This window comes from Amycolatopsis benzoatilytica AK 16/65 (assembly GCF_000383915.1).
GTDB lineage: Bacteria > Actinomycetota > Actinomycetes > Mycobacteriales > Pseudonocardiaceae > Amycolatopsis > Amycolatopsis benzoatilytica.
The window spans coordinates 8,235,217-8,290,800 of sequence record NZ_KB912942.1; the positions used below are offsets into that span (position 1 = coordinate 8,235,217).

General features: G+C 68.9%; 54 protein-coding genes, 1 tRNA gene and 1 pseudogene (2 of these 56 cut by a window edge). 35 read left to right on the top strand and 21 right to left on the bottom strand.

Going from position 1 to position 55,584, the window contains the following annotated elements:
- Positions 1-2,794: the 3' portion of a transcription-repair coupling factor gene (gene mfd / locus AMYBE_RS0138600; protein ID WP_027928467.1), read on the top strand. Its footprint begins 788 nt before the window's first position; 2,794 of the gene's 3,582 nt are visible here — the last part of the coding sequence; its start codon lies beyond the left edge, outside the window; it ends in the stop codon at positions 2,792-2,794.
- Between the two features lie 21 nt (positions 2,795-2,815).
- Here the strand turns inward: mfd and AMYBE_RS0138605 are convergent, their stop codons facing one another.
- Together AMYBE_RS0138605 and AMYBE_RS0138610 are read right to left on the bottom strand one after the other, a co-directional pair.
- Complete coding sequence (locus tag AMYBE_RS0138605) at positions 2,816-3,259, bottom strand: NUDIX domain-containing protein (RefSeq protein WP_034287630.1); 444 nt, start codon at positions 3,257-3,259, stop codon at positions 2,816-2,818.
- A gap of 13 nt (positions 3,260-3,272) precedes the next feature.
- Positions 3,273-3,683 carry a hypothetical protein gene (locus tag AMYBE_RS0138610; protein ID WP_027928468.1) on the bottom strand — a complete coding sequence of 137 codons (411 nt, stop codon included), beginning with the start codon at positions 3,681-3,683 and terminating at the stop codon, positions 3,273-3,275.
- 188 nt (positions 3,684-3,871) lie between these two features.
- Here AMYBE_RS0138610 and AMYBE_RS0138615 point away from each other — a divergent pair, with 188 nt between their 5' ends.
- The 7 genes from AMYBE_RS0138615 (at position 3,872) to AMYBE_RS0138645 (ending at position 10,096) form a co-directional block, all read left to right on the top strand.
- Entirely contained in the window at positions 3,872-4,870 is a 999-nt protein-coding gene (locus AMYBE_RS0138615) for a hypothetical protein (RefSeq protein WP_245573333.1), read from the top strand.
- On the top strand, positions 4,867-5,790 hold the full coding sequence (locus tag AMYBE_RS0138620; protein ID WP_020664760.1) for a nucleoside triphosphate pyrophosphohydrolase: 924 nt from the start codon (positions 4,867-4,869) through the stop codon (positions 5,788-5,790). Before AMYBE_RS0138615 ends, AMYBE_RS0138620 begins: the two co-directional genes overlap by 4 nt.
- A gap of 181 nt (positions 5,791-5,971) precedes the next feature.
- The gene (locus AMYBE_RS0138625) at positions 5,972-6,526 is read left to right on the top strand and encodes an RNA polymerase sigma factor (protein WP_020664761.1); all 555 of its coding nucleotides are present in this window, start codon (positions 5,972-5,974) and stop codon (positions 6,524-6,526) included.
- Positions 6,527-6,564: 38 nt separating this feature from the next.
- Positions 6,565-7,356, top strand: a complete 792-nt coding sequence (locus tag AMYBE_RS0138630; RefSeq protein WP_020664762.1) for a zf-HC2 domain-containing protein — start codon at positions 6,565-6,567, stop codon at positions 7,354-7,356.
- A 21-nt stretch (positions 7,357-7,377) separates the two neighbouring features.
- The gene (locus tag AMYBE_RS0138635; protein ID WP_020664763.1) at positions 7,378-8,181 is read left to right on the top strand and encodes an ABC transporter ATP-binding protein; all 804 of its coding nucleotides are present in this window, start codon (positions 7,378-7,380) and stop codon (positions 8,179-8,181) included.
- Positions 8,175-9,524, top strand: a complete 1,350-nt coding sequence (locus tag AMYBE_RS0138640) for a hypothetical protein (RefSeq protein ID WP_020664764.1) — start codon at positions 8,175-8,177, stop codon at positions 9,522-9,524. The genes AMYBE_RS0138635 and AMYBE_RS0138640 overlap by 7 nt, the downstream gene beginning before the upstream one ends.
- Complete coding sequence (locus AMYBE_RS0138645) at positions 9,524-10,096, top strand: hypothetical protein (RefSeq protein WP_020664765.1); 573 nt, start codon at positions 9,524-9,526, stop codon at positions 10,094-10,096. Before AMYBE_RS0138640 ends, AMYBE_RS0138645 begins: the two co-directional genes overlap by 1 nt.
- Positions 10,097-10,286: 190 nt before the next feature.
- Here the strand turns inward: AMYBE_RS0138645 and AMYBE_RS0138650 are convergent, their stop codons facing one another.
- The 4 genes from AMYBE_RS0138650 to efeU form a co-directional block, all read right to left on the bottom strand.
- Positions 10,287-10,697 (bottom strand): PPOX class F420-dependent oxidoreductase, encoded by a 411-nt coding sequence (locus AMYBE_RS0138650; RefSeq protein ID WP_020664766.1) that lies wholly within the window; start codon positions 10,695-10,697, stop codon positions 10,287-10,289.
- Between the two features lie 125 nt (positions 10,698-10,822).
- Positions 10,823-12,097, bottom strand: coding sequence for an iron uptake transporter deferrochelatase/peroxidase subunit (gene efeB / locus AMYBE_RS0138655; protein WP_020664767.1), 1,275 nt, complete (start codon positions 12,095-12,097; stop codon positions 10,823-10,825).
- Positions 12,094-13,245 carry an iron uptake system protein EfeO gene (efeO, locus tag AMYBE_RS0138660; protein ID WP_020664768.1) on the bottom strand — a complete coding sequence of 384 codons (1,152 nt, stop codon included), beginning with the start codon at positions 13,243-13,245 and terminating at the stop codon, positions 12,094-12,096. Before efeO ends, efeB begins: the two co-directional genes overlap by 4 nt.
- Positions 13,246-13,247: 2 nt before the next feature.
- Entirely contained in the window at positions 13,248-14,099 is an 852-nt protein-coding gene (gene efeU / locus AMYBE_RS0138665; protein ID WP_020664769.1) for an iron uptake transporter permease EfeU, read from the bottom strand.
- A gap of 271 nt (positions 14,100-14,370) precedes the next feature.
- Here efeU and AMYBE_RS0138670 point away from each other — a divergent pair, with 271 nt between their 5' ends.
- Positions 14,371-15,174, top strand: coding sequence for a lysozyme family protein (locus AMYBE_RS0138670; RefSeq protein WP_020664770.1), 804 nt, complete (start codon positions 14,371-14,373; stop codon positions 15,172-15,174).
- A gap of 281 nt (positions 15,175-15,455) precedes the next feature.
- On the opposite strand, the gene AMYBE_RS0138675 is transcribed toward AMYBE_RS0138670, so the two are convergent.
- Both AMYBE_RS0138675 and AMYBE_RS0138680 read right to left on the bottom strand, forming a co-directional pair.
- Positions 15,456-15,644, bottom strand: a complete 189-nt coding sequence (locus AMYBE_RS0138675) for a hypothetical protein (protein WP_020664771.1) — start codon at positions 15,642-15,644, stop codon at positions 15,456-15,458.
- 206 nt (positions 15,645-15,850) lie between these two features.
- The gene (locus tag AMYBE_RS0138680) at positions 15,851-16,255 is read right to left on the bottom strand and encodes a tetratricopeptide repeat protein (protein ID WP_020664772.1); all 405 of its coding nucleotides are present in this window, start codon (positions 16,253-16,255) and stop codon (positions 15,851-15,853) included.
- Positions 16,256-16,325: 70 nt separating this feature from the next.
- Here AMYBE_RS0138680 and AMYBE_RS0138685 point away from each other — a divergent pair, with 70 nt between their 5' ends.
- The 5 genes from AMYBE_RS0138685 (at position 16,326) to AMYBE_RS0138705 (ending at position 20,828) form a co-directional block, all read left to right on the top strand.
- Positions 16,326-16,805, top strand: a complete 480-nt coding sequence (locus tag AMYBE_RS0138685) for a VOC family protein (RefSeq protein ID WP_020664773.1) — start codon at positions 16,326-16,328, stop codon at positions 16,803-16,805.
- A 104-nt stretch (positions 16,806-16,909) separates the two neighbouring features.
- A complete protein-coding gene (gene eno / locus AMYBE_RS0138690) occupies positions 16,910-18,196 on the top strand; it encodes a phosphopyruvate hydratase (RefSeq protein ID WP_020664774.1) in 1,287 nt (428 codons plus the stop codon).
- 193 nt (positions 18,197-18,389) lie between these two features.
- A complete protein-coding gene (locus AMYBE_RS0138695; protein ID WP_020664775.1) occupies positions 18,390-18,761 on the top strand; it encodes an FtsB family cell division protein in 372 nt (123 codons plus the stop codon).
- 348 nt (positions 18,762-19,109) lie between these two features.
- Positions 19,110-19,631: a DUF501 domain-containing protein gene (locus AMYBE_RS0138700; RefSeq protein WP_425386972.1), complete on the top strand. Its 522-nt coding sequence runs from the start codon at positions 19,110-19,112 to the stop codon at positions 19,629-19,631.
- A gap of 303 nt (positions 19,632-19,934) precedes the next feature.
- Complete coding sequence (locus AMYBE_RS0138705) at positions 19,935-20,828, top strand: LysR family transcriptional regulator (RefSeq protein WP_020664777.1); 894 nt, start codon at positions 19,935-19,937, stop codon at positions 20,826-20,828.
- A 184-nt stretch (positions 20,829-21,012) separates the two neighbouring features.
- On the opposite strand, the gene AMYBE_RS0138710 is transcribed toward AMYBE_RS0138705, so the two are convergent.
- Together AMYBE_RS0138710 and AMYBE_RS0138715 are read right to left on the bottom strand one after the other, a co-directional pair.
- Positions 21,013-21,744, bottom strand: coding sequence for an SDR family oxidoreductase (locus AMYBE_RS0138710; protein WP_020664778.1), 732 nt, complete (start codon positions 21,742-21,744; stop codon positions 21,013-21,015).
- Positions 21,741-22,505: an oxidoreductase gene (locus tag AMYBE_RS0138715; RefSeq protein ID WP_020664779.1), complete on the bottom strand. Its 765-nt coding sequence runs from the start codon at positions 22,503-22,505 to the stop codon at positions 21,741-21,743. Before AMYBE_RS0138715 ends, AMYBE_RS0138710 begins: the two co-directional genes overlap by 4 nt.
- Positions 22,506-22,652: 147 nt before the next feature.
- Here AMYBE_RS0138715 and AMYBE_RS0138720 point away from each other — a divergent pair, with 147 nt between their 5' ends.
- From AMYBE_RS0138720 to AMYBE_RS0138745, 6 genes are all read left to right on the top strand, one after another.
- Entirely contained in the window at positions 22,653-23,606 is a 954-nt protein-coding gene (locus tag AMYBE_RS0138720) for a Ppx/GppA phosphatase family protein (protein WP_020664780.1), read from the top strand.
- 205 nt (positions 23,607-23,811) lie between these two features.
- A complete protein-coding gene (locus AMYBE_RS0138725) occupies positions 23,812-25,440 on the top strand; it encodes a peptide ABC transporter substrate-binding protein (RefSeq protein WP_027928472.1) in 1,629 nt (542 codons plus the stop codon).
- A gap of 103 nt (positions 25,441-25,543) precedes the next feature.
- The gene (locus AMYBE_RS0138730) at positions 25,544-26,470 is read left to right on the top strand and encodes an ABC transporter permease (protein WP_020664782.1); all 927 of its coding nucleotides are present in this window, start codon (positions 25,544-25,546) and stop codon (positions 26,468-26,470) included.
- On the top strand, positions 26,463-27,419 hold the full coding sequence (locus tag AMYBE_RS0138735) for an ABC transporter permease (protein ID WP_020664783.1): 957 nt from the start codon (positions 26,463-26,465) through the stop codon (positions 27,417-27,419). Before AMYBE_RS0138730 ends, AMYBE_RS0138735 begins: the two co-directional genes overlap by 8 nt.
- A gap of 5 nt (positions 27,420-27,424) precedes the next feature.
- Positions 27,425-28,450 (top strand): ABC transporter ATP-binding protein, encoded by a 1,026-nt coding sequence (locus tag AMYBE_RS0138740; protein WP_020664784.1) that lies wholly within the window; start codon positions 27,425-27,427, stop codon positions 28,448-28,450.
- Complete coding sequence (locus tag AMYBE_RS0138745; protein WP_020664785.1) at positions 28,443-29,441, top strand: ABC transporter ATP-binding protein; 999 nt, start codon at positions 28,443-28,445, stop codon at positions 29,439-29,441. The genes AMYBE_RS0138740 and AMYBE_RS0138745 overlap by 8 nt, the downstream gene beginning before the upstream one ends.
- A gap of 75 nt (positions 29,442-29,516) precedes the next feature.
- Here AMYBE_RS0138745 and AMYBE_RS0138750 read toward each other — a convergent pair whose 3' ends face one another.
- The 3 genes from AMYBE_RS0138750 to AMYBE_RS0138760 all read right to left on the bottom strand — a co-directional run bounded on the left by AMYBE_RS0138750 (position 29,517) and on the right by AMYBE_RS0138760 (position 32,205).
- Positions 29,517-30,500: an aldo/keto reductase gene (locus tag AMYBE_RS0138750; RefSeq protein ID WP_020664786.1), complete on the bottom strand. Its 984-nt coding sequence runs from the start codon at positions 30,498-30,500 to the stop codon at positions 29,517-29,519.
- An 84-nt stretch (positions 30,501-30,584) separates the two neighbouring features.
- On the bottom strand, positions 30,585-31,304 hold the full coding sequence (locus AMYBE_RS0138755) for an ABC transporter permease (protein WP_020664787.1): 720 nt from the start codon (positions 31,302-31,304) through the stop codon (positions 30,585-30,587).
- A gap of 22 nt (positions 31,305-31,326) precedes the next feature.
- A complete protein-coding gene (locus AMYBE_RS0138760) occupies positions 31,327-32,205 on the bottom strand; it encodes an ABC transporter ATP-binding protein (RefSeq protein ID WP_020664788.1) in 879 nt (292 codons plus the stop codon).
- A 146-nt stretch (positions 32,206-32,351) separates the two neighbouring features.
- Here AMYBE_RS0138760 and AMYBE_RS0138765 point away from each other — a divergent pair, with 146 nt between their 5' ends.
- Both AMYBE_RS0138765 and AMYBE_RS0138770 read left to right on the top strand, forming a co-directional pair.
- The gene (locus tag AMYBE_RS0138765) at positions 32,352-33,488 is read left to right on the top strand and encodes a sensor histidine kinase (RefSeq protein WP_020664789.1); all 1,137 of its coding nucleotides are present in this window, start codon (positions 32,352-32,354) and stop codon (positions 33,486-33,488) included.
- The gene (locus AMYBE_RS0138770) at positions 33,485-34,087 is read left to right on the top strand and encodes a response regulator transcription factor (RefSeq protein WP_020664790.1); all 603 of its coding nucleotides are present in this window, start codon (positions 33,485-33,487) and stop codon (positions 34,085-34,087) included. Before AMYBE_RS0138765 ends, AMYBE_RS0138770 begins: the two co-directional genes overlap by 4 nt.
- 33 nt (positions 34,088-34,120) lie before the next feature.
- On the opposite strand, the gene AMYBE_RS0138775 is transcribed toward AMYBE_RS0138770, so the two are convergent.
- Positions 34,121-35,611 carry a S10 family peptidase gene (locus AMYBE_RS0138775; protein WP_020664791.1) on the bottom strand — a complete coding sequence of 497 codons (1,491 nt, stop codon included), beginning with the start codon at positions 35,609-35,611 and terminating at the stop codon, positions 34,121-34,123.
- A gap of 56 nt (positions 35,612-35,667) precedes the next feature.
- Between AMYBE_RS0138775 and AMYBE_RS0138780 the strand changes: the two genes are divergently transcribed.
- The 3 genes from AMYBE_RS0138780 to AMYBE_RS0138790 all read left to right on the top strand — a co-directional run bounded on the left by AMYBE_RS0138780 (position 35,668) and on the right by AMYBE_RS0138790 (position 37,926).
- Positions 35,668-36,351 carry a uracil-DNA glycosylase gene (locus AMYBE_RS0138780; protein WP_020664792.1) on the top strand — a complete coding sequence of 228 codons (684 nt, stop codon included), beginning with the start codon at positions 35,668-35,670 and terminating at the stop codon, positions 36,349-36,351.
- Between the two features lie 84 nt (positions 36,352-36,435).
- Complete coding sequence (locus tag AMYBE_RS0138785; RefSeq protein ID WP_020664793.1) at positions 36,436-37,764, top strand: NAD(P)/FAD-dependent oxidoreductase; 1,329 nt, start codon at positions 36,436-36,438, stop codon at positions 37,762-37,764.
- Between the two features lie 88 nt (positions 37,765-37,852).
- Positions 37,853-37,926, top strand: a tRNA-Leu gene (locus AMYBE_RS0138790).
- A gap of 19 nt (positions 37,927-37,945) precedes the next feature.
- On the opposite strand, the pseudogene AMYBE_RS44505 reads toward AMYBE_RS0138790, so the two are convergent.
- Positions 37,946-38,367, bottom strand: a pseudogene (locus AMYBE_RS44505) (IS110 family transposase); the annotation flags it as partial.
- A gap of 67 nt (positions 38,368-38,434) precedes the next feature.
- Here AMYBE_RS44505 and AMYBE_RS43075 point away from each other — a divergent pair.
- On the top strand, positions 38,435-38,785 hold the full coding sequence (locus AMYBE_RS43075) for a hypothetical protein (RefSeq protein WP_020664795.1): 351 nt from the start codon (positions 38,435-38,437) through the stop codon (positions 38,783-38,785).
- Positions 38,786-38,896: 111 nt separating this feature from the next.
- Complete coding sequence (locus tag AMYBE_RS0138805; protein WP_020664796.1) at positions 38,897-39,535, top strand: hypothetical protein; 639 nt, start codon at positions 38,897-38,899, stop codon at positions 39,533-39,535.
- 419 nt (positions 39,536-39,954) lie between these two features.
- Here the strand turns inward: AMYBE_RS0138805 and AMYBE_RS0138810 are convergent, their stop codons facing one another.
- The 3 genes from AMYBE_RS0138810 to AMYBE_RS46815 all read right to left on the bottom strand — a co-directional run bounded on the left by AMYBE_RS0138810 (position 39,955) and on the right by AMYBE_RS46815 (position 42,248).
- Positions 39,955-40,809, bottom strand: coding sequence for an alpha/beta hydrolase (locus AMYBE_RS0138810; protein WP_027928476.1), 855 nt, complete (start codon positions 40,807-40,809; stop codon positions 39,955-39,957).
- Positions 40,806-42,032: a metal-dependent hydrolase family protein gene (locus tag AMYBE_RS0138815; protein WP_020664798.1), complete on the bottom strand. Its 1,227-nt coding sequence runs from the start codon at positions 42,030-42,032 to the stop codon at positions 40,806-40,808. The genes AMYBE_RS0138810 and AMYBE_RS0138815 overlap by 4 nt, the downstream gene beginning before the upstream one ends.
- Positions 42,033-42,119: 87 nt before the next feature.
- Positions 42,120-42,248: a hypothetical protein gene (locus AMYBE_RS46815; protein WP_342663925.1), complete on the bottom strand. Its 129-nt coding sequence runs from the start codon at positions 42,246-42,248 to the stop codon at positions 42,120-42,122.
- A gap of 48 nt (positions 42,249-42,296) precedes the next feature.
- Between AMYBE_RS46815 and AMYBE_RS0138820 the strand changes: the two genes are divergently transcribed.
- Positions 42,297-42,707, top strand: a complete 411-nt coding sequence (locus AMYBE_RS0138820; RefSeq protein ID WP_245573443.1) for a hypothetical protein — start codon at positions 42,297-42,299, stop codon at positions 42,705-42,707.
- 1,091 nt (positions 42,708-43,798) lie between these two features.
- Positions 43,799-48,358, top strand: coding sequence for an SdrD B-like domain-containing protein (locus AMYBE_RS43605; RefSeq protein WP_051124848.1), 4,560 nt, complete (start codon positions 43,799-43,801; stop codon positions 48,356-48,358).
- Between the two features lie 42 nt (positions 48,359-48,400).
- On the opposite strand, the gene AMYBE_RS0138830 is transcribed toward AMYBE_RS43605, so the two are convergent.
- Positions 48,401-49,390, bottom strand: coding sequence for a Dyp-type peroxidase (locus AMYBE_RS0138830; protein WP_245573335.1), 990 nt, complete (start codon positions 49,388-49,390; stop codon positions 48,401-48,403).
- A gap of 119 nt (positions 49,391-49,509) precedes the next feature.
- Here AMYBE_RS0138830 and AMYBE_RS0138835 point away from each other — a divergent pair, with 119 nt between their 5' ends.
- From AMYBE_RS0138835 to AMYBE_RS46525, 3 genes are read left to right on the top strand one after another with little or no spacing between them, the layout of a single operon-like run.
- Positions 49,510-50,793, top strand: coding sequence for a right-handed parallel beta-helix repeat-containing protein (locus AMYBE_RS0138835; RefSeq protein ID WP_027928477.1), 1,284 nt, complete (start codon positions 49,510-49,512; stop codon positions 50,791-50,793).
- Positions 50,790-51,476 carry a hypothetical protein gene (locus tag AMYBE_RS0138840; protein ID WP_020664802.1) on the top strand — a complete coding sequence of 229 codons (687 nt, stop codon included), beginning with the start codon at positions 50,790-50,792 and terminating at the stop codon, positions 51,474-51,476. The genes AMYBE_RS0138835 and AMYBE_RS0138840 overlap by 4 nt, the downstream gene beginning before the upstream one ends.
- A gap of 21 nt (positions 51,477-51,497) precedes the next feature.
- Complete coding sequence (locus AMYBE_RS46525; protein WP_020664803.1) at positions 51,498-51,965, top strand: hypothetical protein; 468 nt, start codon at positions 51,498-51,500, stop codon at positions 51,963-51,965.
- Between the two features lie 126 nt (positions 51,966-52,091).
- Here AMYBE_RS46525 and AMYBE_RS0138850 read toward each other — a convergent pair whose 3' ends face one another.
- Positions 52,092-52,940, bottom strand: a complete 849-nt coding sequence (locus AMYBE_RS0138850) for an SDR family oxidoreductase (protein ID WP_027928478.1) — start codon at positions 52,938-52,940, stop codon at positions 52,092-52,094.
- Positions 52,941-53,070: 130 nt separating this feature from the next.
- On the opposite strand from AMYBE_RS0138850, the gene AMYBE_RS0138855 reads away from it, so the two are divergent.
- A complete protein-coding gene (locus AMYBE_RS0138855; protein ID WP_154676418.1) occupies positions 53,071-54,060 on the top strand; it encodes an AraC family transcriptional regulator in 990 nt (329 codons plus the stop codon).
- A gap of 37 nt (positions 54,061-54,097) precedes the next feature.
- Here the strand turns inward: AMYBE_RS0138855 and AMYBE_RS43090 are convergent, their stop codons facing one another.
- Positions 54,098-54,568 carry a hypothetical protein gene (locus AMYBE_RS43090; protein ID WP_020664806.1) on the bottom strand — a complete coding sequence of 157 codons (471 nt, stop codon included), beginning with the start codon at positions 54,566-54,568 and terminating at the stop codon, positions 54,098-54,100.
- 199 nt (positions 54,569-54,767) lie between these two features.
- On the opposite strand from AMYBE_RS43090, the gene AMYBE_RS0138865 reads away from it, so the two are divergent.
- Both AMYBE_RS0138865 and AMYBE_RS0138870 read left to right on the top strand, forming a co-directional pair.
- Entirely contained in the window at positions 54,768-55,328 is a 561-nt protein-coding gene (locus AMYBE_RS0138865) for a dihydrofolate reductase family protein (protein ID WP_020664807.1), read from the top strand.
- A gap of 8 nt (positions 55,329-55,336) precedes the next feature.
- On the top strand, positions 55,337-55,584 hold the beginning of the coding sequence (locus tag AMYBE_RS0138870) for an RNA polymerase subunit sigma-70 (protein WP_020664808.1). Its footprint extends 730 nt past the window's final position; the window shows 248 of its 978 coding nt (coding positions 1-248); it begins with the start codon at positions 55,337-55,339; the stop codon falls past the right edge of the window.

Here is a 55,584-nt window from a genome sequence, read left to right on the forward strand (position 1 = left end):
CTCCGGCGGCATCCCGGTCGAGGGCATGGAGGCGCTCATCCCGGTGCTCTGCGAGGGCGAGCTGGAGCTGCTCACCGACGCGATGCCGGCCGGCAGCCACGTCCTGCTGGCCGACCCGGAGAAGATCCGCGCCCGTGCCGCCGACCTGGTCCGCACCGGCCAGGAGTTCCTCGAAGCCTCCTGGACCACCGCGGCGGCCGGCGGGCAGGCCCCGATCGACCTCGGCGCGTCGGCGTACCGCGATCTGGCCGAGATCGCGTCGCACGCGCAGGACACCAAGCGCGCGTGGTGGACGCTCACCCAGCTGACCAGCGAAGACCCGGACGTCTACCAGGTCGGCATCGAGCCCGCGCCGGCATACCGGGGCGAGCTGGAACGCGCCATGACCGACCTGCGCGCGCACGTCGCGTCCGGCGGCACCGGGGTGCTCGTCGTCGCCGGGCAGGGCACCGCCAGCCGCGCGGTCGAGCAGCTGCTGGCCGCGGACGTCCCGGCGAAACACTCGGACGTGCTGTCCGAGGCACCGCCGGCCGGGGTCGTCACGGTCACCTGCGGCGGGCTCGCCGACGGGTTCGTCTCGCCGGAACGCGCCCTGGTCGTGCTGTCCGAGGCGGACCTGACCGGCCGTGGCGCCACCGCCGGATCGTCCACAAAGGACTTGAATACGAAGATGCCGTCGCGCCGCCGCGGCGCGGTCGACCCGCTGGCGCTCAAGGCGGGCGACTACGTGGTGCACGACCAGCACGGCATCGGCCGGTTCGTGGAGATGGTGCAGCGCACCCTGAAAGACTCCGGCGGGGCGTCGGTGACGAGGGAGTACCTGCTGCTGGAGTACGCCTCGTCCAAGCGCGGCCAGCCCGGCGACCGGCTGTTCGTGCCCACCGACCAGCTGGACGAGGTGTCCCGCTACGTCGGCGGCGAGCTGCCCACGCTCAACAAACTCGGCGGCTCGGACTGGAAGAACACCAAGGCGCGCGCCAAAAAGGCGGTCAAGGAGATCGCCGCCGAACTGGTGCAGCTCTACGCCGCCCGGCAAGCCGCGCCCGGCCATGCCTTCGGCCCGGACACGCCATGGCAGTCCGAGCTGGAAGACGCCTTCCCGTTCACCGAGACCAACGACCAGCTCGCGGCCATCGACGAGGTCAAGTCCGACATGGAGCGCGGCGTCCCGATGGACCGGGTGATCTGCGGCGACGTCGGCTACGGCAAGACCGAGATCGCGGTCCGAGCGGCGTTCAAGGCGGTGCAGGACGGCAAGCAGGTCGCCGTGCTCGTGCCCACCACGCTGCTCGCCCAGCAGCACCTGAACACCTTCACCGAGCGGATGCGCTCGTTCCCGGTCACCATCAAAGGCCTCTCGCGGTTCACGCACAAGGCCGAATCGGACCGGATCCTCGAACAGCTCGCCGACGGCGAGGTCGACATCGTCATCGGCACGCACCGGCTGCTGCAGACCGGCATCCGCTACAAGGACCTCGGCCTCGTGATCGTCGACGAGGAACAGCGGTTCGGCGTGGAGCACAAGGAACACATCAAGGCGCTGCGCACGCACGTCGACGTGCTCACCATGTCGGCGACGCCGATCCCGCGTACACTCGAGATGTCGCTGGCCGGCATCCGCGAGATGTCCACGATCCTGACTCCGCCGGAAGACCGGCACCCGATCCTGACCTACGTCGGCGCCTACGACGACAAGCAGGTCGGCGCGGCGGTCCGCCGGGAGCTGCTGCGCGATGGCCAGGTGTTCTACGTGCACAACCGGGTGTCGTCGATCGAGAAGGCGGCGCGGCGGATCCGCGAGATGGTGCCGGAGGCGCGCGTCGTCACCGCGCACGGGCAGATGAACGAGGACAAGCTCGAAAAGATCATCCAGGGCTTCTGGGAGAACGAGTACGACGTCCTCGTCTGCACCACGATCGTCGAGACCGGCTTGGACATCTCCAACGCCAACACGCTGATCGTGGAGCGCGGCGACATGCTCGGCCTCGCGCAGCTGCACCAGCTGCGCGGCCGCGTCGGGCGCGGTCGCGAGCGCGGGTACGCGTACTTCCTGTACCCGCCGGAAGCGCCGCTCACCGAGACCGCGCACGACCGGCTCGCCACCATCGCGCAGAACACCGAACTCGGCGCGGGCATGGCGGTCGCGATGAAGGACCTGGAGATCCGCGGTGCGGGCAACATCCTCGGCGCGGAACAGTCCGGGCACATCGCGGGCGTCGGATTCGACCTGTATGTGCGGCTGGTCGGCGAAGCGGTCGAGGCATTCCGGCGGCACGCGGGCGCGGAGACGTCGGAGGAAGAAGAGCTGGCGGAAGTCCGCGTCGACTTGCCGGTAGACGCGCACATCCCGCACGACTACGTACCCGGCGAACGGCTGCGGCTGGAGGCATACCGGAAGATCGCGTCCGCGCCGGACACCGCGGCGCTTGACGCGGTGCGGGAGGAACTGGTCGACCGCTACGGCCAGCCGCCGGCACCAGTCACCCGGCTGCTCGCGGTCGCTGCGTTCCGGCACACCTGCCGCGCGGCCGGTGTCACCGAGGTCGCGGTGCAAGGCAACACGATCCGATTCGCGCCGCTGCCGCTGATGGATTCGCAGCTGGTGCGGCTGAAGCGGCTGTATCCCAAGGCGCTGTACAAAGCGGTCACCAACACCGTGTCGGTGCCGAAGCCGACCGAAGGCCCGGCGGGCGGCCGGATGGGCGCACCGGTGTTGCGGGACCAGGAATTGCTCGACTGGTGCACGAAACTGCTGGGACAGCTGACGAAATCCCCGGCTGCGGCGCAGGCGTAGCCACGGCGGGCGGCTTCCGGTTCAGTCCCGGTGGCCGCCCGCTTCAGTACGCAGCGTTTCCCGGTTGGCCAACAGGAACGACTTCAGGGCGGCTGGCTTCACGTCGATGGCCGCCAGATCGTTGCTGTGCAGGTCAATCCAGTCCAGGTCGTAAGCACCGCGCGACGGGTCGCCGTGTTCCGGCCCGCTGCGAGCCGACTCGTCCAGCCGGACCAGCCGCGCCACGAAGAAATGCTGCCCGTCGTCCGAATCGAGCACGTGCGAGGCTCCCGCTACGGTGGCGCCCAGTTCCTCCGCCAGCTCACGGTGCAGCGCCGCTTCCACCGAGACGTCCGAGTCCTCGACGCCGCCACCGGGCGCGGTCCAGTACGGACGCTGCCCCGGCTTGGTCCGCTTGAGCAGCGCCAGCTGGCCCCGGCCGTCAATCAAGATCGCGCGGGCTGACTGCCTCCCCGTGCTCGGCACGGCCTCCGCTGCCTCACCCCGTCCGCACCTCGAGCCCCGGCGGTTGCGCAGTCGCCAGCCGCAGCGCGGCCTCCTCGGCCGGCGTCGGCAAGGCGCCGGCATCGGACCTCGGCAACGGCCGGGGATTCCGCGGCACCCGGGAACCCGATCCCCCGCCGCGCCCGGGGTACACGAGCAGTCCGTGCTCCGGATCCGGGACCGCGTCCAGCGCGGCGGTCACCGCGGGAAGGTGCCGGAAGCGATCGCGCCTTTCCTCCGACTGGAACTCGATCTCCAGCGTCACGCCCCAGCGGTGCACGTGCCAGGTCCATTGCCCGGCACCGTTGGTCAGCGCGGCCTCGGTCAAGCGGTCGCCGTGAGCGCGTTGCCACGCGCTCGCCGCGAAGGCCCCGTCGAGGACTTCGATCGACAACCAAGAGTCCATATGTCGACAATAGCGCCGCTGGGCAGGTCGAGAAGGCCACCGAGCAGGGAATCCTGCCCGGCCACCGCCGCTGAGCACGGCGGGCGGGCCGGTCCCGGTTCCTCCGTCGACAACGGAGCGAAAAGCGCGATGACGGTGTTGCGTTTCAGGGGCCCCGGTATGAGAGGGTATGGCCTGTGATGCGGATCATGGGGCGCCGTCGTGCGCTGGGCGCCGTTCTGGCCGGAGCTTTCCTTCTCGCCGGATGCGGCGCCGGTCCCAGTCAAGTGGGGGCGGCGGCGATCATCGACGGCCAGGTCACCTCCATCGACCAGGTCCAGGCGCTGCTCGACCGCGCGGTCCAGGAACAGCCGTATGCGCGACAGCTCGCGTCGCGGCACCAGCTAGACCTCGTCGGGCGCGAGATCGTCCGGCAGGTGCTGCTGCACGATGTGGTCACGAAGGCCGCGCAGAAGGAAGGCATCGCCGTAGACGAGGCGACGGTCGGCGAGGCGCTGCAGCAAGATCCGCTGGCGACGCCGGTGCCCGAGTCGGTCACCCAGGACCAGTCGGCGGCCGTCACCCAGCTCGTCTGGCGGCTGCGCGATCACCGTGAGGCCATCACCGACCAGTACTTGCAGCAGCGGATCGCGCTGAAGTACCTGCCGACGCTCACCGTGAACTTCGACTACACCAGCATTGGCGCGCCGACTTCGGAAAGCCAGGCACCGTCGATCGACCCGAAGGTCGCGCGCAGCCAGGCCATCGCGAAGGCCGAACAGTACGCGAAGGACCCGGGCGCGCTCCAGCGCGACGTGCAGAGCGGTGCGCAGGGCAACGTCGGCCAGCAGGCACCGGCCCTCTCCTCGCCGCAGGACGCCGCGACCGTTCTGTTCGGCGTTCCGGCTGGCAACGTGATCGCGTTCCAGCCGAACCCGGCGAGCGCGCCGACCTGGTGGGTCACCGCGGTCGTGAAGCAGCGGTCGACGGCTTCGCGGGTCGCGACCGACCAGGTCCAGCAGCCCACCGCCGCGCAGTTGGGCGCGATCGGGGTGCGGATGCTCCAGTCGTACATGGGCGACGTCAGTTTCAAGATCAACCCGCGTTACGGCGTGTGGGACCCGGTCGGCATGGATCTCGCGCCGACCGCGAACGAGGTTCAGGGTGTGGTTGTGCCGGTGCACAGCGGTGCCCCGGCACGGCAGTGACCGGCTCGGCTGTCGTCCTTCTCCGCGGAGCGACTCTGCCCGCGGCGGCGCTTCCGCTGCTGCGCAGCGCACCGGTGTATGCCGCAACCGATGTCGACGGCGCGGAGTTCGGCGTGCCGCCGGTGGCGCAGGCTCCGTCGGTGCAAGGCATTGTGCTGCTCGCCGGTTCTCGTGCGGAGCCGACGGCTGCTGCTCTGCTCGCCGCAGGTGCGCGGGTGCTCGAGGCACCGGTGCCGCCGCTGGTCGCGGCGGTTGAGGTGATGGACCGGCTGCGGTCGCCGGGCGGCTGTCCGTGGGACGCCCGGCAAACGCACGAATCGCTGCGGCAGTACCTCGTCGAGGAAACGTACGAGCTGCTGGAAGCCATTGAAGACAACGATCGCGAGGCGCTGCGCGAAGAGCTCGGCGACGTCCTGCTGCAGGTGCTCTTTCACGCCCGGGTGGCCGCCGAGGACCCGCGCGATCCGTTCACCGTCGACGACGTCGCGGTCGCTCTGGTGGACAAGCTGGTCGGCCGGCATCCGTACGTGTTCGCGGACGCGGCCAGGGCCGCCACCGCCGAGCACCAGGAGCTCAAATGGGAAGAGCTGAAGCAGGCGGAGAAACAGCGCAAGTCCATTGTGGATGGGGTGGCGCTCGGGCAGCCCGCGGTCGCGCTCGCCGGAAAGCTCGGCCAGCGCAGCGGGCGCGCCGGGATCCCGCTCGACCTGTTCCCGCAGGATTCTTCCGCTCCGGCACAGCTTTTCCGTACCGCGGCGGCCGCGCGGCGCGCCGGGATGGACCCGGAGGGCGAGCTGCGGGCGGTGGCCAAGCGATTCGCCCAGGACATCCGTGCCGCCGAGCAAGCGGCCCGGGCGGCCGGGGTCGAACCCGCGACGCTGGAGGCGGACGGCTGGCGGAAGTTCTGGCCGTCTGCCTGAGCTGATCCGCTCTCCCCGAAGTCACTCGAAGGACGGAGACCGTCGCCCGCGGGCGGCGGTCTTTGTCGTTTTCCGGGCACGATTGCGCTGGTCGGCGAGCTGAGCACGCCGTCTGCCGGAAATGTGATCCAGATCACTTCAAAAGGAGAACCGGGAGCGCGGAGATGGCGTCTTGCCGGGTGTGAAGCACAAGCCAGCCAGAGAGCCGGACGAGGAGCGCCTCCTCCGGCGAGCCGCGCGCGGCGACCGCGCGGCGTTCGAAGAGCTGTACCGCCGCACGTCGCCGTGGCTCGCGGTTCGCCTGCGCCGCCGTTGCTCGGACGACCAGGTCGTCGCCGAGGTGATGCAGGAGACGTACCTCGCGGTATGGCGGGCCGCGGGTTCGTTCGCCGGCGGCGCCGCGGGCGGCTCTGCCGTGGGCTGGGTGTGGACGATCGCGGCGCGACGGCTGGTCGACGCGTTCCGCAGGCGGGCGCACCACGCGCAGCCGCCGGCGGCAATGCACGCGCCGGTGTCCGCGCCTGCTGCCGAGGAGGAGGCACTGGCCGCCACCTTCGGGGATTCGGTGGGTGACGCGTTGCGCACGCTCGCGCCCGAGCTGCGCCAGGTGCTGCAGGCGATGGTCCTCGACGGACTGTCAGTGCGGGAGACGGCGATCCTGCTGGGCCTGCCGGAGGGCACGGTGAAAACCCGGGCGCGGCGGGCCCGGATCGCGATGCGGGAGGCGCTGTCGTGAACCGGAACGAACGAGGAACGGCCGAGGGAGGTAACCCCATGCACCACGTATCCGAGCAGCTGCTCGCCGGTTACGTCGCGGGCGGGGCGCTGCCGGGCGACGAGGAATGGGCGGTGGAAGGGCATCTGGAGAAGTGCGGGCAGTGCCGGGCCCGGCTCTCCGGCGCGGCCGGTACCGGGGTGGCCGGTCTCGTCGCCGACGTGTGGTCGGGGCTGGAACCGCACCTCGCCGCACCTCCACAGCCGATGCCGAATCGGTCGGCGGCCTGGCTGCGCGGCTGGGCGACCCCGGTGATGGTGCCGTGGCTGCTGATGGTGATCGCGGTCGGAGTGCTGTCGGTCTTCCTCGACCACACGTACTACGAGAGCCGGCTGTCGTTCGTGCAGTTGTTCTCGCCGGTGCTGCCGGTGTTCGGGGTGGCCGCGTCCTGGGCCCGCGGGCTGGACCCGGCGTACGAGCTCACCGCGGCCACGCCGCGGGCCGGGCTGGAGCTGGTGCTGCGGCGGACCACCGCGGTGCTGGTGCCGGTGCTGGCGGTGTTGTTGCTGGCCGGCTGGCTGACCGGCGCGCGAATCGGGTTCGGACTGTTGCCGAGCCTCGCCTTCACCACCGGCACGCTCGCGCTCGGCACGTTCGTCGGCATCGCCTGGGCGGCGTCGATTCTGGTCGGGCTGTGGCTCGGGGCGCTGGTGGTGCCCACCGTGTCGTTCGGGAGCTCGGTACTGCTGGTGCCGGCGACCTGGCCGGGCTGGCTCGCCGCGATCGTCGTCTCGGCGGTGTTCGTCGTGCTCCGCCGGAACACCTTCACGCGGCTCGCCGCGCATCACTGACGGAAACGAGAGGGGACACCGATGCGGGCTGTGGAAGCCGCCGAGGTCGCTCCGGCGACCTACGCCTGGGAAATCCAGGCACAGGGACTGAAAGTGCGGGTCGGCCGCAAACGGATGGCGGTCGACGGGCTCGACCTCGCGCTCGGCACCGGGGTGCACGGGTTGCTGGGGCCGAACGGAGCGGGCAAGACCACGCTGATCCGCGCGCTGGCGACGGTACTGCGGCCGGCGGAGGGCACGCTGGCGCTGCTCGGCGAGCCGGTCGGAGGACGCCTGGACCAGCGCGGCCTGCGCCGCCGGATCGGCTACCTGCCGCAGACGTTCGGCTACTACAAGCGGTTCACGGTCCGCGAGTTCGTCGAGTACCTGGCGTGGCTCAAGGAGATGCCGAAGCGGGAGGTGCCGGGCGCGGTCCAGCGCGCGATCGAGCGGGTCGGCCTCGCCGATCGTGCCGACGACAAACTGAAGACGTTGTCGGGCGGCATGATCCGGCGGGCCGGGATCGCGCAGGCGATCGTCAACGACCCGGAGATCCTGCTGCTGGACGAGCCGACCGTCGGGCTCGACCCGGCGCAACGGCTGCGCTTTCGCGAACTGCTGCAGGAAATCGGCCGGGACGCGTGCGTCGTCGTGTCCACCCACCTGGTCGAGGACGTCGCCGCGGCCTGCACGGATGTCGTCGTGTTCTGCGCCGGGAAGCGGATCTTCCAAGGCACACCGGGCGAGCTGGTCGCCGCCGGCAGCGAGTCGGACATCGGCGACAGTCCCATCGAGCGCGGCTACTCGGCACTGCTCGGTCACGAGCAGGGAATGGGGGCGTGGTGAAGAACGTGTTCCGGACGGAGCTCCGGCGCACCATCGCCCTCTGGGTACCGGTTGTCATGCTGGCGGCGGGCTTGGGTCTGTTCTCGTCGTCGCAGGCACCGTGGAACCACGGTTCGGTGGCCTGGACGGCGACCTGGCTGAACAGCGTGCAGTGGTCGCGCTACCTGCTGGTGCTGCTGTGGCCGATCGTGGTCGGTGCCGCCGCGATCCAAGGCATGCGGGACGTGCGTGCTGGCGTCGGCGAACTCTTCGACTCCACGCCGCGCCCAGCGAGCCACCGAGCCCTGGCGCTGTCGGCCGCGGTCGGACTCGCGGCGGCGCTCGGCTACGTCGCGATCGTCGCCGTCGGCGCGGGGCAGGCAGTGGCCGCCGGTGGACTGTTCACCACCGCCTGGCTCACCCCGCTGCTGCTCGGCGTCCTCTCGGTGTTCGCCGGGGTGACCTTAGGCCTCGGACTCGGCCGTTTGCTCCCGTACCCGGTCACCGCGCCCGCGTTGTCGGCGCTGGCCTTGGTCGGCGGCGTTTTCCTGCAAGCAACCGGCGAACGGCCGACCGACCCGAACCAGTTGTCGTTGCTGGGAGTCGCCCAGCTCGAGGTGCGCAGTCCGTTCGCGATACCGGCTCCCGCCGTGCAACTGGGACAGCTGGTCTGGTTCCTCGGCCTCGCCGCAGCTGGCTTTCTGCTGCTTGCCGCCTCCGCGCGGGCGAAGGCCCTCGCGGTGGTCCCCGCGGCAGCCGGTCTGGCCATCGCTCTGCCGATCATTCCCGCGTCCGCGGCAGACAACTTCACCGCGGACGAAACGGCCAGCGCTCTGGTCTGCGACGGCCCAGTCTGTGTCACCCGGCTGCACGAGAACTGGCTGTCCACTGTGGCCGGTCCAGGCAAAGAGGCACTGCAAATACTGCAGAAACTCCCGCAGCACCCCAGCCGCGTCGAAGAATCGACCGCCACCTACCGCTACTCCAGCGTCAGCCCGCGGGATCCGGCCCGGCTGCTGATCCAGCAAGACGACGAACTCATCCAAGGCGTGACTGGCTCGGACCTCACCGCGGAACTGCTTCGCGGAGCTGGAACACCACGCTGTACCGGCATCTCGCTCAGCGGCGCGCCAAGCAACCGGGAAGACGCTGCCCGCTGGGTGATGGGGCGCTGGCTGCTGGGCTCGTACGCGCCGTTCGTCGCGTCACGACAGCCTGAGCTGGGCGTCCAGGCAGAGCAGGCATGGGCCAGTCTGGCCGCCGCGCCGGAAGCCGAGCAAACCGCCCGAGTCGGCGAAGCCCGCCGCTTGGAACTCGCCTGCACCGGCGACCCTCTGAAGGTCCTCACCGAGGGGACCAGCTGATGCGCTGGCTGATCCTGTATGCGCGTTCCCGGCACGTCGCCGTTTCGCTGCCCGCCGCAGTCCTCTGCGCCGCCGTCCTGCCCGCCTTGCTGCGCGACAACTGGTCCACTCACTATGCGACGCTCGCCCTCGCTGCCGCCATCGCCGTCGCCGCGGTAGGTCTCAGCGGCCAAGACATCGACCTGGACCGCACCGCGGGAGTGCCCTGGCCACCACGGCGGCTGGCGCATCTGCTCCTGATCGGCGTCGCCGCCGCCGGGATACTGCTTGCCGCACAAGGCGTCATCGACGTCGCGGCTCAGGCGACACCCGCCTGGACCCTCCGCAACACCGCCGGGCTGCTGGGCCTGACCGGTCTGGCCGCCACCCTCTTCGGCGGTCAGCTCGGCTGGACGCTGCCTCTGGCCTGGCCCATGGTGTCCCTGTTTGCCCCGGCTACCGAGCCACCAGCACTCGGGGCCGTCATCGCCTGGCTGACGACCCCCGCGGGCACCCCGACCGCTTGGTGGACCGCCGGAATCCTCTTCGCCGCCGGAACGGCGACGTATGCCGCGAGGGGAGCCCGCCGATGACGTGAAGCCGGGTCCGGCACAGCCCGGGCGACTGGCCTGGGCTGCCGGAGCCAGCGCACCGCTCTCGCACGTAGCGGGGCGAGCCGCTCAACCAGCTCGCGTGCTGCGGGCGAGCCGCTCAACCTGACCAGCCGGCACGCCGAACGTGCGAGGAGGTCCGCCCTTCCCCCAGGAAAAGGCGGAACGACCCTCACACATCCCGGTTGTTCGCCTTCAACTCCAACGGGTCATGGTCGGGATCGTCGACCCCGAAACTGATGATCCGCTGCGGAAAGATCCGGATCACCGCCCCGTCCAGGTGGCCGTCCGGCTCGAAAGCGTCTGGCACCGCCTCCGCCCGGCCACGGATCTCCAGGCAGCGCACCCGGATCGGGTCCACCGACGGTACGTCGTCGATCACGATCGACGCCCTTCCGTTGGCTGCCACGTTCCGGTACTTCCGGCTGCGTGCCAGTCCGGCCCCGCTCACGTCGATCGCCTGCTTCTCCGCGTTCCAGGCGAATGCGGCCGGGCTGACCTGCAGCGTTCCGTTCGGGTGCTGCGTGGCCACACGGCCCAGCATCTGGGCTTCCAGGTAATTCAGCTCTGCTTCGGTGAACATGCCCCTACGGTGCAAGTTCAAGTGAACTTGAAGTCAACCCTGCGCGCGGGAGCACTTCCGCGCGAACCGGCCGGATCTTGGCAACCGGTCGCACCGGCCGGTGCCGCGAGCGACGTTTGCGCCGGTCAGGAGAAGAGGCCGTCGCCCCAGTTCGAGGTCGGCGTGAGGCCCGGCGGGATCGCGAAGTGTGCGGATCCGGTGTGCTGCAGGTACTCCATCATCGCGTCCTTCGCGGACAGGACCTGCTGCATCGGGATGTACTGCTTGCGCGTGTCCCGGTTGAAGGCCAGGAAGAACAGCCCGGCCTCGAGGTGGCCGACGCCGTCCGAACCGTCGACGAAGTTGTACCCGCGGCGCAGGATCTGCACCCCGTTGCGCGTCTGGTGCGAGGCCAGCCGGACGTGCGCGTCGGCCGGGATCAGCGGCTCGCCCCCGGCACCGCCCACCTGCAGGTCGACCTGGTCGAACTCGCCGGTCTGTCCGAGCGGCGCGCCGGTTCCCTTGGTGCGCCCGACAATCTTCTCCTGGCCGGCGAGTGTCTCTCGATCCCAGGTTTCGACGTGCATCCGGATCCGGCGGGCGACCAGGTACGTGCCGCCGGCCATCCACGCCTGGCCGTCGCCGGCCTGCGCCCATACCTGGTCGCGGAGCACGTCGGTGTCCTCGGCCTTGATGTTGTTCGTGCCGTCCTTGAACCCGAACAGGTTGCGCGGCGTCTGCTGCGTCCGCGAGGTGGATGAGCTGCGCCCGAACCCGAGCTGCGACCAGCGCACCTCGGTGACGCCGAAGCCGAGCCGGACCAGGTTGCGCACCGCGTGCACGGCTACCTGCGGATCGTTCGCGCAGGCTTGGATGCACAGGTCGCCGCCGCTGCGGGCCGGGTCGAGCTTGTCTTTGGGGAACAACGGCAGGTCCACCAGTTGCGGCGGGCGTTTCGCGGCCAGTCCGAACCGGTCGTCGAACAGCGACGGGCCGAAGCCGATGGTCAATGTCAGATCGGAGGCGGGCAGGTCGAGCGCCTCGCCGGTGTCGTCCGGCGGGGCCTGCGCCGAGCCGCCGAGCGCGCCGTTCGGTCCGACGTCCTGGCCCGCGGTCATCCGACGGGCCGCGTCGGTCCAGGTGCGCAGGAGCTTCCGCAGCTTCTCGACGTCCTTGGTGGTCACATCAAGCGCAGCGAAGTGCAGATTCGGCTGCGCCGGGGTGACGATGCCTGCCTGGTGCTCGCCGTGAAAGTCGACCTGGGACTCCGCGGCCGCGGCGGGAGCGTCGCCGCCGAGCCGGTCGATGCCAATTCCGGCCGCCGCGCCCGCACCGGCCAGCGCGACGCCCGCACCGGCCAGTCCGAACAGCTTCCGGCGAGAGACCTTGGCACCCTCTTCGGTGCCCGCCTGAGAGGTCACTTGGCGACGACTTCCGCGACCTTGCTCAGCGGCTCGCTGAGCGCGTCGACCGCCGAAGCGAACGCCTTGATCTCGTCCTGCGACAGCTGGTTGTAGTACTTGAAGCCGTCGCCGACGCGGGTCTTGTCCAGCAGCGCCTGCACCGTCGCGAACTCCTTGTCCAAAGTGGACACCAGGGTTGCGTCGCGCTCCTGCAGAATCGGCCGCAGGGCGGCGATCGCGCCCTTCGAGCCGTCCAGGTTGGACTGGAAGTCCCACAGATCGGTGTGCGAGAAGGTCTCCTCCTCCCCTGTGATCTTGCCGGTGGCGACCTCGTCGAGCAGGCCCTTCGCGCCGTTGGCGAGGTCGAGCACGCTCAGCTGCATCGTCTTGGCCTTGGCGACCAGCGCCTTCACGTCGGCGAGCAGCTTGTCCGCGATCTGCGGGCTGTCCGGCTTCAGGCCGGTGCTCCACAGATCCTTCTCCAGCCGATGGAACCCGGTGAACTGCTGACCCGGCACAAGGTCGGCCTCGCGCGCGTCGATCAGCGGGTCGAGGTCGCCGAACTTCTCCGCGACCGGCTCGATCCGCTCGTAGAACACGCGGGTGCGGGCGTACTCGGCCTTGGCCTCGTCGACCTTGCCTGCCTTGACCGCGGCGACGAACTTCGCTGTTTCCGCCTCCAGTGCGGAGCTGTTGTTCGCGACGTAGGTGGCATAGCTCTTGGCCGCCGCCGCCTTCTGCGCGCTGACGTCGTTCTGCGCCGCAGCGCCGCCGGTCACCGTGAAGTCGCCTCGGATCCCGTTGCCGGCCATGCCCGGCTTGCACGCGGTCTGGTACTTGCCCGCCGTGGGCACTTCGACGATGAGCCGCCGGTTCAGGCCGGGCGCGATGTTCTCGACCTCGCCCATGATCCGGTCGCCCTCGGCGTAGAGGTAGAACTCGGTGACCTTGCTGCCCTTGTTGACGATCTCGAAGGTCAGGTTGCCCGCGGCCGCGGTCGTCGCCGAGACGGTGCAGGCGGTGTCGGAGGCTTCGACCTTGATCGGCCCGCCCGAGGTCGCGCCGTCGGTGCCGGATGCGGAGTTCGTGCCGTCGCACGCGGTCAGCGCGACGAGGGCGCCGACCCCGGCGAGCACAGCCAGCGGGGTTTTGCGGAACTGGGGCACGGTCACTCCTTGACGGCGGCCGGCACGGCCGGGGCCGCCTCGGTCTTGTTCTTGCGGGCAGGCTTGAGAAACAGCGGCAGCACGATCGCCACGTAGCCGACCCACGCGATCGCCTGCAGCACGGTGGTCTGCTGCGAGTAGTTGAAGATTCCCTTGAGCAGCGCGCCGTACCAGGAGGTTTCCGGCAGCGTGCTCGACGCGTCGAAGGCGAGTGTCGCGATGCCCGGCAGGAATCCGGCTTCCTGCAAGTCGTGCAGGCCGTAGCCGAGCACACCGGCGGCGACGAACACCAGGAGCACCCCGGTGATCGTGAAGAACTTCGCGAGGTTGAACCGCACCGCGCCGCGGTAGAGCAGATAGGCGAGCGCGACCGCGGCGGCGATCCCGATGACGAACCCGATCAACGGCTGCAGGGTGTCCGACTGCGCGGTCTGCACGGCCGAGTAGAAGAAGACGGCCGTTTCGAGCCCTTCCCGCCCGACGGCGAGGAACGACAGCAGCAGCACCGCGGCCGGACCGACCTTGAGCGCGTCCTCCATCTTGCCGCGCAGTTCGGCGGCGATGTGCCGGGAAGCCTTGCGCATCCAGAAGATCATCGCGGTGACGAACCCGACCGCGACGATGGAAAGCGTCCCACCGAGCAGTTCCTGATGCTCGAAACTCAGCTGAGCGGTGCTGTAGGTGAGGATCGCGCCGACCCCGATCGACAGCAGCACGGCCGCGCCGACACCCGGCCACACGAACTTGAGCGCGCTCCGCCGGTCGGTCTTGATGAGGAAGGCGACCAAGATGCTCACCACGAGAGCGGCTTCGAGGCCCTCGCGCAGCCCGATGAGCGCGCTCGAAAACACCACTGTTTCAGCCCTCCTTCGACTAACCTGACTCCGATGTTTTTAGGTAAGGCTTGCCTGTAAGTCCAGAGGGGAAGCCTTCGGACGTGCGACCTAAAGCGGGCAAAACGGGTATCGAGGCTGAGTTAGGTTAGGGTAACCGCAGGTCAGCGCGCTGCCGGCGGCTTGGATAACGAATTGTGTGAGCTGGGTTGCTTAGTGGTCCAGTTAACCTTCCGCTTACCGTTCGCCCAACCTGGCGTCCCCCGGCCGGGTTCATCAGTAACCTGTCCGGGTGGCCGATACCACTCAGCCGACCAGCGACCCGTACCGCGAGGACCCGCCGCGCCGTTTCGTGGGCCGGATCGCGATGTCGCTGGGCTTGGTGCTCACCGGCGTCGTGCTGGTGGTGACGATCGGCATCCGCAACCCGAACCCGCCTGCCGAGCCCGCCGTGACGGCCGCCGCGGCACCGGTGCCGGTCAAACCGGAGCAGCGCCCGCAGCCCGGTGCGGAAGCGCCGCGGGTGGGACTGGCCGCACCGCCGGACCGTCCGCTCGTGTCGGACCAGGCGGAGCTGGACGCGTGGGCGACCCGGGTCGCCGGCAAAACCCACTTGGACGCGCGGGTTCTCGCCGCATACGGCCGGGCGGAGATGTGGATGCAGCGGCAGAAACCGTCGTGCCATCTGTCGTGGGCGACGCTCGCCGCGATCGGCAACCAGGCGTTCGGAACGGCGACCCCTGGCGCGGACGGGACGTTGCCGGTGAAGCCGGGCCGGGCGGAGGTCCCGGACACCGACAAGGGCAAGTACGACGGCGACCGCACGGCCGACCATCGGATCGGGCCGCTGCAGATGCTGCCGTCGGCCTGGCACAAGCACGCGCAGCGGGCGAACGGCGACGGGAAACCAGCCGATCAGTCGAACCTGGACGACGCGGCGTTCACCGCGGCGCGGTACCTGTGCGCGAACGGCGACGACCTGGGCACGCCGGCCGGTTGGTGGGCGGCGATGACGTCGTACAACCCGGCCGTGAATTACGTCCAGGACATTTTCACCGCAGCGGATTCCTATGCGGCGGCGAGCGTCGCACCGTGAAATGCGCTGGCTGAGCAGGATTTGAGTGCGGTGCTGCGGCGGGAGGCTGGTTGCCGTGGATCCGGCAGGAGTCAGCAGCGGATAGCGCCGGAGCGCCGGTCAGGGCCGGGCCCGGCTCCGCCTGGGCTGGCTTGGTGACCGGATTGGAGCGGCCGGGCGGCGTTGTTCGGGCCCGGCTTGGTGGCCGATCGGAGTGGCCGAGCGGTGTTGTTCTGGCTGGGCTCAGTGGCCCGGCTTAGTGGCCGAGCGGTGGTGTTCGGGCTCGTCTGGTGGCCGGAAAGTCAGTGGGTCGGCAGCGCGGTCCCGACGCGGACCGACGGCTTCGGCAGTGCCTCCGCGGCCGCGCGCACTGGCTGCTTGCGCGCCTGGGCGGGGTAGCGCTCGTTGAGTTCCACCAGGGTCGGCGCCAGGGCCATCAGCACCAGGACGACCAGCCCGGCGATGGCTCCGATCACGGTCAGTGCGGTCATGTCGGCCTCCTCGAATCGCTCTCTGTGATGACACCAAGGATCGCGCTTCGGCCGGTCTGCCCGGATCGGCCGACCGGCCGAGCGGGGCCGCCGGATGGCCAAGCTTCCTCGCTGCCCTGTACTTCTCAGAAGACGCGCCGGGGCCGCCTTGGATCCGCCGGTTGCCCGTCCGGTCGCCCGGCGGTGCCCGTTCGGGAGGCGCGGATTCAGCGGTCGCTCAACGCGATCCGGGCGCGGACCTCGCTGATCGCTTCGAGGTATTCCGGGACCGGGTTCATCGCCGAGGCCATTCGCAGCTGGGCGAGGGCCTCGGCCAAACGGCCGAGGCGCTGGAGAGTGCGGCCCAGCACGAACCGTGCGTAATGATCGGTGGGGTCGAGCTCCAGCACTCGGGTGAACGCCCGCTCGGCCCGCCGCAACTGTGCGGAGTGGAAGTACGCGCGTCCCGCCAGCAGTTGCACGCTCGGCTTGTCCGGCTCGTCGGCGAGCAGCGGTTCGAGCTCCTTGAGCGCGTCCAGCGGACGCCGTCGCGCTACCAGCTTTTCTGCGTTGCGGAACCTGCGGAAGCGCGATTCGCCGTCGGATTCTGGGGCTTCTGCGGCATCCGTCATGGTCGCTCCACGATACCGGCGCGGAGGGCGTTGCACGAGCGGCAGAAGCGTCGTGGTGGACTGTTCTGCCATGAGCAGCGATCAGGAACCCGGTTACGTGGGACTGGCGCCGTACCTCTACTACAGCGATGCGACCGCCGCGCTCGCGTGGCTGACCAGGGTGTTCGGCTTCACCGAAGAAGTCCGTTTCGAGGACGCCTCCAATGAGGTCTTCCAGGCGACGGTCCGCGCAGGCGACGCGAGGCTCCAGCTGGCCGGCGTCGGCCCGGAGTATTGGGAGGCCAAGGGAGTCGAGGGGCCGGTCGGGCAGCTCAACGTGGTGTACGTGACGGACGTCGACGCGCAGTACGAGCGGGTCTGCGCCGCGATCCCCGAGGACGACGCGCCCGAGCCGCCGCAGGACCAGCCCTACGGCGCGCGGATCTTCACGGTGGCCGACCCCGGCGGGAACAGCTGGACCTTCTGGCAGCAGGTGACCGATCAGGTCGAGCTGCCGTCCGGGTGGCGGGAAGTGCGGCACGGCGAGCCGGCCGCCGACGGGCAGGACTGAGCCGGAGAACACCCGGCGGCGCGGCCTGGCCTCCAACGGGTGAACGAGCCGGGCGGCTACTCTGGGCGGCGTCACCGCAGGCACGACCCACCAAGGAGCAGAGCGTGGCTCTCATCGAGCAGGTAGGCGCGCGCGAGATTCTCGATTCGCGCGGGAACCCGACCGTCGAGGTGGAGGTGGCGCTCGACGACGGCACGCTGGCCCGTGCGGCCGTGCCGTCCGGTGCGTCCACCGGCGAGCACGAGGCAGTCGAGCTGCGCGACGGCGACACCGGCCGTTACAACGGCAAGGGCGTCGAGCGCGCGGTCGCTGCGGTGCTGGACGAGATCGGCCCGGACCTGGTCGGCACCGACGCGGTGGACCAGCGGATCGTCGACCAGAAGCTGGTCGACCTCGACGGCACCCCCGCGAAGTCCCGGCTCGGCGCGAACGCCATCCTCGGCGTCTCGCTCGCCGTCGCGAAGGCCGCCGCGGAATCGGCTGAGCTGGAGCTGTTCCGCTACCTCGGCGGGCCGAACGCGCACGTGCTGCCGGTCCCGATGCTGAACATCCTCAACGGCGGCGCGCACGCCGACACCGACGTGGACATCCAGGAATTCATGATCGCGCCGATCGGCGCGGAGTCGTTCCGCGAAGCGCTGCGGTGGGGCACCGAGGTGTACCACTCGCTGAAGTCGGTGCTGAAGGGCCGCGGCCTTTCCACCGGTCTCGGCGACGAGGGCGGCTTCGCGCCGAGCCTCGGCAACAACCGCGAGGCGCTCGACCTGATCCTGGCCGCCATCGAGAAGGCCGGCTACACGCCGGGCCGCGACGTGGCGCTGGCGTTGGACGTCGCCGCCACCGAATTCTTCTCCGACGGCGCGTACACCTTCGAAGGTTCGAAGCGCAGCGCGGAGCAGATGTCCGCTTACTACGGCGAACTGCTGCGCGACTACCCGCTGGTCTCCATCGAGGACCCGCTGAGCGAGGACGACTGGGACGGCTGGGTCCAGCTGACCGCCGAGGTCGGCGACAAGGTCCAGCTCGTTGGTGACGACCTGTTCGTCACCAACCCGGACCGGCTCGAGGAAGGCATCACCCGCCGCGCGGCGAACGCGCTGCTGGTGAAGGTCAACCAGATCGGCACCCTGTCCGAGACGCTGGACGCGGTTTCGCTGGCCACCTCCTACGGTTACAAGTCGATGATGAGCCACCGGTCCGGCGAGACCGAGGACACCTTCATCGCGGACCTGGCGGTCGCCACCGGCGTCGGCCAGATCAAGACCGGCGCTCCGGCGCGCGGCGAGCGGATCGCGAAGTACAACCAGCTCCTGCGCATCGAGGAAACCCTCGCGGACGCCGCGCGCTACGCCGGCGACCTCGCCTTCCCGCGGTTCAGCGCGGAGGTCTGACAGGCGCATGGCCGACCGGGGGAGAGCACGGAGCCGTCGCGGCGGCCGGGCTGACGGGAGCGGGTCCAGCAGGGCCCGCCGTCCCGCGTCGGCCCGCCGCCGCACCGGCACGGCTTCGTCGGAGACCACCAGAGCCCGGCTGCGCCGGGGCCTGGCGGCGAAGCGTGCCTCCGGCGCGGCCAAGGTGCTCGGCATGTCGACCACCCGGCGGGCCGCCGTGGTGGCGATCGTCGTGTGTGCGCTGGCGTTCACGGTCGCCGTCCCGTTGCGCACCTATCTCTCCCAGCGGTCCGAGGTCCGGGACCAGGAAGCGCAGCAGTCCCAGCTGCAGCGCGAGGTCGCTCAGCTGCGCGACCGCAAAGCCCAGCTGAGCGACCCGGCCCAGATCGAGGCCGAGGCCCGCCGCCGGCTCCGCTACGTGAAGCCCGGAGAAGTGCCGTGGATGGTCCAGCTGCCGGACGACCAGTCCGGAACACCTGCGGCCGCGCAGCCCGGCACGGCTGGACAGCCCGCTCCGCAGGCGCCTTGGTACCAGAGCTTGTGGGCCCAGGTTTCCGGCGGTTGATGCCGAGACGGACCTCTCTGATCGCGCTTTCCGGACGTTTTCCGGGGTTCTTGCGCGGTGCCGAACGAGGGCGAGATGTGCCTTCGCGTCGCTGATGCGTCGTGGCGTGGTGAAGGCTCCCGGTCTGCATGGTTGCTCCTCGGCGGGTTTGTTCGTGGTGGTGTGAACCAGCGCGGAGTCGACCGGCTCGTGGAGCCGGGTTCGGGTCTTGCGGTCGCGATCGACGTTAAGCGCGGCGGACGGACCCAGGCGCGGGCAGCGGCGAGTTGTCCACAGGGGGCGCGAGTTGTGGACAACTCCGCGGTCTCAGCGGAGGTCACGAGGGGGCGGGCGGACCGCGGCATTAGCCTGGACCGCGTGAACAGCAGTACGGAGACACCCCGATTCGAGCCCGTCACCGATGCCGACCGCGAGGTCATCAGGCAGCAGCTGGGACGGCCGCCGCGGGCGTTGCGGGCAGTGGCCGCACGGTGCCCGAGCGGGCATCCCTCAGTGGTCCAGACCAGTCCACGACTGGAGAACGGCACCCCGTTCCCCACCTTGTACTACTTGACCTGCCCGCGGCTGACGTCGATGGTGGGCACGCTCGAGGCGTCCGGCGTGATGAAGGAGATGACCGAACGCCTCACCACCGACCCCGAACTCGCGGCGAGGTACCAGCGCACGCACGAGACTTACCTCGCCGAGCGCGACGCCATCGAGTCGCTCGGCACCCAGGTCACGGCAGGCGGCATGCCGGGGCGGGTGAAGTGCCTGCACGTCCACCTCGCGCACACGCTCGCGGCCGGTCCAGGCGTGAACCCGTTCGGGGACGAGACGCTGGCCTGGGTTCGGGAGCAGGGCTGGCCGACTGGGGAGTGCGCGAAGTAGCTCACCGCTTCGAGGTCGGTCGCGTCGGCCGAGTCGGCCACGTCTGTCACCTCGACCAGGCTGGCCACGTCGGCCGAGCCGACTTGGCCGACCAGGTCGGGCGGACCTCGCGTGACGGGCCGGGCGCGGGGCGGGTCGCGGGTTCGGCGGGAGATCGCTCTGCTGGACGTCGCGAATGCTGCCGGTCCGGCGGGGGCCCGAGCACGAGGACCATCTTGCCAGGACGCCGGGCTGGAGTCTCGGCAGCGGTGCACGCTCTTCCGGTAGCTTTGCTTACATAATTACAAACCTCCGGGAGAGCCGATGAGTCTTCGTCAGTTCGAGTACGTCCTGGCCGTAGCTGAGGCTGGGTCGGTGACCGCGGCGGCGGAGGCGTTGCACGTCGCGCAGCCGTCGGTTTCGCAGCAGATCCGCGGGCTGGAGCGCGAACTCGGCGTGCAGCTTTTCTCCCGCACGCCGAGCGGACTGGTGCCGACCGTGGTCGGTCGGGCGTTCCTCCGGGACGCCGAGGTCGCCGTGCGGGCGGCGCGGCGCGCTCGCGCGACCGCACGCGCGGGGGCGGACGAGCTGGTCGGCGAATTGCTGATCGCTGCGCAGATGGGGCTCGGCACGCGGCAGCTGCCGGGCGCGCTGGGGGCGTTGCGGAAGAAGTTTCCCCGGTTGGAAGTGACGGTCTTCGAGGAGCCGAACCCGGCCGAGCTGGAGCAGTTGGCGCGTCGTGGGGTACTGGACTTCGCGTTGATCGCGTCGCCCTGCGAGGAGGGGCTTTACGAGGGGCACCACCTCGGCGACGAGGAGTTCGTCGTGGTGCTCGGGGCCGGGCACCGGCTGCTCGCGGCGGATCGGGTCGAGTTGCGCGAGCTGGAACGGGAACAGTGGATCCGGTTCGACCACGACAGCGCACTCGACGCGATGCTGACCGACCTGCTCCGCGAGAACGGGCTCTCCCCGACGACGGTCGCACGCGTCTCGCAGGCAGCGACGGCGGTGCGGTGGGCGGCGGCCGGGCTGGGCGTGACGCTCGTTCCCGCTTCGGCGGTGTCGGAGGGCTGCGAACATCTGGTGCGGCCGGTGTTTCCGCTGGTGTCCCAGCCGGTCGTCGCGGCGGTCCGGCCCGGGGCTGGACCGGCGGAGATGGCGTTGCTGGAGCTGCTCCGGCAGGAGACCTGGTATCGGTCGGTGCTGCCGGCGGCGTGAGGCGGGGCCAGGGGAGCGGCGAATCGCGTGGCCGCGCGCCGCAACGGAGCCGGGGTGGGGTGGTCCGGTGGCACATCCGGGAACACGGCGACTCTGCCGTCCACCCCAGCCAACCCGTCGCTCCGGCTCGGCCACCGTCCACCCCGGCCCGCCGCTCCGGCTGGACCGCCAGCCACCCCAACCCTCACAGCTGCGTGACGCCTCCGTCCACGACCAGCTCGATCCCGGTCGCGTAAGTCCCCTCGAACGCCAGGAACGCCACCGCCCGTGCGATTTCCTCCGGCGTTCCCAGCCTGCCCATCGGGTTCTCCGCAGCGCGGTCTGCCTTGAACTGGGCCGCGGCGTCCGCCGGCATCCCGGCTGCCAGGATCTCCGTGTCGATCGGGCCGGGGCTGATCGCGTTGACGCGAACCCCGCGCGGCAGGAGTTCCGCGGAGAGCGTCCGGGCCATCGAACGCAACGCGGCCTTGCCCGCGGCATAAGCGCTGATCGCGGGCATGCCCATGACGTTCGCCGTCGAGGTGGTCAGCACGACCCCGGCTCCCGGACGCAGCCGCGGGGCCAGCTTCTGCACCGTGAAGTACGCGCCCTTTACGTTGACGGCGAACAGGTCGTCGTACAGCTCTTCGGTCATCGACTCGAGCGGTGCCGTGTGCACGATCCCGGCGTTGACGAACAATGCGTCGATCGGGTCCGTTACCGCGGCGGCCAGTGCGTCCAGATCCGCCAATGACGCCACGTCTCCCCGGATCGCGGCGGCCCGCGGCCCCAACCGGGCCAGTGCGGAATCCAATCGGGCTTGCGAACGGCCGGTGATCACCACTCGCGCGCCGCGTTCGACAAATAATTGCGCGGTGGCGAAACCCATTCCGGTGCTGCCGCCGGTAATGACCGCGTTCTTTCCCGTCAGGTTCATCGGGTGAATTCGCCGCCGTCTACGACCAGCGTGCTTCCGGTCAGCCAGCTTGCTTGATCGGACAGCAGAAACAGCACTGCGTTGGCGATGTCGTCCGGCTCGCCGTCGCGGCCCAGCGGGACGTTGGGGACGTCGCCGCCGACCGCGGGGGCCAGCGCGGTCCACTGGTCGCGGGTCGCGACGCCGCCGGGGGTGGTCGTGCGGCCCGGGGACACGGCGTTGACGCGGATGCCCGCTGGAGCCAGTTCGGCGGCCAGGCCCTTGCTGTATGCCTCCAGGGCGGTCTTCGCCGCGACGTAGTGCAGGAACGGCGGGACTGGCGGGCGGAGCGCCGCCGAGGAAATGTGCACGATCGCGCCCGAGCCGCGGTCGCGCATGGCGGGCGCGAGCAGGGCGTCCAGCCGGACCGCGGCCAGCAAGTTCAGGTCCAGGGCGTCGCGCCATTCGTCGTCCGGAATGGCCAGCGCGCCGGAGTGCGGGCGGGCCCCGCCAGCGTTGTGGACCAGAAGGTCTACCCCGCCGAGAATGCGCTGTGCGTCGGCGGCCAGCGCCTCGGTGCCGGTGCGGACGTCGGCCTGGACGAAAGCCGCGCCATCGGGTGCCTTGGCGTCGGCGGAGCGGGCGGTGGTGAGCACCGAAGCTCCGGCGTCCAGCAATTGACGGACGATTGCCGCCCCGATTCCTCGGGAGCCGCCGGTGACCAACGCCCTTTTTCCGGCGAATTCGGCGAGGTTGGAAGTCGTGGGATTGATTGTGGCCATGCCACTGATTCCTTTCCGGGGAAACGGGAACTCCGCCACGGTAGGTTCGCGGCGAAACGAAAAGCAAAGACGAAATTCCCGGGCAGGGGTATAGGGGCTCCCTATGGCGCGGCGCGCGGCGGCCGCGGACCCAGTAAAGTCGGGGCCATGCCTCGGGTAGCTGCGATCGACTGTGGGACCAACTCCATCCGCCTGCTCGTCGCCGAGCTGACGCCGCGCCACGACGGCACGGTCGATCTGCGCGACCTGCACCGCGAGATGCGCATCGTGCGGCTCGGCCAGGGCGTCGACGCCACCGGCCGGCTCGCGCCGGAAGCGATCGAACGCACCCGGGTCGCGCTCGCCGACTACACGATCGCGGCGCGGCGCAAGGGCGTCGAGAAGGTGCGCATGGTCGCCACGTCGGCGACCCGCGACGCCAGCAACCGCGACGAGTTCTTCGCGATGACCCGCGAGACGCTCGGCGTCGAGGCCGAAGTGATCAGCGGGGACGAGGAAGCCCGGCTGTCCTTCACCGGCGCAGTTGGCGACCAGGACCCCGAGGACGGGCCGTTCGTGGTGGTCGACGTCGGCGGCGGCTCCACCGAACTCGTGCTCGGCACCTGGAACGGACGTGAGGCCGAGGTCATCGCCGCCAAGTCGGTCGACATCGGCTGCGTCCGGATCACCGAACGCGCGCTCAAGGGCGACCCGCCGACCGCCGGCGAGATCGCCGAGGCCCGCGAACTGGCCAAGCGAATCCTCGACCAAGCGTTCGACGTCGTGGACGTCGCGAAGGCACGCACGTGGATCGGCGTCGCGGGCACGGTGACCACGTTGTCAGCCGTCGCGCTCGGCCTGCCCGAGTACGACTCGGAGCGGGTGCACCTGTCGAAGCTCACCCACGGCGACATCGACCGGCTGGCCGGCGAGCTGCTCGCGGCCGACCGCGCGACCCGGGCCGCGAACCCGGTCATCCACCCCGGACGGGTGGACGTGATCGGCGGCGGCGCGGTCGTCGTCCAGGCGCTCGCCGAGGAGCTCGCCGCCCGTGGTGGTCCGGACCAGTTGGTCGTCAGCGAGCACGACATCCTGGACGGGATCGCTTTGTCGTTGGCCTGAACCGTCGCGAACGCTCCGCGATCGTCCCGGCACCGGTCTGCCCACACCGTTACCAAGATCACGTTCAGTGATCAACCGCTGTTCGTTGTGGGCTGACCGGGTGACGGACTGTGTTGTCATTCTTTTGCAACCCGAGGAGTCCGTTACCAAGCGCCGATCACGCTAGCCTCCATCTCGCTATTCGGACGCGAGAAACGGAGGGGACATGCGGGGTTCATCCAGGCTCTGGGGCGTGGCCGCGGTCGTGACAACCTTGTCACTCGTCCTGACTGCCTGTGGGGGCGGCGGATCCAGCAGCGGCGCGTCGGGCGAAGTCGACCCGAACGGGACCTTCACCGTGTACGGCACCGAGCCGCAGAACACGCTGATCCCCACGAACACCAACGAGCTGGGCGGCACCAAGGCCGTCGACCCGATGTTCTCGGAGCTCGTCGCCTACAAGGGCGCGACCGGCGAGCCGTACAACATGATGGCGGACTCGATCACCACGACCGATTCCAAGGTCTACGACATCAAGATCAAGCACGGCTGGAAGTTCCACGACGGCACCGAGGTCAAGGCGAAGAACTTCGTCGACGCCTGGAACTACGGCGCCTACTCCCCGAACGGGCAGATCAACAGCACGTTCTTCGAGAACATCCAGGGTTACTCCGACGTGCACCCGGACGACAAGACGGCGAAGCCGACCACGGACAAGATGTCCGGCCTGGTCGTCAAGGGCGACTACGAGTTCCAGGTCACCCTGAACGCGCCGTTCTCCGTGTTCGCCACCAAGATCGGCTACACGGCGTTCGCGCCGCTGCCGGACTCCTTCTTCAAGGACCCCGCGGCCTTCGCGAAGCATCCGATCGGCAACGGCCCGATGAAGTTCGTCAGCCGCACGCCGAACGTCGACATCAAGCTGACCCGCTTCGACGACTACCAGGGCTCGGACAAGGTCAAGTTCAAGGATCTGGACGTCAAGATCTACGCCAGCCAGGAAACCGCCTACCAGGACCTGCTGAGCAACAAGCTCGACTTCATCGAGACGCTCCCGCCGTCCGCGCTCACCGCGGACAAGTACAAGACCGACCTCAAGGACAACGTGGTCACCGGGCATCTGCTGGGCATCAGCACGATCGCGGTCCCGTACTACGTGCAGGGCTACAACAACCTGGACCTGCGCCGGGCGATCTCGATGGCGATCGACCGCGACCAGATCACCAAGACGGTCATGCACGACACCTACGTCCCGGCCGACGGCTACGTCTCGCAGGGCATCCAGGGCTACCGCCCGGGCGTCTGCGGCGAGTACTGCAAGTTCGACCCGGCGAAGGCGAAGGAACTTTTCGCCAAGTCCGGTTTCCACGGCAAGCTGACCATCGCCTCGAACGCCGACGGCGGACGCAAGGAACCGCTGGTCGCCGCCTGCAACAGCATCAAGAACACGCTGGGTGTGGAGTGCGACTTCGTCCCGGCGACCGACTTCGGCCAGTGGCGCAGCATCGTGACCGGCCACAAGCTGACCGGGATGGGCCGTTCGGACTGGTCGGCGGACTACCCGTCGATCGAGGACTTCCTCAACCCGATCTACCGCACCGGGGCCTCGTCGAACGACTCGACGTACTCCAACCCGCAGGTGGACGCGCTGCTGAAGCAGGCCGACTCGACCGCGGACAAGGACGCCGCGCTGAAGCTGTACCAGCAGGCGGAGGACCTGATCGCGAAGGACCTGCCCTCGATCCCGGTGTGGGACGAGAAGGGGGTCGCGGCGAAGTCCAAGCACGCCAAGACGGTGGTCCTCGACTTCCGCCGGCGCGCGGACTACTCGTCGGTCGAGGTCACCAAGAAGTGACGCGCTGAACCGTCCGTTCCCACTACGCGGCTCGTGAGTGTTCGCGCTGGTTCCGACCGGCGCGAACACTCACGAGCCCGGCGCGCACTGCTAGGAACCACGCATGATTCGCTACGTCCTGCGCCGCCTGCTCCAGTTGATCCCGGTGTTCTTCGGCACCACCTTCCTGATCTACGCACTGGTGTGGGCCGTGCCCGGGGACCCGTTCTCCGGCAAATGCGGTCAGCAAGCCTGCCCGCAGGCCTATATCGACTTGATGACCGAGAAGTTCCACCTCAACGACAACCTGTTCGTCCAGTACTTCAAATACCTCGGGAGCCTGTTCAGCGGCGACTGGGGCGAGACGTTCAACGGCTCCTCGGTCGGCGAGCTGATCTCCACCTCCTACCCGATCACGCTGCGCCTCGCGATCGTCGCGGTGCTCATCGAGGCGGTCATCGGCCTGAGTGCCGGCGTACTGACCGGCTTGCGCGGCAAGGGTTTCCTCGACAACCTGGTGCTGGTCTCGACCACGTTCCTGATCTCGCTTCCGGTGTTCGTCACCGCGATCGTGCTGCAGATCGTGCTCGGCGTGAACCTGGGCATCATCGACGCCAGCGTTTCGGACGATCCGAGCTTCGGCGAGCTGATCGTGCCGGGCATCGCGCTCGGCAGCCTCTCGATGGCTTACGTCGCGAGGCTGACGAGAACGTCGATCGCGGAGAACCGGCACGCCGACTACATTCGCACCGCCATCGCCAAGGGGCAGCCCAACAGCCGCGTCATCGGCATCCATCTGCTGCGCAACTCGGTGATCCCGGTGCTGACCTTCCTCGGCACCGACCTCGGTTCGCTGATGGGCGGGGCGATCGTGACCGAGGGCGTGTTCAACATCAACGGTCTGGGCGGGCTGATCTTCCGGGGCATCCAGAACCGGGAAAGCGCGACCGTCGTCGGCGTCGTCGTGCTGCTCGTGATGGTGTACCTGCTGATGAGCCTGCTGGTGGACTTGCTCTATGCCGTTCTCGACCCGAGGATCCGTTATGACTGACCCGAATCTCGTCGGCGGCGGGGGAGTCGACGCGGCCCAGTTGTCGCATGTGGACAGCTCCGCCGACGCCGGTCCGAAGAAACCGCGCAGTCTCTGGGGCGACGCGTGGCGCCAGCTGCGCCGCAAGCCGGCGTTCGTGATTTCCGCGGTGATCATCCTGCTGGTGGTGCTGATCGCCATCGCGCCGGGACTGTTCTCGCACCGCGACGCCGGTTACAGCGACCTTGCGCACGCGAACGAAGGGCCGTCCGCGGACGCCTGGTTCGGCTACGACAACCAGGGTTACGACGTCTACGCGCGGACCATCTACGGGGCGCGCGCCTCGTTGCTGGTCGGCGTTTTCGCCACCGTGCTGACCGTCCTTTTCGGATCGCTCGTCGGCATCATCGCCGGCTACTACGGCCGGATCATTGACAGCCTGCTGTCCCGGCTCGGCGACATCTTCGCCGGTCTGCCGTTCGTGCTCGGCGCGATCGTCATCCTCACCACGTTCAACGCGCCCGGGTCGAACCCCGGGCAGGTCACCATCATCGTCCAGGTGGTGTGCTCGATCGCGGTGCTGACCTGGCCGGTGGCGATGCGCATCATGCGGTCCGCGACGCTGGTGGCCAAGCAGCTGGACTACGTCAAGGCAGCCCGCGCGCTCGGCGCGAGCACGCCGCGGATCGTGTTCCGGCACCTGCTGCCGAACACGATCGCGCCGGTGCTGGTGTACGCCACGATCGCGCTCGGCGCGGCCATCGGCGCCGAGGCCACGCTGGCCTATCTCGGCATCGGGGTGCGGCCGCCGGTGGTGTCGTGGGGCGTCATGATCAGCGACTCGCGCGACTACTTCCGCGCGGTCCCGCACATGCTCCTGTTCCCCGGTGCGTTCGTCACCGTCACCGTGCTCGCGTTCGTGATGCTCGGCGACGGGATCCGCGACGCGCTCGACCCGAAGTCGAGGTAGCCGCAATGTCCACAGCGTCCACTGGGTCCGGTCCGGCGGCGGCGAACGAGCTGCTGCTGGAGGTCGAAGACCTGCACGTGGAGTTCCGGACCTCCGACGGCGTGGCCAACGTGCTCAACGGCGTCGGCTATTCGGTGCATGCCGGGGAAACCCTCGCCGTGCTGGGCGAATCCGGATCCGGCAAGAGTGTCACCGCGCAGACCATCATGGGCATCCTCGACATGCCGCCGGGGGTGATCACGAACGGGGCGATCCGCTACCGGGGCGAGGACCTGCTGACCGCGTCGCCGGAACGGCGCCGGGAGGTGCGAGGTGCGGAGATCGCGATGATCTTCCAGGATGCGCTTTCCGCGCTGAACCCGGTTTTCACGGTCGGGTTCCAGATCGAGGAGCAGCTGCGCGTCCGGCAGGGGATGTCCAAAAAGGATGCTCGGAATCGAGCGGTCGAACTGCTCGACCTGGTCCGGATCCCGGCCGCGCAGCGGCGGGTGAAGGACTATCCGCACCAGTTCTCCGGCGGAATGCGGCAGCGCGCGATGATCGCGATGTCGCTCGCGCTCGACCCGGATCTGCTGATCGCGGACGAGCCGACCACCGCGCTGGACGTGACCGTGCAGGCGCAGATCATGGACCTGCTGGGGGAAATTCAGCGGGAACGGCAGATGGGGCTCATCCTGATCACCCACGACCTCGGCGTGGTCGCCGAGGTCGCGGACCGGATCGCGGTGATGTACGCCGGGCGGATCGTGGAGCAGGCCGACGTGCACGAGCTGTTCCGGTCGCCAGGGCATCCCTACACCGCCGCGCTGATGGATTCGCTGCCCCGGCTGGACCTCAAGGGGCAGACGCTGGAAACCATCAAGGGCCTGCCGCCGAGCCTGCTGGACATCCCGTCCGGCTGCCCGTTCCACCCGCGCTGCAAGCGGGCAGAGCAGCGCTGCCGGGACGAGCGGCCGTCCTCGCACGCCCTGGGCTTCGGCCGGGTCAGTGCGTGTCACTTCGCCGAAGAGGTGGTGGAGACCCGTGGGTGAGCCGATTCTCAGCGTGCGCGACCTGGTGAAGCATTTCCCGGTGCGCCAGGGCGTGCTGTTCAAGCGGACCATTGGACAGGTAAAGGCAGTCGACGGCGTGTCCTTCGATCTGCAGCCGGGCGAAACGCTCGGTGTGGTCGGTGAATCCGGTTGCGGCAAGTCGACGCTCGCCCAGGTGCTCATGCGCCTGGAGGAGCCGACGAGCGGCAGCGCGACCTTCGAAGGCCGCGACCTGTTCAAGCTGCGCGGTGCGGAGCTGCGGCGGATGCGCCGGGAGATCCAGATCGTCCTGCAGGACCCGTACACGTCGCTGAACCCTCGGATGACCGTCGGCGACATCGTCGGCGAGCCGTTCGAAATCCACCCCGACACCGCGCCGAAGGGTTCGCGGCCGAAGAAGGTGCAGGAGCTGCTGGAGGTGGTCGGGCTCAACCCCGAGCACCTCAACCGGTACCCGCACCAGTTCTCCGGCGGGCAGCGCCAGCGGATCGGCATCGCGCGGGCGCTGGCGTTGCGGCCCAAGGTGATCATCTGCGACGAGCCGGTGTCCGCGTTGGATGTCTCGATCCAGGCGCAGGTGATGAATCTGCTCGGCGAGCTGCAGGGCGAGTTCGGACTGTCCTATGTCTTCATCGCGCACGACCTTTCGGTGGTGCGGCACCTGTCCGGCCGGGTCGCGGTGATGTACCTCGGCAAGATCGTCGAGATCGGCACCGAGGACGAGATTTACGAGCGGCCTTCTCATCCCTACACCCAGGCGCTGCTTTCCGCGGTGCCGGTGGCGGATCCGCGGGTGCGCGGGCAGCGGCAGGTGATCCGGCTGGAAGGCGACGTGCCCAGTCCGATCGACCCGCCGTCGGGCTGCCGGTTCCGGACCCGGTGCTGGAAGGCCGCCGACATCTGCGCGACCGAGGCGCCGAAGCTGGAGGCGCGCACGGACGGGCATCTGTCGGCTTGTCACTTCGCGGAAGCCACCTCGGTAGTGCCGTAACCGCCAAGTAGTCCGTGAAGGGCCCCTTGAGAGACTTAGCTTCCGGTAAGGGGCCCTTCACGGACGGAGCAGGGGCTACCGCGCAGCGTTCAGCCGGGCCCGGTGGGCGGGGGAAAGCTCGAGCGCGACGCCGGCCAGGCTGTCTTCCAGCTGTGCCACCGAGGAAGCGCCGACGAGCGGGAACATCGGCAGTTCGTGGCCGATCATCCAGCTGAGCACGACCTGGTTCGCGCTCGCGCCAGTTTCCGTCGCGACCGTGCGCAAGGCAGTGAGCCGGGCGTCGGTGCCCGGATGCGCGAAATCGGGGTCGAGGTGGCGGTCTTCCCGCACGTACGCGCCGCCGAGCAGTGCCGAGTACGCCACGAGCGCGGTGCCCGGCTGGTCGCGCAGGTAGCTGAGCACCTCGCCGCTCGCGACGCCCTGGTTCCCGTCTTTGGCGCGGCGGCTCGGCAGATCGGTGCGCGGCCGCAGGTAACTGTGGTGGTACTGCAGGACTTCGTAGCCAGGAATCCCGGCCGCGGCGGCCAGGTTGCGCGCCCGCTCGACTCGCCACGTCCAGTGGTTGCTCGCGCCGAGCAGCCCGACCGTGCCCTCGGAAACCAGTTCGCCGAACGCTGCCACGGTTTCCTCCAGCGGCGTCGCGGTGTCCTCGATGTGCGCGTACAGCAGATCGAGCCGGTCCACCCCGAGGTTCTCGCGACTGCGGTCCGCCGATTCCCGGATCGTCTTGGCGGACAGCCCGTCCGGGTCGGAGAAGCCGCCGCCGGGGACGCGCGGCCGGGCGCCGATCTTGGTCGCGATGACGACTTCGTCGCCGATTCCCCGGCTTTTGCGCCACCGGCCGAGCAGTTGCTCGCTTTCGCCGCCCTGTGTTCCTTCCGCCCACCACGCGTAGTTGTCGGCGGTGTCGATGAAGGTGCCGCCGGATTCGACGAACCGGTCCAGGACGGCGAACGAGGTCGCCTCGTCCACCATGGTGCCGAAGGTCATCGCGCCGAGGCAAAGGGCGCTGACCTCGCGGCGGGTCTCCGGAGAGGCGCCGATCGTGCGGTACTTCATGGACGGTTCCCTTTCTCCTGCGGACAAGGGCATCCGATCCTTCTTACCGGGTGCGCGGCCGGCGGCACCACCGCCGGAGGGACGTCAGCGGCGCGGCTCCCAGCGGAACAGCCGGGCGGCCATCGCGATGCTCAGCACCAGCCAGGCCGCGATCGGCCCGAACAGGACCAGCGAGTCGGTGAGCGAACCTCGGCCGTTCCACGCGTTCATTACGAGTTCAGTAGAAGCGCCACCCGGAAGCAGTCGTTTCAGCACTGGAAGCTGGTCGGTACCGGTGATTCCGACCCAGCTCGCCACCGCCAGTACCGCGACCGTGATCGGCAGCGTGGTCACCTGGGCGTGCTCCGGCGAGTTGGTCAGGCCGGCCGTGGCGAGACCGAGCGCCAGCATCATCACCACCGTCGCGACGACCGCGACCACCAGCAGTACCGGGTTCTTCGGCGGGCCGGTGACCGCGCCGAGCACGATCAGGATGATCGCCACCTGCGCCGCGGCGATCGCGGTGACTGGCAGCAGCAGACCGGCCAGGATGCCGCGGTCTCCGGCCGCGGTGGAGCGGAGCCGTTTGAGGAAGAGATTCTGCCGCCGCGCCGCGAGTGTGGTGACGGTGGTCGTGTACAGCCCGATCGCGGTGATGAAGAACAGGGTCAGCGCGGCGAGGTAGCCGAGACTGCCGATCTTGGCGAAGAGTTCGTGCTTGGCGACGAAGAACGCGCTGAAAGCGGCGGGCAGGAGCACCGAGGTGACCAGTACGAGCCGGTTCCGGAAAAGCTGGATCAGCTCGGCGCGGGCGAGGGTAAGCATGGCAAGCCTTTCGCGGGATGGGTTACGCGGTGCCGATGGCTCGGAAGACGTCGTCGAGCCGGGTCGGCCCGGCTTCGAGGTCGATCAGCTCGACCGCGCTGTCTTGTGCCCAGCCGAGCAGGGTGTGCAGGTCTTTCTGCAGGCCGAAGGTCTCGATGAGGAACCGGCCGTCCTCCTCGCGGGTCGCCTGCAGCGGCGGAGCGGGCGCGTGCGGCGGAAGTCCGAAGCGGACAGTCGCGGGCAGCGTCCGGGTCAGTTCGGAGACGGTGCCCTCGCGGTGAAACGTGCCGCGATGCATCAGTCCGATCCGGTCGGCGCGCTGCTGGGCCTCCTCGAGGTAGTGCGTGGTGAGCACGATGGTCGTGCCGTCTTCGCGGAGCCGGTCCACCGCGTTCCACAGCGCGTCGCGGGACTGGATGTCCAGGCCGGTGGTGGGTTCGTCGAGGAAGACCAGATCGGGTGTTCCATAGACCGCGGTCGCGAAGTCCAGCCGGCGCTTCTCGCCGCCGGACAGCTGCGAAACCCGGGTGGTCGCCTTGCGGGTGAGGTCGGTGATGCCGAGCAGCCGCTCGACGTTGTCGGTGCGCTCGGTCAGGCTCCCGATCAGCCGGATGGATTCGCGCACCGTCAGGTCCGGCGAGAACCCGCTCTCCTGCAGCATGATTCCCATCCGCGGGCGCACCGCCCGGCGGTCGCGCGGATCCTTTCCGAACACTCGGACGGTGCCGGAGCTGGGGGCTCGGTGTCCCTCGACGGTTTCCAGGGTCGAGGTCTTGCCGGCGCCGTTGGTGCCGAGCAGCGCGTACAGCTCGCCGCGTCCGACCTGGAACGACAGGTCGCGCACGGCCTGGAAATCGCCGTAGGTGAGGTTCAGGCGGTCGACTTCGATGACTGGGGTCATGGCTTCGATTCCAGCGGGCTTCGAGACCGGCGAGTAGTGCGGCCACGTCAGCCGAAGACATGACACCGCGTCACTGGTGGGCCTTCCGCCGCTGAGGCATGCTGGGGGTCGAATCGCCTGGTCGAAGCTGTCGAAGCGGGAGCGCCATGATCGAGATCCGCTCGCGGTGGGCCCGCCGGAGCAGCTGGGCCGACACCGCGGTCCAGGCTCGGCTGCGGCGGCTCAACCTGATCACGGTGATGCCGCCGCTCGTGCTCGTCGGGCTTCTCCTGGTCGTTTTCACCGCGCATACCTGGTGGCAGGTCGTCCTGCAGGTCGTCGGGCTGTTGGCGACCGTCGCGACCGCGGAACGCTGGACAGCTGGCGACTTCATTCGCGTCGCGCGTCCATGCCTCGTGCTCACCGCGTTCGTCTGGCTCGGCGGTGCGCTGGCCGACAACGGCTCGGCGTTCTACGGGCTGGCGATGGTCGGGTCGTTCCTCATCCCGCCGATGCTGCGGCACCGGCTCGCCGCCCTGGTCGGCCTCGCCGTGCTGATCGGCCTGCTCGGCGCGACGAATCTGCTCGTGTACCACGATCACCTCGGCCATCGGCTGGTGACGTACGTGCTCTACCCAGCGGTCGGTGCGGCCGTCTCAACCGTGTTCATGTTCGCCAGCCAGAAGTTCTACGACCTGGTCGCGGAGCTGGAACAGTCGCGGGAGAAGGAAGCCGAGCTGGCAGTCGTCCGGGAACGGGCCCGGTTCGCCAGCGAGCTGCACGACATCCAGGGGCACACGCTGCACGTGGTGAAGCTGAAGGTCGCGCTCGCGGAGAAGTTGCTGCCCACCGATCCCGGCCGGGCGCAGGAGGAACTGCGCGAGGTGCACGCACTGGTCGGCGACACCATCGTGCAGACCAAGGAACTCGCCTACGCCAAACGGCGGCTCAACCTGTCCGCCGAACTGGAGAACGCGAAGAACCTCTTCGAAGCCGCTGGCATCCACGTGCGGGTGGACCGGTTCGCCGAGGTCGACTCCGAGATGGGCGAGCTGCTCGGCCAGGTGCTGCGCGAGACCACCACGAACATCCTGCGCCACGCCGAGGCGCGGCAGGTGCGGATCATGCTGACCGGGACCGGGATCAGCATCGTCAACGACGGTGCTTCCGACGACGGTGCGCCGGCCCTGAGCGGACTGTCCGCGTTGGGCAGCCGGCTGGCCGATCAGGGCGGAGAATTGACGGTGGAGCGGAGGGACGGCCGCTTTGTGACGGCGGCGGTGTTCGGGGAGGACGCGAGATGACCACGGTGGTGCTGGCGGACGACGAAGCCCTGCTGCGCAAGGCGATGGCCGCGTTGCTGCCGCTGGAGGGCGAGATCACCGTGCTGGCCGAGGCAGCCGACGGCGAGCAGGCGGTGCGGGCCGCCGTGGCGCATCGGCCGGACGTGCTGGTGATCGACCTGGAGATGCCCACTGTCGACGGACTGGGCGCGGTCGCGCGGATCCGGCGGGAGCGGCCGGAGCAGGTGATCCTGATGCTGACCCGGCACGCGCGTCCCGGCGTGCTGCGCAGGGCGCTGAAGCTGGGCGTGCAGGGATTCGTCAGCAAGTCCGCCGAGCCGGCGCACATCGCGACGGTGATCCGGACCCTGGACGAGGGCAAACGCTGGATCGACCCGGACGTCTCGGCGCTCGCCGTGGTGGACGACTGCCCGTTGACGGCGCGGGAGGTCGACGTGCTGCGCGCGACGCGCGAGGGGTACTCGGTCGCCGACATCGCGGCACAGCTGCACCTGGCCGAGGGAACGGTGCGCAACTACCTGTCGAACGCGATGCAGAAGACGCAGACCCGGACCCGGCACGAAGCCGCGCGCTACGCGCGGGAACACGACTGGCTGTGAGCGCCGGTCCGACGCCCACAGCCAGCCGGCGAATCAGCGGTTGGACGCCTTCTTGACGAACTTGCCAAGGTCCTTCGACTGCTGCAGCCGCGACGGCTCGTGTACGTACATCATGTGCCCGGCCGCGTAGTACGCGGTGTCGATGTTCTCCCGCAGCTCCTCGGGAATCTTCAGCTGCGCCAGCACGTGCTCGGAGGCGAAGTACGCGGTCGCGCCGTCGTAGTGCCCGAAAGCGACGTGCACCTGCAGATGCGGGTTCGCCCGCATGGCCGAGCTCAGCGTGTCCACAACGGACACCGAGCGGCCCTCGAAGTCCTTGTACGACCACGCCTTGTTCACTTCGTGCGACAGGATCTCGTACGGCAGGTCGTTCTGGTAGCCGAGTTCGGAGCGCACGTAGTGGTTGAACGCCGCCGCGTAGGCTCCGATGATCCGGGACACCGCCGGGTCGTCGCTCATGTGCTCGCGGCCGCCGTCCGGCTCCCAGGTGGTGAACCGGCCGTCCATCCGGCCGACCGTCTTGCCCTCCTCGCGCAGCAGTTCGGTGAAGAACCGGACGTGCTCGATCCGCAGGTTCACCCGGTCCACGTAGGACTCGCTGAGCCCGGTGAGCGACGCTAGCGTCTGCACGGCCTCGGTGCGGTCCTGAGTGGACAGCCGGGCACCGCGGGACAGCGCCCACGGCAGGTCCTTCGAGGCGAAGTCCTCGGCGTCGGCGAGCACGTCGTCGAGCGGCCGGTCGCCGTGCCGGCCGTGGTAGTGCGCGATCGCCGCGTAGGTGGGCACGAACAGCGAGTACGGCAGGTCGTTGCCTTCGTGGAAGCGCAGCGTGCCCAGGTCCAGGACGGACGAGATGAGGAGCAGCCCGTTGAGGTACAGCCCGTATCGCTCCTGCAGGTGCCCGGCCAGCGCGGCCGCGCGCAGCGTGCCGTACGACTCGCCGGCCACGAACTTCGGTGACAGCCAGCGCTCGTTGCGCGAAACCCACAGCCGGATGATCTCCGCGACCGACTCGAGGTCGCCCTGGAACCCGGTGTAGGGCTGGGCCTCACCGCCCTCGGGCACTCGCGAGTAGCCGGTGCCGACCGGGTCGATGAAGACCAGGTCGCTGTGCACGAGCAGGCTCTCCGGGTTGTCGGCCAGCCCGTACGGCGGCGGCACCAGGTCGTCCACGTCGCCGGACAGCACCCGGCGCGGGCCGAGCAGCCCCAGGTGCAGCCAGATGCTCGACGAACCGGGACCGCCGTTGAACGCGAACGTGACCGGCCGGGTGCCCGGATCCGCGTCGTCCAGGGTGTAGGCGGTCAGGAAGACCTCGGCCTTGGGCTTGTACCCCTCGGACTTGCCGTCCTTCTTGACCTCCTCGCGCAGCACGACCCGCCCGGTCTGGGCGGTGTAGGCGAGCTTGCGGCGCTTGACGGTCAGCGTGTGCTGTGTCGTCACGAGGTCGTCGGTCGGCTCCGGAGCCTTCGTCTCCTCGTCCTTGGGCTTCTCGGCGGTGTCTTCCGCGGTGGTGTCGGCCATGGCCCCAACCTAGCTCGTTCGGGCGGTCGCCAGCAGGTGACAGCTACATTGGCGGGATGCGCACGTTCGCCGAGCTCGACGCCGCTCTGGTCGAGTGCCGCGCGTGCCCCCGGCTGGTCGCATGGCGCGAGAGCGTCGCCGGGACGAAGGCGGCCTTCGCCGGCCAGCGGTACTGGGCGCGCCCGGTACCCGGCTTCGGCGCGGAGGACGCCGCGCTCGCCGTCGTGGGTCTCGCCCCGTCCGCGCACGGCGCCAACCGCACCGGCCGGATGTTCACCGGCGACCCGTCCGGCGACTTCCTCTTCCGGGTGTTGTTCGACGTGGGTCTCGCCTCGCAGCCGACGTCGACCGCGATCGGCGACGGCCTGGAGCTGCGCGGCACCCGGCTCGTCTCGCCGGTCCGCTGCGCCCCGCCGGACAACCGGCCGACGCCCGTTGAGCGGAACACCTGCCGGCACTGGCTGGCCGAAGAACTGGAGCTGCTGCGCCCCACGCTGCGCGCGGTGGTGGTGCTCGGCGCGTTCGGCTGGCAGGCCCTGCTGCCGGTCCTTTCCGCAGCTGGCTGGCCGGTTCCCGCGCCGCGTCCGGCGTTCGCGCACGGCGCGGTCGTCAAGTTCGGCGATCTCGCGGTGTTCGGCTGCTACCACGTGTCGCCGCGCAATGTCCAGACCGGCCGTGTGACGCACCCCATGGTGGCCGCCGTGTTCACCGCCGCGGCGACTGCGGCGGGGCTCATCTGAATCGTGACATCCTGCGTGGCGACGCTGGTCACAGAGGGACGGGGTACCCGAGCGGAGCAGCGTCGGAGGTGCGACTATAGGTGCATGGCTGCTGCGAAGTCGGAACCGACTCGGATCCTCGTCCTGGGTGGTGGATACGTCGGCCTGTACACCGCGTACGGGCTTCAGAAGATGCTGCGTGCCAACGAGGCCTCCGTGACCGTCGTTGACCCGCAGCCGCATATGACCTATGCGCCGTTCCTGCCCGAGGCAGCGGCCGGCGCCATCGAGCCGCGGCACGTGGTCGTGCCGCTGCGCCGCGTGCTGAAGCGCTGCCACGTGCTGACCGCGCGCGTCACCAAGATCGAGAACGACCGCAAGGCCGTCACGGTCGAGGCCGCCGACGGCCACATCGAGACGCTGAACTACGACGTGCTCGTGGTCGCGCTCGGCGCCGTCGCGCGGATCCTGCCGATCCCCGGCCTGGTCGAGGAAGGCATCGCCTTCAAGACCATCGGCGAAGCGATCTACCTGCGCAACCACATCATGACCAAGCTGGACGAGGCGGCCAGCACGCTCGACCCGGAGCTGCGCAAGCGGCTGCTCACCTTCACCGTCGTCGGCGGCGGCTTCGCGGGCGTCGAGGCGCTCGCCGAGCTCGAGGACATGACCCGGTTCGCGGTGGAGAACTACTACCCGAACATCAAGCCGAGCGACATCCGCTGGGTGATGGTCGAGGCGGCCGGGCGCATCCTGCCCGAGGTCCGCGAAACGCTGGGCGTGTACACCGTGCAGCAGCTGGAGAAGCGCGGCATCGAGGTGTACCTGTCGACCGCGGCGAAGTCGTTCGAGAACGGCCACGTGGTGCTGTCGGACGGCACCGAGTTCGACACCGACACGATCATCTGGACCGCGGGCGTCAAAGCCAACCCGGTGCTCGCCAACTCGGACCTCCCGCTGGACAAGCGGGGCCGGGTCGAAGCCACCGCGGCGATGCAGGTCGTCGGCCACCCGGATGTCTGGACCGCGGGCGACAACGCGGCCGTGCCGGACCTGGCCCGCACCGAGCAGGACCCGACGGCCACCTGCCCGCCGAACGCCCAGCACGCGGTCCGCCAGGCCCGTCTGCTGGCGAAGAACATCATCAAGGTGATCCGCGGCGGCCAGCCGAAGGACTACTACCACAAGAACCTGGGCGCGGTCGCCGGCCTCGGCCTGCACAAGGGCGTCGCGGACGCGCTGAACCTCAAGATCAAGGGCTTCCCGGCCTGGCTGTTCCACCGCGCCTACCACCTCAAGGCGATGCCGACCTGGAACCGCAAGACCCGCATCCTGTTCGACTGGATGCTCGGCGGGCTGTTCCGCCGCGAGGTCATCTCGCTGGGCCAGATCAACAACCCGAAGGCCGAGTTCGACCGGGTCAGCAAGGGCTGAGTTTTCCGGCCGAGCCGGGCCGTCCCCCGCGGGACGGCCCGGCTTTGTCGTTTCCGGGGGTGACGGAGCGGTCCGCTAGGGTAGGTGCGCCCCCGTAGCCCAATCGGCAGAGGCAGTCGACTTAAAATCGATTCAGTGCGGGTTCGAGTCCCGTCGGGGGCACGTACGAGGACGGGAACGGCTGGGCTGCCGCGGCGCCCGGGACGGTGACTGTTTGCTCGGCCAACGCGAGGATCGCGTCGACCAGTTGGCTGCCTGTGCGGAGTGCGTGCGCTGCGGCGATCGCGGTGGGCTCGCGCCGACCGGCTTTGCGGATTCCGCCCGGTCCGCCGCAGCGAGACAGGATTTCTAGCACGCCGGATGGGCGATGCGCGGACCGATGGCGCGTTCGAGGGCAGGCTGGATGCCGGTGAGCAGGCCGCTGATGCGGTTGCTGGCCCGGATCGCTTCCGCAGCGAGGTCGTCGTTGAACCCGACCGGCACGTCCAGTTCGACCAGGGTGCCGTCGCCGACGTTGATCCGGCGCAGCGAGCGGGGTGCGTCTGCGATGAACGCGTCTCGCGCGTCGGTTTTCGCTTTGCCGGGGTAGCGGTCGTAAGCGCGTGTCATCGAAACCTCATCTGGCGTCACTAGCTTTCGATGTGAACCAAGCCAGTGGAGAGGGAAAGCCATGGATCTGTTGCACATCCTGCTTCGGCCGATTCTCGTCGCGCTGCTGCTCGCGGCCGTGAGCGGCATCAGCATCGCGGTCCGGAAGCGGAAGGTCGCCAAGGCCGAGGCATCCGCCCCGGCACCGGTCGAGGACCACTCGCAGGCGTTGCTGCGCCAAGCTCAGCAGTACGACTACGGCCGGGACGCGCTGGCCCAGCAGGGGCAGCAGGCGGAAGCGCTTGCCCAGGCCCAGGCGTCGGTCAACAGCTGGCACCAGCTCACCCAGGTGCGCCCAGGGCGGTTCCAGGCCGAACTCCACGCTGCGTCCACGCGCCTTCAGCAACTGCAAGCCACCACCGGCCACGTCTGATCCCCAGCCGTGTGACGTTCGGCCACTAGATGAGCCTGGTTGGGCTCCGCCGAAAGCGAGATTGAGATGCCTGCTGCCCTGTGGTCCGGCCGACGCGCCGCCCCTGCTGAGGTGACCGCCGACATCGCCCGGGTACTCGGGACCGAGCTCGGCCTGCCCTGCCCGCCCTCGACGATGACGTTGTCGCCGGACAGCGACGGGGTCCCGGCTGGGAGCCTGTTGCCGCCGCGCGAGCGGTTCAGCGGAATGCCGGCGCCGACGGAGGGTTTCGTCTACCTCGACTCCCAGACGCCACGGCCGTTCGAGCTGCGCGCCGCCATCATGAGCGGCCGCACGGCGGTTCGCCGGGCTCTTGGCCTGGGTCAATTGCTTTACGCGGTGCCCCTGCGCTTGCCGCGTCCGGTCCGGGCCGCGTTGGGCGCGCGCCGCAGCACCAGCTTCTCGCCATTCGAAGGGGAGCCGGCGGTCGCGGACCTGTTGAACGCGGACGGGGATCTGGTGCGTGAGGCCAACTTGCTGGCCTCCACGACGGCCGGGACCCAGAAGATGAGCATCAGCGTGCCCGGCGTCACCTATGGGCAGACTTGGAACGTGGACCGGCTGCTGGCCATCGAGCCGCTGCCGCAGGGCGCGATTCTGCTCGTCCGCACGCTGCACCGCGCCGCCCCGCGCGGCTGGACGCTTCGCGCGGATGCCGTGCTGGCCTTGGCTTCCCGGATCGAATTCGCGCTCAGGGTCGTGCCAGCATAACGATGGTGCTGGTACTGCTGGCCATCGTGGTTCTCTCGCCACTGTCTGGCTGGGCACTGCTTGCCTGGACCCGGCGCGATCGGGGCGGCGCTGCTCGTCGCCTGCACGACGCCGCTGGATTGTCTAGTCCGGTACCAGCCCCCGCGCCGAACGTCTGTTAGTAGGCACTCAAGCCGGTTCCCAGGGGCATGGAGTGCCCCGTGCGGTGTGCAGAAGGCGATCGTTGTCCTCGCCAGGACCTGTGTACAGCGGCTCGTAGGGGTCGGCGCATTCGACTGCCGTCGCCGATTCGGCCCGCCGGTCACGACTCTCGGGGCTCGCAGCGAGCCGCACCGTTTCCCCGCCGGTACCGTCTCGTCGCCGAACGACCAGTTCGCACCGGCCCGTGCGGCGATTCCACAGACCTGCGGCGTTCGCGCTTACCGGGCACGGCAGGTCCTGAGATAGCTGAGGAACGAAGCCTGCAAGCCGGTCACGTGCGTTTCGCGCAGGACCGCGCTGGTGACGGCTTCGCCGCGGGAGATGAGGCGGTGCAGGACGGCGGCCGTGTTTTTCGTGAGGTTTTGGTAGATGGGCAGGTCTCCGAGCAGCTCTCGCTCGTTGAGGGTCACATGCAGTTTGGCGGCATGCCGGCTGTCGCCCAGTTTTTGGAGCTGGGCGAAGATCTGGCTGTCTTCACCGGCGACGCCGGGGCTGCCCGCTCCGATGCTCTCGAAGAGCGTGCAGCCGGTGAGCCAGGTGTAGAGACTGAAGAGTCCGCCGTAGGAGTAGCCGAAGAGGCCGTGACCGCTGGTGGCTGTGCCGTAGTCGCGTTCGATCCGCGGGTGCAGTTCCGCGGTAAGGAAGCTCAGGAACGCGTCGGCATGGGTGTCGCGTAATTCGGCGAGGTAGGCGTCGGATTCTTCGCGGGTCCTCGCGCCCGTTCGAAACCCCAGCTCCACAGCATCGACGAGCTCCTTGGCGATGGGCTCGCCGGGCGGCACGAGGTCCCTGTTGCGCAGCCGATCCCAGTGCTGTGCTTCCTCGCCCGCATAGCCGACGCTGACTTGCAGGTAGGGCTCGATCTTCTGCATCGGGTCCCGCTGGGTGACGATGAGCGGAGCCGTCATGCCCAACGCCCAGTTGCCGTCGAGCACATACACGGCAGGCACTTGCGTCGTGGCGGGGTCGTAGCCCGGTGGCGTGGTGACCCAGACGCCGTAGTCGTGTCCGCCGCTGGAACGCATCTCGAAGTAGTCGGTGTCGGCCAGGCAGCCCTGCCACATAGTGCTCATCGGAGGTCCTTCACAATTCGGCCGGCCTGGATAACGAGGACGGCGTTGGCGGGGTCGGCGAACAGTTCCGGGTCTTCGAGCGGGTTGCCGTTCCAGAGCACGAGGTCTGCCTGCGCGCCGGGTGCGATGACACCGACTTGGCCGGACAGGCCGAGGATCTCGGCGTTGGTCTTGGTGGCCGCGACGAGAGCTTCCATCGGTGTTTCGAGCTTCGCGCGCAGGCTGAGCTCCTCGCCTCGGCGGTCCTGAGCCGGACCGATGAGATCGGAACCCAGCCCGATCCGCACTCCGGCTTCCTTGGCGACAGCGACTGCCTCGGTCATCCGCTCACGAACACCCATCACGCGATCGCGGGTCGATTCGCCGAGGCCGGCTCCAGCGGTGTCACGCAGCAGTTGTTCGACGACAGCGAACGTGGGCACCAGGGCAACCCCGCGAGTGGCCATCAGGGTGGCCGTGGACGCATCGAGGTCGGTGCCGTGCTCGACGCAACGCACCCCGGCCTCGACCGCGTTCCGGATGCCTTCGTTGTTGTGGGCGTGAACAGTCACGTAAGTGCCCCGCGCTGCGGCTTCCTGAACAGCGACGGCGATCTCTTCCACGGTGAACTGGGTGTCGGTCAGCAGGTCATGGGCGCCAACCACTCCGCCGGTCACACAGAGCTTCAGGAAGGAGGCTCCGCGACGGAAAGCCTCTCGCACGTTGGCGCGCAGCTCGTTCGCGTTGCCCGACATCATGGACAGTGCGCACAGCCCCGGAATGTGATGGCTGCTCCACAGCTCGGTGGGTTCCCAGTCGGCCCCGTAGTAGCCGTGTCCGCCTATCTGACATTGGACAGGTCCGCACGACAGAACGCGCGGTCCCCTGACCTTGCCCTTCGCGATCGTGGTGACGACACCGCCGTCGATCCCGCCGGTGTCTCGAACGGTTGTGAAGCCGGCATCGAGCGTCGCGCCGGCCGTGGCGAAAATGTCCGCGGCGATCTCAGCGGCACTGATCTGAAACGAGAACTGCGGCTGGATCAGGCTCGACAAGCCCAGGTGGACATGCGCGTCGATCAGGCCGGGCGTCATCGTCAGGCCGACGGCGTCGAGGCGATCGCCGCGTGCGCTCGAGGCGCCGACCTGGGTGATGTGCCCGTCCTCGATGCTGACATCGACGTCGACCGGGTCGCGGCCCGATCCGTCGGCGACCGTCGCGCCGACCACTTGCCACGGTTTCACGAGTCGTTCCCTCCACTGGCGCCGACTGCGACCATGGGTGGGCAAGCCAGCTTCTTTTCCAATGGATAAACTGTGGGAGTGATCTTGTCAAGCGCGGAACGCCACGGCGACGCACGCGAACGTCTCCTGGCTCGGCTCCTCGACGCCTTCGGCGAGGCCCTTCCCGCGCCGGAGGTGTCGCTTCGTGAGATAGCCGCCCGGGCCGGGACCAGCCATGCCCTCCTGAGATACCACTTCGGATCGCTCCCGGGCGTCTTGGCGGCCATGCTCAAGGCGCAGCGATCACGTGACAACGAGGCGCTTTTCAAGGTTGCCCGGCAGGGCACCTTCGACGACCTAGTCGCGGCGATCTGGCGGACCTACACCCGCCCGGAGCAACTGTCGCGTGTCCGTGGCTTCTTTCACGTGGTAGGACTGGCCGCGTACCGCCCAGAGGACTTCCGTGAGTTCATCGACTCGCTCGACGACCTGACCAAGATGCTGGCCTCGCTCGCGGAACGCGAAGGGCTCGACGGCGAGGAAGCGCTGACTTTGGCCACCGTCACCGTTGCCGCGATTCGTGGCCTGCTCCTCCATGAAGTGCTGAATCCAGCAGCCCTCTCGGAGGACGCGGTCGCCTTGATCCTGCGCATGAGCAAGGCCCAATCCGTTCCGCGGACCCGTCCGGGGCCTTGAACAGGAAGCCGCCTTTCGCCACCAGGTGAGCCTTATCGACGCCTGCCCCTGAACAGCGTCGGCACCGGCTGCACCTTCTGCCCCGGGGCCGCACAGGGGTGTCGGACAGGGGTGTCGCACAGGGTGCGGTGGCGGTCCGTGAGCATCGTCGGCCGCCCGTCGAGCAATCGATCCCGACGTCGCCCAGCCAGGTTCAGCCGCTTGCTGGCCATCCAGCGGACCGCTTGCCGCGGCGGGGCGCAGGCGCACCGCGACTCCGGGCCCCCTGCGTGGAACGTCGGCCCTCGCCGAGCAGGCTGTCGGCTGAGACCAGCCGCTGGTAGAGCGTGTTGACAGCTTTGATAGTTCGGTGCAAACCGGATTGGCAGGCGAGGCGACGCTCTGGGAAATCCACTGTGCAGGCGACCGAACATCACTGCTTCGGCAGGTTATGCAAACCGTGGTTCCCGTTCATTGGAACACGATGCCGCTGCGTCGGGCGGTGGCTTAAGAGCGATGCCGTCATCGAACAGGCGTCACCTGCTCGGGTGGAACCGCGTAATCTTCCCGTCGAAGAAGTGAGAGTTTCCGGCCGTGCGCCCATCTCGGGGGATGGGCGCGCCATCCGGTCGGGTATCCAGGTGCCATTCACTGACAATTCCGGACTCCAGTCCAGTCTGCTGTGGACGGTCCGGTGCCGGCGCGCGCAAGCCGGATAGTGCAGGTCGGTGTTCGGGAAATTCCCGTGGTCGAGCCGCGCCCGGCTGGACCCCGTACGTTGCAAGAAGCGCAACCTCGACCGGGAATCCGGGCGAGCGAAGTCGGAAAAACTTCAACCATCTCAACCGGGCCGCCAGGGCTGCGGATCACGTTGTATGCCACCCAGTAAGGGGTTTTACCGGCCTCGTGTCGGGTGTCTGGGAAAAGGCGGAAAACGGTTCAGTTACCTGAACGGTTTCCCCCGCGCGGGGGTAAATTTCCACTCGTTCGGCGGACATCATAGGGTCATTTGCTGTCCACTGTGGTCATTATCAGCCTCCTTGGTGCGGCAGAACCGGGCTTCTCCCTGCCCGAGTCACGCACGCATTTTTTCGCCTTCAGGAGGCACGAAGTTGAGAAGGCCATTCGGGATCGCGCTGGCCGCGGTCCTTCTCGCTGGGGGGACGGTTTACGTCGCGTCGCCGCCAACGGCTGCCGCGGACCCCTCGGACGGCACGCTGAAGGTGCACGTCATCCGCGACGTCAACGGCAACGGCTCCTATGAAGCCGCGCTCGAAGTCGGCGTCCAGGGAATCGGGGTCACCGTCACCGCACCGGACGGGAAGACCGCCACCGGGACCACCGGCGCCGACGGCGCGGTCACCGTGGCCACGACCGGGCTCACTGGCGGGAAGTACCGGGTGGAGACCAAGATCCCGGATTCGATGCCGTACCTGAAGCCTGCGCCCGCGGGCAACGGGCTGTCCTCGATGACCTCGTTCGCCGACGTTTCCGGCGGCAAGGCGGTCGAGCTGACGGTCGGTGTCTGGAACCCTTCCGACTACTGCCAGGCGAACCCGACCCTGGTCACCGGGTGCCAGCGCGGCGCGCGGAAGCACGACGGCAGCAGCAATGCCGCGCCCGCGTCTCGCTCACTGGTCACCTTCCCGTTCACCCAGCGCGGCACGGCCGACCCCAAGCAGGCGGCGAAGCAGGGCGACACGGGCACCGTCTTCGGCATCGCGTACCGGAAAGAAGACAAGCGGATCTTCTCCGGCGCGTACGCGAAGCGGCTCGCCGCCTACGGTCCCGGCGGTGCGGGCGCGATCTACGCGACCAAGCCGGACGGTACGACCACGCTCTTCGCCACCGTGCCGAACGCCGGTACCACGCAGCACGCGATGAACGCCAACTTCGACGGGCAGTTCTTCGGCGTGCCGGGCAAGCAGGCGCTCGGCGACATCGACATCAGCGAGGACGGCAGCACGCTCTACGCCGTCAACCTGAACGACAAGAAGCTCTACGCGTTCGACGCCACCGGCGCCACCGCGGGCGCGCCCAAGGGTTCCTACGCGATCCCGGCGACTGCCTGTCCCGACGCGGCGGACTGGCGTCCCGGTGCGCTCGGCGTCCGGGACGGCAAGGTCTACGTCGGCGGTGTCTGCTCGGCGGAATCGTCGAAGAAGCGCGCTGACCTCAGGGCCGTCGTGATGACGTTCGACGGCTCCGCGTTCAGCGCCCCGGTGCTGACCCAGCCGCTGGACTTCCCGCGCGGCGCGGCTTCGGTGCACCGCAAGGGCAGCGACGTCTGGTACCCGTGGAGCGACAACTGGGCGGACTCCGGCCAGGGCGACCTCAAGCACAGCACCTATCCGTCGCCGCTGATGACCGACGTCGGCGTCGAGAAGAACGGCGACCTAGTGCTGGACTTCCGTGACCGGTTCGGCGATCAGGGCGGCGCGGACATCCCCGCGCCGGACGGTTCCGCCGGCACGTACGAGACCTACACCGGCGGCGACCTCAACCGTGCCTGCCGCCAGGCGGACGGCTCGTTCGCCTGGGAAGGCACGAAGGGCTGCGCGAACAACCACAAGGGAGACAACGCGGGCGGTGAACCGGCGAACGTCGTCGAGTACTACCCGGGTGACTTCTGGGCGCAGAGCGACGGCACCGGCGTCCACCAGGAAACCTCGCAGGGTGCGATGGCGATCCTCTACGGCGAGACCCGGATGCCGGCGATCGTGATGGACCCGATCAACGTCCGCTCCGGCGGCGTCGGCTGGTTCGACCGCACCGACGGTTCGATGCAGAACGCCCAGCACAGCAACTCCTACCGGGTCAACGTCACCGACGACGACAAGATGGGCGACGGCTGGGGCAAGGCGAACGGCCTCGCCGACCTGGAGGCGCTCTGCGACCTCGCGCCGATCCAGATCGGCAACCGGATCTGGTTCGACGCCAACCGCGACGGCATCCAGGACGGCAACGAGTTGCCGGTGCCGGGCGTGAAGGCGGAAGCGATTCCGTGTTCCGGCGGCGCCGCGGTGGCGACGAAGACCACCGACGCGAAGGGCGAGTACTACTTCGGCACGTCGGATGGGCTCAAGCCGGAGACGTGTTACCACGTCAAGTTCGACTACTCCGGCGCGGACACGAGCCAACTCCCGGGCGCGCCACCACCGGCGAGCTTGGCGTGGACCGCGAAGGAAGCCGGTGTCGACCGGTGCATCGACTCCAACGTGGACCCGGCGACCGGGCAGGCGACGGTGACCACCGGCAAGCCCGGTTCGGTCGACCACTGCGTGGACGGCGGACTAACTGCCAAACAGGAGAACAACAAGCTCGGCGACTTCGTGTGGATCGACAAGAACGCCAACGGAGTGCAGGATCCGGACGAGCCCGGCGTGCAGAGCGTCAAGGTCACGGTGAAGGACGGGGCGGGCGCCGAAAAGGGCGCCACCACGACCGGACCGGACGGCAAGTACCTGTTCGACAATCTGCCGGACGGCACCTACCAGGTGTGCTTCGACCTGGCGAACCTGCCGGACTCGGTGAAGGGCTACCGGGCGACCAAACCGAACGTCGGCGACCCCGCGCTCGACTCGGACGCCGACCCGGCGACCGGCTGCACGAAGACCACGACGCTCGGCCCGGACAAGCGCCAGGACCTCACCCTGGACGCGGGCCTGGTCGCCCCGGCGAACAAGCTCGGCGACTACGTCTGGATCGACAAGAACAAGGACGGTCTGCAAAGCGACGGCGAGCCGGGCGTGCAGGGCGTGACGGCCGTGCTCAAGGACGGCGCGGGCAAGGAACTCGGCAAGACGACGACGGACGCCAATGGCAAGTACCTGTTCGACAATCTGCCGGACGGCACCTACCAGGTGTGCTTCGACGTCGCGAACCTGCCGGACGCGGTCAAGGGCTACCGCCTGACCAAGGCCAACGCGGGCGATGACGCGAAGGACTCCGACGCCGACCCGGCCACCGGGTGCACGCCGACCACCACGCTCGGCCCGGACAAGCGCGAAGATCTCACGCTCGACGCGGGTCTGGTCGCACCGTCGGCAGGCGAGTTCAAGCTCGGCGACTTCGTGTGGATCGACAAGAACAAGGACGGTCTGCAGAGCGACGGCGAGCCGGGCGTCCCGGACGTCACGGTCGTGCTGAAAGGCGGCGACGGCAAGGAACTGGCGAACACCAAGACCGGTCCGGACGGCAAGTACCTGTTCGACAAGCTGGCCGCGGGCACCTACACGGTGTGCTTCGACCTGGCGAACCTGCCGGACGCGGTCAAGGGCTACACCTTGACCAAGGTCAACGCCGGCGATTCCACAAAGGACTCCGACGCCGATCCGACGACCGGATGCGCGAAGCCGGTCAAGCTGGGGCCGGACAACCTGACGATCGACGCGGGCCTGGTGCAGCCGGAACAGCCGGTGTTCAAGCTCGGCGACTTCGTCTGGATCGACCAGAACCGCAACGGCCTGCAGGACAGTGGCGAGCCAGGCGTCAACGGCGTCACCGTGACGCTGAAGAGCCAGGACGGCGAGAAGAAGACCACCACCGACGCGGACGGCAAGTACCTCTTCGCCGGGCTGCCGGCCGGCAGCTACACGGTGTGCTTCGACGTGGCGAACCTGCCGGACGCGGTCAAGGGCTACACCTTGACCAAGGTCAACGCCGGCGATTCCGCAAAGGACTCCGACGCGGACCCGGCCACCGGGTGCGCGAAACCGGTGACACTGGGTCCGGACAACCTGACCCTCGACGCGGGTCTGGTCGCGCCGGTCCAGCCGGAGCTGAACCAGCTCGGCGACTTCGTGTGGATCGACAAGAACGGCAACGGGATCCAGGACCCGGGCGAGCCCGGCGTCAAGGGCTTCCCGGTGATGCTGAAGGACGGCAACGGCAAGGAGGTCGCCAAGACCACCACCGATGCCAACGGCAAATACGGGTTCTACAAGCTGCCGGACGGCACCTATCAGGTCTGCTTCGACCTCAGGAACATGCCTGCCGCGGTGAAGGGCTACGTCCCGACCGCGACCGGCAAGGGCGACGCGGGCAAGGACTCCGACGCCGACCCGGTGACCGGATGCGCGAAGCCGACCACTGTCGGTCCGAACAAGCGGGTGGACCTGACGATCGACCTGGGCCTGGTCGAGCCGGCCAACCAGGTGGGCGACTTCGTGTGGCTGGACAAGAACGGCAACGGCATCCAGGATCCGGGCGAGCCCGGCGTTCGGGACGTCACCGTCGTGCTGAAGGACGGCAGCGGCAAGCAGCTGTCGAAGACCACCACCGGCCAGGACGGGAAGTACCTGTTCCCGGGTCTGCCGGACGGCAAGTACCAGGTGTGCTTCGACATTTCGAGCCTGCCCGACAGCGCGAAGAAGCCCGGCTTCACGGTGGCGAACCAGGGGCAGCAGGGGAAGAACTCCGCTGCGGACCAGGCGAGCGGGTGCACCCGGGTGGTCTCGCTCGGACCGGACCGGCGGGAGGACCTGACGCTTGACGCGGGTCTGCGCGCCGGACCGGCCCCGGTCGGCCCGCCGGGGCCGAAGGGCAAGGACGGTCCGCTGGCCTCGACGGGATTCGACATCCTGCTCCCGTCCGGGATCGGTGCCTTGCTTCTGGCCGCCGGTGTCGCCTTCCTGCTGGCGGCGCGCAGCCGTCGGCGCAAGGAGTCCTAAGCAGCTGAAAGGCGGGGGTGCCGGTTTCGGCACCCCCGCCGTTTAGCTGCCCAAGGGTTTTTCGGCGGAGAACCCGGGGAGGATATGGAAAGCCGCGGACGCGGTGGTGGTGGCGTAGCGCAGGAGCGCGTCTCCGTCGGCCATTCGGTAGGCGGTGTTGACAAACGTGCGTAGTTCGCGTTGGAACGAAATGAACAACAGCCCGCGGTCGTCGTCGCCGTTGTCGTAGTTGTAGGAACGGCGCAGCATAGTCGGCACTCCCGCCGACATCGGATGTGCCAGACGTACGTGGGCGTCCGCGGGGATGAGATACTGGCCGTCCGGACGTTTCGCGCCGAGATCGACGTCTGCGCCGCCGGAAAGTGGAGTCCCATCGGACTTGCGGCGCCCGAAAACCCGTTCCTGTTCGGTGACCGGGCGGGCGAGGAAGTCCGCGACTTTCAACCGCATTCGCCGGAGCACGGCGATGGTGCCGCCGTCGTCGAGCCAGACTTCTTTCGCCGGCTCGGCCGGCTGGACGATGCCGTCCGGGAAACCGAGGATGTTGCGGGCCGGGCTGCCTGGTCCCAGGAAGGCGGTTTGCCGCCACCGCACCGTTCCTCCGACAGCCTTGCCGAGCAGGCCGGTCGCGAGGGACACCGTTACCGGGTCGCTTGCGCAGACCTGCAGCAGCAGATCGCCGCCGCGGTCGTTCGGCGCGACCTGATCGCCGAGGAACTCCGGCAGCGCGGCGACGGCCGGAGAAAGCTTGGGGCCCAAGCCGATCGTCGCGGTCAGGTCGTCGACGGGCAGTCCGCTCAGTGCCGGATTCGCGTGCAGCGCGCCGACTTCGCGGCCGAGTGCGGCGAGGTCCGGCTCGGCGACGTTCCACACCGATACCGTGCAGTGTCGCTGAGCGGGAGTTTCCACTCCGGCCTGATGTACCCCGTACGGGCTGGTCGCCGAAGGGATCGCCGGTGCCGCCGAGCAGCCCGCGGCGAGGGCCGCGGTACCCGCTCCGAGCAGCAGGTTTCGCCGCGATATCGCATTCACCGTCGTATTCTGCACACTGCGCGGCCGGGTTCCGGAACCGGGATCGGAAACCCCCTCTTCGGGTGACGCTGGTGGCCGGGATGACGGGATTGTCGTAGGCACCGCTTAAAGTTCCGCTCGTGCGTGGAAAACTCAGTCTGGTGCTGCTGATCGCCGGTCTCGTCGCGGCCGGATGCGCCGGAAGCTCGGTACGGCCCGATTCTGGAATCATCCGGGTGCCGCAGAACGCGAAGACCATCACCGAGGCGGTCGAAGCTGCGCGCGACGGCGACCTGGTGCTAGTGGATCCTGGCGTCTACAAGGAAACCGTCCAGATCAAGACTCCGAACGTGACGCTGCGCGGTACGAAGCGGGACGGGGTGGTGATCGACGGGGAGGTCCGGCGCGCGAACGGGATCGTGGTGACCGCGTCCGGCGTCAGCGTGGAGAACCTGACGGTCCGCAACCACACGCTCAACGGCGTGCTCGTCACCGGGCTCAGCGATCAGAACGGCGGGCTCGCCCGCGGCAGCGACGGCTATCACAAGCTTGACCCGTCGGCGTTCCCGCCGCTGCAAGGCTTCCGGGTTTCGCACGTGACGGCGTCGAACAACGCGCTCTACGGCATCTACGCGTTCGACAGCCAGCACGGGGTGGTCGAGGACAGCTACGCGTCCGGCAGCGCCGATTCCGGCATCTACATCGGACAGTGCAAGCCGTGCGACATCGCCGTTCAGCGGAACGTAGCCGAACGCAACGCGGTCGGCTACGAAGGGACCAACGCGTCCGGGAAGATGTACGTGCTCGGCAATCGGTTCTCCGGCAACCGGGTCGGCCTGACCTCCAATTCGGACTACCAGGAGGCGTTCGTGCCGCAGGAGAACGCCACGATCGCCGGGAACCTGGTGACCGGCAACGCCGAGCCGGCCTCGCCCGCGCAGGCCGACGGCGCGTACGGGATCGGCATCGGGCTGGCCGGCGGGCGCGGGAACCTGCTGACGCGCAACCGGATCACCGGAAACTCGACGACCGGGCTGGCGATCGGCTCCAGCGAGGACCTGGCACCGCAAGGCAATCGGATCGAGGGAAACGTGATCACCGGCAACGGCGTCGACTTCGCGTACACCGCGTCCGCGCGCGCTCCTGGCGTCGGCAACTGCTTCAAGGACAATCAGCTCGGCACGAAACAGCCGGACGGGCTGGGCGAGTGCGCGGCCGGGCCGGGCGTGCCGATAGCCAGGACCGCTGCTCCGCCCGGTGTGCCGTTCACCGAAGTCGCCGCGCCGCCCGTGCAGCCCGAACTGCCGGAGGCGGCCACCGTGCCCGCCCGCCCGGCCCGCGGCCTGCCCGGATTCGTGGATCTCGCCACTGTCTCGGTGCCGCCGGAGAATCTATTCGCCGACCGCGCGGCGGTACGGTCGTGAAGCGTGCCTGGCTATTGGTCGTGCTGGTCCTGGCCGGGTGCGGCGCGCCGGAACCGCGCGCACTGTCCACTTCGGAGGCCGAGCGGCTCGCGTTGGTCCGGTTCACCAATTACACCGGCAAGAACGCCCGGTTCACCGGCAGCATCCCCAGCTCCGGCGGCGCGCTCCGGCTGACCGGGCGGGTCGATTTCGTCGGCCACGTCGGCTACGCGGCGATGCGCACCGACGGCCGCAACGACGTCACCAGCGCCGGCCTGCTGCAGTGGAACCTGTCCGGCCTGGCATTCCTGTCCAACCCGGCGACCGCTCCGGTCGACCCGCCGCCCACCGGGGACTGGCAAGTCCGCCCGTTCGCCAAGACCGGCTCCGAACTCGACGGCGCACTGCGACTGCTCGTCAACCTCGCGGCCGACCGTCCCGACAATGCCCTGCTGCTGCAACAGAGTTCGGCACGCTGGCTCCGTACAGACATCATCGACGGTGCCACGGTGGACGTCTTCGAGGGCCCGCAGCAGGCCGGTCGCACTCCGTCGGCGGACGGCGCTCGAGTGCGGTACTGGGTCGATGCGGACGGCAAGCTGAAACGCCTGGAGGCACGGCTGGGGGACGAGCAGCAGTTCGCGACGTTCGACTTTCTTGGAACCGGGCAGGCGATCACGGTGATTCCGCCGCTGGCGCAGTGACGCGCGTGAGATGGTGAGTGCATGACTTCGGGCACCCGGCTCCTCAGTTACCTGCGCGAACTTCCGATGCGCGCCGCTTGGACGGTAGACGCTGAGATGTCGGGCGCTGCGTCGCGGTGGCAGCTTGCCGGGAAGGGCTGGCAGGCGACCGTTGTCGTCGATCCCGCCCGCTGGATCGGACTGGAGTTCGTGGCGCAGGATTCGCTGGACCGGCGAGTCGCCTACGACATCGACACTGACCTTTACGACTTGTCGCACGAGAAGCACCGCTGGTTCGCGGACGAGATCGAACGTGACATCGTCGAGTTCCTGGACAACCTGTGGCGGGGGCTTGTCCTGCGCCGGGAGGACGGGCCGAAGCTCATGCTGGTCTTCCCCCTTGGCGGCGCGTATGTCCGCGTCGTGCAGGCCCGGTTCCTGACCAGCGCCTCCACCTATGCGGACCTGGCCACCGCGCAGGACGGTGGATGCTACCTGCCGGTGGACTGAATCAACCGAGCTAAGAGTCCACTGTGGACAGTACGTCCCCGAACTGCTCTCCGGCGGAGCACCAGCCTGCACGGGCACGTCGATGCGGCCACGGTCCGGTACGCGTTCGTAGACAGGGCCGGCTGATCAGCGCCACCGGGCTGCCGCGGCACGGGCGTAGTCGGCGAAGGAGACCGGCGGCCGGCCGGTGATCCGCTGGACGTCATCGGTCACGTCGGCGGCCCGGTCGTTGCGGATGCCTTCGTACATGGTGGCGTAGAACTCCGCGACATGACCGGGAGTACCCCCGCCGAGCATGGTTTCGCGGAACTCGGCCGGGTCCGTCGCCTGGTACCGCACCGGCTTTCCCGCGGCGGCGCCCACGATCGCGGCCATGTCCGAAAAGGATAGTGAATCGGGTCCGGTCAGGGAGTATGTCTTGTGCTGATGGCCGTCCTGGGTCAGGGCGACGGCGGCGACCGCGGCGATGTCCTCAACGGAGATCGGCGCGACCCGGCCATCGCCCGCGGGAACCGCGACGACGCCGGTGCGGATGCCCTGCAGGATCGCGGGATGTTCGGAGAAGTTTTCGGCGAAGATGTTGGGACGCAGAATTGTCGCGGGCACCGGTCCGGTTTCGAGGAATCGCTCCGCCCACTGCATCGGGAAGTCCTCGCCGGACAGATGCGCCGTCGCGTTGGACAGGTGGACCACCCGGCGAACCCCGGCGGTCTTGGCGTCGTCCAGCAGTGCCGCGACCTCTGCCGTCGGGTCGGGGCTTATCGACAGCCACTGGTAGATCGCGTCCACGCCTTCCAGCGCGGGCGGGTAGGTCGCCGGGTCGCTCCAGTCGAAGTGGACCGGCGTCACCGGTCCCTCCGGGCTCCCCGGGGTGCGGCTCGCCGCCCGAATCTGGTGTCCCTGCTTGGCCAGCAAGGACACCACACGGCGTCCGGTGCGGCCGGTCCCGCCGAGAACAAGAACTGTGGTCGGCACGCGTTCCTCGCAAGGTAGGGTCGAATCGGCAACGACCTCACCGTATGAATGGGTTATCGACGCACGCCATGACAGCTCTCGACAGATTCATATCCGATCGGCGCCATGTCGGAGCGAATCGGGTGTGGCGGTGACGGCGAAAGCGGTCGGTCGTGAGCGCGATCAGGTGGCCGACGTCGTGGGCCAGGTCGTCGCCGCCCTCCGGCGCGGCGGCGTTGTCTACGGCAGGGCGCTGCTGCGCGCTCCTTGGGGCATCGCGTTCGAGTCGCGATCGATCGCCACGATCTACGTCGTGATCGCCGGTTCCTACGTGCTCGTCCCTGACGGCGGACAGGCTCTGCATCTCGCCCAGGGAGATGTCGCGTTGCTGCCGTCCGGCGCTGGGCACGTCGTCGCCGACACCCCAGGCCGACCGGCCCCGACCGTGCGAGAGCTGTTCGGTGCCGACCTGGAGGAACTGTCGGCCACCGACCTCGTCATCGAGGGCGACGGTCCCGAGACTGTCCTGGTCTGCGGTGCGTACCTGCTCGAACCGGCACCGCAGCACCCGTTCATCGCCTCCTTGCCTGACGTCGTGCACGTCACGGCGGACCAGATGTGCGGCACCAGCCTCGCCGCCGCCGTCCAGTTGCTCACCACCGAGGTCGACCACTCCGGCCGCGGTACGCCCGCAGTGGTGGCCTCGCTGCTCGACCTGCTCTTCACCTACACCCTGAGATCCTGGTTTCTCGGCGAGCCAGACCAGCTGGTCGGGTGGGCCCACGCGCTCCACGACCCTGCTGTCGGCCCCGCGCTCGCGCTCTTGCACGACGACCCCGGCAAACCCTGGACCGTGGAGGCACTCGCGCGCGCCGTCGGCGTCCCGCGTGCCCGGTTCAGCCGCCGATTCACGTCGACGACCGGGCACACCCCCATGGAGTACCTCGGCATCTGGCGGATGACCGTGGCCGCGCAACTGCTGCGCGAGGGCCAAGCCCCGCTGCGTCAGATCGCCCGGAAGGTCGGCTACGACTCGGAATTCGCGTTCGCACGCGCTTTCAAACGGGTCGTCGGTCACGCACCTGGTCGTTATCGCGCGATGCACCATCGCAACGAAGGCACCGCTGATACGCGGCCATGACACGTGGTTGCCTGGCGGTCGGGTGCCACCGCTGGGGTCAACGGCCAGACGGCCGCACGGTGGCGGAGACGGCGGCGGCGATCGCGGTGAGGAACGCGAAGATCGCGGCCAGCCCGATCGGAACTCCGTTGCTCTTGTGAAAACCGAGTACGAAGTCCAGGTGGTGGCCGAAGCTGGTGCCCGGCGGCATCGGCACGGCCACGATCCCGACCAGGCAGACCAGGCACAGCCCGAACAGCGTCCATGCCGCCCACCGGTGCCGGGCGAGCAGGAAACCGGCAGGCACGACGAGGACGAGCGCGGAGACCAGACCGGACACGACGTTCAGCCACACCGCACCCGACCACCGGTCGAACGTGCCGCCGATCAGCACGTTCGCGAAGACGAACCAGACCAGTGCGATCGCGGTGCAGCCGGCAAGGGCGGCCGCGGCCGCGCCGGTCGGCAGGTGTGCCCGGCGGCGGACCGGCGCGGCGGGCAGCGGTGGGTATCCCTGCGGCATGGACATCCGGGGCTCCTGACGAAGACGGTAAGCGCGAGCCTCGCATCTCGCGTCGACAAGATCACCCGGTTGGCCGGTTCCGGCCGCGGAATTCCGTGTGCCCGGGTCCGGGTACTCCGAACCGCGACCGCGAGTTCTCCGGGGAGCGACCCCTTTGGCGACCCGGCGAGGTCTGTACGGGGTCGGTCTGCGAAGGAGAGAGACAATGCGAAAGATCATCGTATCCACCCTGATGACGCTGGACGGCGTGGTCGAGGACCCGGGCGGGTTCGGCGAATCGCCGTACGGCGGGTGGGCCCCGGCCTATTTCGGCGACGAGGCGGCGGCACGGTCACTGGCCCATTTGTCCACTTGTGACTACTTGCTGTGCGGGCGGCGCACCTACGAGTTGTTCGCGAAAGCGTGGCCGAACGCGTCCGGACCGTACGCGGACCGGCTGAACAGCATCCCGAAGCTCGTCGCGTCGACCACGCTCACCGGCGACCTGGACTGGAACGCGACTGTTCTCGAAGGGGACGCGGTGGGCGCGCTGGCTGAACTCAAACGGCAGCGCGGCGGCGACCTTATGCTGTACGGCAGCGCGACCTTGTCGGCTTCGCTGCTGCGGCACGGCCTGGTCGACGAGCTGAGCGTGCTCGTCTTCCCGATCGTGGTGGGTGCAGGGAAGCGGCTGTTCGCCGACGGTGCGCCGCGGGTCGAGCTGAAACTGGTTGAACGGGATGAACTGGACGGCGGCGTCGCGGGCCTCCGCTACCGCCCGGTATGAGGAGCCGGATGGCGAGAACGGGCGAGCGGGACGAGTTCGTCGCGCGGACCGAAGGGCTGCGCCGGCAGCTCTTCGCGCACTGCTACCGGATGACCGGCTCTCTCGACGACGCCGAGGACATCGTGCAGGAAACGTATCTGCGCGCGTGGCGGGCGTTCGCGGAGTTCGAGAGCCGGTCGTCCGTGCGGACCTGGCTGTTCCGGATCGCGACGAACGTGTGCCTGACCTTCCTGCAGCACCGGTCCCGGCGGGTGCT

Excerpts from the sequence above, each read along its gene's own strand:
- AMYBE_RS0138610 (WP_027928468.1), bottom strand. The coding sequence starts at position 3,683 with ATGGACTCTTGGTTGTCGATCGAAGTCCTCGACGGGGCCTTCGCGGCG.
- AMYBE_RS0138615 (WP_245573333.1), top strand. The coding sequence starts at position 3,872 with ATGGGGCGCCGTCGTGCGCTGGGCGCCGTTCTGGCCGGAGCTTTCCTT.
- AMYBE_RS0138630 (WP_020664762.1), top strand. The coding sequence starts at position 6,565 with ATGCACCACGTATCCGAGCAGCTGCTCGCCGGTTACGTCGCGGGCGGG.
- AMYBE_RS0138635 (WP_020664763.1), top strand. The coding sequence starts at position 7,378 with ATGCGGGCTGTGGAAGCCGCCGAGGTCGCTCCGGCGACCTACGCCTGG.
- AMYBE_RS0138645 (WP_020664765.1), top strand. The coding sequence starts at position 9,524 with ATGCGCTGGCTGATCCTGTATGCGCGTTCCCGGCACGTCGCCGTTTCG.
- AMYBE_RS0138650 (WP_020664766.1), bottom strand. The coding sequence starts at position 10,697 with ATGTTCACCGAAGCAGAGCTGAATTACCTGGAAGCCCAGATGCTGGGC.
- AMYBE_RS0138675 (WP_020664771.1), bottom strand. The coding sequence starts at position 15,644 with ATGACCGCACTGACCGTGATCGGAGCCATCGCCGGGCTGGTCGTCCTG.
- AMYBE_RS0138680 (WP_020664772.1), bottom strand. The coding sequence starts at position 16,255 with ATGACGGATGCCGCAGAAGCCCCAGAATCCGACGGCGAATCGCGCTTC.
- AMYBE_RS0138685 (WP_020664773.1), top strand. The coding sequence starts at position 16,326 with ATGAGCAGCGATCAGGAACCCGGTTACGTGGGACTGGCGCCGTACCTC.
- AMYBE_RS0138695 (WP_020664775.1), top strand. The coding sequence starts at position 18,390 with ATGTCGACCACCCGGCGGGCCGCCGTGGTGGCGATCGTCGTGTGTGCG.
- AMYBE_RS0138705 (WP_020664777.1), top strand. The coding sequence starts at position 19,935 with ATGAGTCTTCGTCAGTTCGAGTACGTCCTGGCCGTAGCTGAGGCTGGG.
- AMYBE_RS0138710 (WP_020664778.1), bottom strand. The coding sequence starts at position 21,744 with ATGAACCTGACGGGAAAGAACGCGGTCATTACCGGCGGCAGCACCGGA.
- AMYBE_RS0138715 (WP_020664779.1), bottom strand. The coding sequence starts at position 22,505 with ATGGCCACAATCAATCCCACGACTTCCAACCTCGCCGAATTCGCCGGA.
- AMYBE_RS0138720 (WP_020664780.1), top strand. The coding sequence starts at position 22,653 with ATGCCTCGGGTAGCTGCGATCGACTGTGGGACCAACTCCATCCGCCTG.
- AMYBE_RS0138725 (WP_027928472.1), top strand. The coding sequence starts at position 23,812 with ATGCGGGGTTCATCCAGGCTCTGGGGCGTGGCCGCGGTCGTGACAACC.
- AMYBE_RS0138730 (WP_020664782.1), top strand. The coding sequence starts at position 25,544 with ATGATTCGCTACGTCCTGCGCCGCCTGCTCCAGTTGATCCCGGTGTTC.
- AMYBE_RS0138735 (WP_020664783.1), top strand. The coding sequence starts at position 26,463 with ATGACTGACCCGAATCTCGTCGGCGGCGGGGGAGTCGACGCGGCCCAG.
- AMYBE_RS0138740 (WP_020664784.1), top strand. The coding sequence starts at position 27,425 with ATGTCCACAGCGTCCACTGGGTCCGGTCCGGCGGCGGCGAACGAGCTG.
- AMYBE_RS0138750 (WP_020664786.1), bottom strand. The coding sequence starts at position 30,500 with ATGAAGTACCGCACGATCGGCGCCTCTCCGGAGACCCGCCGCGAGGTC.
- AMYBE_RS0138755 (WP_020664787.1), bottom strand. The coding sequence starts at position 31,304 with ATGCTTACCCTCGCCCGCGCCGAGCTGATCCAGCTTTTCCGGAACCGG.
- AMYBE_RS0138760 (WP_020664788.1), bottom strand. The coding sequence starts at position 32,205 with ATGACCCCAGTCATCGAAGTCGACCGCCTGAACCTCACCTACGGCGAT.
- AMYBE_RS0138765 (WP_020664789.1), top strand. The coding sequence starts at position 32,352 with ATGATCGAGATCCGCTCGCGGTGGGCCCGCCGGAGCAGCTGGGCCGAC.
- AMYBE_RS0138770 (WP_020664790.1), top strand. The coding sequence starts at position 33,485 with ATGACCACGGTGGTGCTGGCGGACGACGAAGCCCTGCTGCGCAAGGCG.
- AMYBE_RS0138775 (WP_020664791.1), bottom strand. The coding sequence starts at position 35,611 with ATGGCCGACACCACCGCGGAAGACACCGCCGAGAAGCCCAAGGACGAG.
- AMYBE_RS0138780 (WP_020664792.1), top strand. The coding sequence starts at position 35,668 with ATGCGCACGTTCGCCGAGCTCGACGCCGCTCTGGTCGAGTGCCGCGCG.
- AMYBE_RS0138785 (WP_020664793.1), top strand. The coding sequence starts at position 36,436 with ATGGCTGCTGCGAAGTCGGAACCGACTCGGATCCTCGTCCTGGGTGGT.
- AMYBE_RS43075 (WP_020664795.1), top strand. The coding sequence starts at position 38,435 with ATGGATCTGTTGCACATCCTGCTTCGGCCGATTCTCGTCGCGCTGCTG.
- AMYBE_RS0138810 (WP_027928476.1), bottom strand. The coding sequence starts at position 40,809 with ATGAGCACTATGTGGCAGGGCTGCCTGGCCGACACCGACTACTTCGAG.
- AMYBE_RS46815 (WP_342663925.1), bottom strand. The coding sequence starts at position 42,248 with ATGGCTGGTCCCGGCCCGGGCGGCTATCTCACGAAGCGACACCTCCGG.
- AMYBE_RS0138820 (WP_245573443.1), top strand. The coding sequence starts at position 42,297 with ATGCTCAAGGCGCAGCGATCACGTGACAACGAGGCGCTTTTCAAGGTT.
- AMYBE_RS46525 (WP_020664803.1), top strand. The coding sequence starts at position 51,498 with ATGACTTCGGGCACCCGGCTCCTCAGTTACCTGCGCGAACTTCCGATG.
- AMYBE_RS43090 (WP_020664806.1), bottom strand. The coding sequence starts at position 54,568 with ATGTCCATGCCGCAGGGATACCCACCGCTGCCCGCCGCGCCGGTCCGC.
- AMYBE_RS0138865 (WP_020664807.1), top strand. The coding sequence starts at position 54,768 with ATGCGAAAGATCATCGTATCCACCCTGATGACGCTGGACGGCGTGGTC.